The 57,671-nt window shown below is 31.7% G+C and carries 54 protein-coding genes; 20 read left to right on the top strand and 34 right to left on the bottom strand.

Annotated features, from left to right (window positions below):
* Positions 1–61: 61 nt before the first annotated feature.
* Positions 62–1,114, bottom strand: coding sequence for a nucleoid-associated protein (locus ES045_RS10190; RefSeq protein WP_147116104.1), 1,053 nt, complete (start codon positions 1,112–1,114; stop codon positions 62–64).
* 197 nt (positions 1,115–1,311) lie between these two features.
* Positions 1,312–1,911 carry a ribonuclease HII gene (locus ES045_RS10195; RefSeq protein WP_147116107.1) on the bottom strand — a complete coding sequence of 200 codons (600 nt, stop codon included), beginning with the start codon at positions 1,909–1,911 and terminating at the stop codon, positions 1,312–1,314.
* Positions 1,912–2,268: 357 nt separating this feature from the next.
* Between ES045_RS10195 and ES045_RS10200 the strand changes: the two genes are divergently transcribed.
* Both ES045_RS10200 and ES045_RS10205 read left to right on the top strand, forming a co-directional pair.
* The gene (locus ES045_RS10200; protein ID WP_147116110.1) at positions 2,269–4,227 is read left to right on the top strand and encodes a putative porin; all 1,959 of its coding nucleotides are present in this window, start codon (positions 2,269–2,271) and stop codon (positions 4,225–4,227) included.
* 44 nt (positions 4,228–4,271) lie between these two features.
* Positions 4,272–4,508, top strand: coding sequence for a hypothetical protein (locus ES045_RS10205; protein ID WP_147116113.1), 237 nt, complete (start codon positions 4,272–4,274; stop codon positions 4,506–4,508).
* Positions 4,509–4,537: 29 nt separating this feature from the next.
* Here ES045_RS10205 and ES045_RS10210 read toward each other — a convergent pair whose 3' ends face one another.
* From ES045_RS10210 to ES045_RS10225, 4 genes are all read right to left on the bottom strand, one after another.
* Entirely contained in the window at positions 4,538–5,266 is a 729-nt protein-coding gene (locus tag ES045_RS10210) for a phosphatase PAP2 family protein (protein ID WP_147116116.1), read from the bottom strand.
* 422 nt (positions 5,267–5,688) lie between these two features.
* Positions 5,689–7,158, bottom strand: coding sequence for a Na+/H+ antiporter NhaC (gene nhaC, locus ES045_RS10215; RefSeq protein WP_147116118.1), 1,470 nt, complete (start codon positions 7,156–7,158; stop codon positions 5,689–5,691).
* A 549-nt stretch (positions 7,159–7,707) separates the two neighbouring features.
* A complete protein-coding gene (locus tag ES045_RS10220; RefSeq protein ID WP_147116121.1) occupies positions 7,708–8,340 on the bottom strand; it encodes a MarC family protein in 633 nt (210 codons plus the stop codon).
* Between the two features lie 11 nt (positions 8,341–8,351).
* Positions 8,352–9,551: an aminotransferase class V-fold PLP-dependent enzyme gene (locus tag ES045_RS10225; RefSeq protein ID WP_147116123.1), complete on the bottom strand. Its 1,200-nt coding sequence runs from the start codon at positions 9,549–9,551 to the stop codon at positions 8,352–8,354.
* A gap of 153 nt (positions 9,552–9,704) precedes the next feature.
* On the opposite strand from ES045_RS10225, the gene ES045_RS10230 reads away from it, so the two are divergent.
* Both ES045_RS10230 and ES045_RS10235 read left to right on the top strand, forming a co-directional pair.
* Positions 9,705–10,160: an Lrp/AsnC family transcriptional regulator gene (locus tag ES045_RS10230; protein ID WP_147116125.1), complete on the top strand. Its 456-nt coding sequence runs from the start codon at positions 9,705–9,707 to the stop codon at positions 10,158–10,160.
* Between the two features lie 96 nt (positions 10,161–10,256).
* On the top strand, positions 10,257–10,790 hold the full coding sequence (locus ES045_RS10235) for a CPBP family intramembrane glutamic endopeptidase (RefSeq protein ID WP_223267230.1): 534 nt from the start codon (positions 10,257–10,259) through the stop codon (positions 10,788–10,790).
* Positions 10,791–10,855: 65 nt separating this feature from the next.
* On the opposite strand, the gene ES045_RS10240 is transcribed toward ES045_RS10235, so the two are convergent.
* The 9 genes from ES045_RS10240 to ES045_RS10280 form a co-directional block, all read right to left on the bottom strand.
* Positions 10,856–11,494: a YceI family protein gene (locus tag ES045_RS10240; RefSeq protein ID WP_147116130.1), complete on the bottom strand. Its 639-nt coding sequence runs from the start codon at positions 11,492–11,494 to the stop codon at positions 10,856–10,858.
* Positions 11,495–11,572: 78 nt separating this feature from the next.
* Positions 11,573–12,286, bottom strand: coding sequence for a ThiF family adenylyltransferase (locus ES045_RS10245; protein WP_147116132.1), 714 nt, complete (start codon positions 12,284–12,286; stop codon positions 11,573–11,575).
* A 68-nt stretch (positions 12,287–12,354) separates the two neighbouring features.
* Positions 12,355–13,020, bottom strand: coding sequence for a TatD family hydrolase (locus ES045_RS10250; RefSeq protein ID WP_147116134.1), 666 nt, complete (start codon positions 13,018–13,020; stop codon positions 12,355–12,357).
* 5 nt (positions 13,021–13,025) lie between these two features.
* Positions 13,026–13,478, bottom strand: a complete 453-nt coding sequence (dtd, locus tag ES045_RS10255) for a D-aminoacyl-tRNA deacylase (RefSeq protein ID WP_147116136.1) — start codon at positions 13,476–13,478, stop codon at positions 13,026–13,028.
* A gap of 3 nt (positions 13,479–13,481) precedes the next feature.
* Entirely contained in the window at positions 13,482–14,447 is a 966-nt protein-coding gene (rsgA, locus tag ES045_RS10260) for a ribosome small subunit-dependent GTPase A (protein ID WP_147116138.1), read from the bottom strand.
* A 407-nt stretch (positions 14,448–14,854) separates the two neighbouring features.
* Entirely contained in the window at positions 14,855–15,937 is a 1,083-nt protein-coding gene (locus ES045_RS10265; RefSeq protein WP_147116140.1) for a bifunctional 3-deoxy-7-phosphoheptulonate synthase/chorismate mutase type II, read from the bottom strand.
* Between the two features lie 20 nt (positions 15,938–15,957).
* Positions 15,958–16,809, bottom strand: a complete 852-nt coding sequence (locus tag ES045_RS10270; RefSeq protein ID WP_147116142.1) for a prephenate dehydrogenase — start codon at positions 16,807–16,809, stop codon at positions 15,958–15,960.
* A gap of 2 nt (positions 16,810–16,811) precedes the next feature.
* Positions 16,812–17,954, bottom strand: coding sequence for a pyridoxal phosphate-dependent aminotransferase (locus tag ES045_RS10275; protein ID WP_147116144.1), 1,143 nt, complete (start codon positions 17,952–17,954; stop codon positions 16,812–16,814).
* A complete protein-coding gene (locus ES045_RS10280; protein ID WP_147116146.1) occupies positions 17,951–18,778 on the bottom strand; it encodes a prephenate dehydratase in 828 nt (275 codons plus the stop codon). Before ES045_RS10280 ends, ES045_RS10275 begins: the two co-directional genes overlap by 4 nt.
* 498 nt (positions 18,779–19,276) lie before the next feature.
* Here ES045_RS10280 and rpsO point away from each other — a divergent pair, with 498 nt between their 5' ends.
* From rpsO to ES045_RS10300, 4 genes are all read left to right on the top strand, one after another.
* Entirely contained in the window at positions 19,277–19,546 is a 270-nt protein-coding gene (gene rpsO, locus ES045_RS10285; protein ID WP_147116148.1) for a 30S ribosomal protein S15, read from the top strand.
* Between the two features lie 185 nt (positions 19,547–19,731).
* Positions 19,732–21,984, top strand: coding sequence for a polyribonucleotide nucleotidyltransferase (locus ES045_RS10290; RefSeq protein ID WP_147116150.1), 2,253 nt, complete (start codon positions 19,732–19,734; stop codon positions 21,982–21,984).
* A gap of 102 nt (positions 21,985–22,086) precedes the next feature.
* On the top strand, positions 22,087–23,211 hold the full coding sequence (gene folK / locus ES045_RS10295; RefSeq protein ID WP_147116152.1) for a 2-amino-4-hydroxy-6-hydroxymethyldihydropteridine diphosphokinase: 1,125 nt from the start codon (positions 22,087–22,089) through the stop codon (positions 23,209–23,211).
* Positions 23,212–23,282: 71 nt separating this feature from the next.
* Positions 23,283–24,758 (top strand): OmpA family protein, encoded by a 1,476-nt coding sequence (locus ES045_RS10300; RefSeq protein WP_147116154.1) that lies wholly within the window; start codon positions 23,283–23,285, stop codon positions 24,756–24,758.
* 132 nt (positions 24,759–24,890) lie between these two features.
* Here the strand turns inward: ES045_RS10300 and gldC are convergent, their stop codons facing one another.
* Positions 24,891–25,226, bottom strand: a complete 336-nt coding sequence (gene gldC / locus ES045_RS10305) for a gliding motility protein GldC (RefSeq protein WP_147116156.1) — start codon at positions 25,224–25,226, stop codon at positions 24,891–24,893.
* On the bottom strand, positions 25,226–26,185 hold the full coding sequence (gene gldB / locus ES045_RS10310) for a gliding motility lipoprotein GldB (protein ID WP_147116158.1): 960 nt from the start codon (positions 26,183–26,185) through the stop codon (positions 25,226–25,228). The genes gldC and gldB overlap by 1 nt, the downstream gene beginning before the upstream one ends.
* Before the next feature lie 59 nt (positions 26,186–26,244).
* Between gldB and nadE the strand changes: the two genes are divergently transcribed.
* On the top strand, positions 26,245–27,030 hold the full coding sequence (gene nadE, locus ES045_RS10315) for an NAD(+) synthase (RefSeq protein ID WP_147116160.1): 786 nt from the start codon (positions 26,245–26,247) through the stop codon (positions 27,028–27,030).
* Between the two features lie 66 nt (positions 27,031–27,096).
* On the opposite strand, the gene ES045_RS16745 is transcribed toward nadE, so the two are convergent.
* From ES045_RS16745 to ES045_RS10340, 6 genes are all read right to left on the bottom strand, one after another.
* Positions 27,097–27,228 carry a hypothetical protein gene (locus tag ES045_RS16745; RefSeq protein WP_262712862.1) on the bottom strand — a complete coding sequence of 44 codons (132 nt, stop codon included), beginning with the start codon at positions 27,226–27,228 and terminating at the stop codon, positions 27,097–27,099.
* Between the two features lie 98 nt (positions 27,229–27,326).
* A complete protein-coding gene (gene dnaG, locus ES045_RS10320; protein ID WP_147116162.1) occupies positions 27,327–29,324 on the bottom strand; it encodes a DNA primase in 1,998 nt (665 codons plus the stop codon).
* 139 nt (positions 29,325–29,463) lie between these two features.
* On the bottom strand, positions 29,464–30,705 hold the full coding sequence (clpX, locus tag ES045_RS10325) for an ATP-dependent Clp protease ATP-binding subunit ClpX (RefSeq protein WP_147116164.1): 1,242 nt from the start codon (positions 30,703–30,705) through the stop codon (positions 29,464–29,466).
* A 91-nt stretch (positions 30,706–30,796) separates the two neighbouring features.
* Complete coding sequence (clpP, locus tag ES045_RS10330) at positions 30,797–31,459, bottom strand: ATP-dependent Clp endopeptidase proteolytic subunit ClpP (protein WP_100947048.1); 663 nt, start codon at positions 31,457–31,459, stop codon at positions 30,797–30,799.
* A 165-nt stretch (positions 31,460–31,624) separates the two neighbouring features.
* Positions 31,625–32,947, bottom strand: a complete 1,323-nt coding sequence (locus tag ES045_RS10335; RefSeq protein ID WP_147116166.1) for a trigger factor — start codon at positions 32,945–32,947, stop codon at positions 31,625–31,627.
* A 222-nt stretch (positions 32,948–33,169) separates the two neighbouring features.
* Entirely contained in the window at positions 33,170–33,523 is a 354-nt protein-coding gene (locus tag ES045_RS10340; protein ID WP_147116168.1) for a phage holin family protein, read from the bottom strand.
* Positions 33,524–33,709: 186 nt separating this feature from the next.
* On the opposite strand from ES045_RS10340, the gene ES045_RS16405 reads away from it, so the two are divergent.
* Complete coding sequence (locus ES045_RS16405; protein WP_189663080.1) at positions 33,710–33,865, top strand: hypothetical protein; 156 nt, start codon at positions 33,710–33,712, stop codon at positions 33,863–33,865.
* Positions 33,866–34,063: 198 nt separating this feature from the next.
* On the opposite strand, the gene ES045_RS10345 is transcribed toward ES045_RS16405, so the two are convergent.
* The 3 genes from ES045_RS10345 to ES045_RS10355 form a co-directional block, all read right to left on the bottom strand.
* Positions 34,064–35,872 carry a GNAT family N-acyltransferase gene (locus ES045_RS10345; protein ID WP_147116170.1) on the bottom strand — a complete coding sequence of 603 codons (1,809 nt, stop codon included), beginning with the start codon at positions 35,870–35,872 and terminating at the stop codon, positions 34,064–34,066.
* 212 nt (positions 35,873–36,084) lie between these two features.
* Complete coding sequence (locus ES045_RS10350) at positions 36,085–37,341, bottom strand: aspartate kinase (protein ID WP_147116171.1); 1,257 nt, start codon at positions 37,339–37,341, stop codon at positions 36,085–36,087.
* A 107-nt stretch (positions 37,342–37,448) separates the two neighbouring features.
* On the bottom strand, positions 37,449–37,928 hold the full coding sequence (locus ES045_RS10355; RefSeq protein ID WP_147116173.1) for a GNAT family N-acetyltransferase: 480 nt from the start codon (positions 37,926–37,928) through the stop codon (positions 37,449–37,451).
* Positions 37,929–38,130: 202 nt separating this feature from the next.
* Between ES045_RS10355 and fbp the strand changes: the two genes are divergently transcribed.
* Together fbp and ES045_RS10365 are read left to right on the top strand one after the other, a co-directional pair.
* The gene (gene fbp / locus ES045_RS10360) at positions 38,131–39,141 is read left to right on the top strand and encodes a class 1 fructose-bisphosphatase (RefSeq protein ID WP_147116175.1); all 1,011 of its coding nucleotides are present in this window, start codon (positions 38,131–38,133) and stop codon (positions 39,139–39,141) included.
* Positions 39,142–39,253: 112 nt separating this feature from the next.
* On the top strand, positions 39,254–39,862 hold the full coding sequence (locus ES045_RS10365; protein WP_147116177.1) for a superoxide dismutase: 609 nt from the start codon (positions 39,254–39,256) through the stop codon (positions 39,860–39,862).
* A gap of 55 nt (positions 39,863–39,917) precedes the next feature.
* Here the strand turns inward: ES045_RS10365 and ES045_RS10370 are convergent, their stop codons facing one another.
* The 4 genes from ES045_RS10370 to ES045_RS10385 all read right to left on the bottom strand — a co-directional run bounded on the left by ES045_RS10370 (position 39,918) and on the right by ES045_RS10385 (position 46,376).
* Positions 39,918–40,670 (bottom strand): T9SS type A sorting domain-containing protein, encoded by a 753-nt coding sequence (locus tag ES045_RS10370; protein WP_147116179.1) that lies wholly within the window; start codon positions 40,668–40,670, stop codon positions 39,918–39,920.
* Between the two features lie 214 nt (positions 40,671–40,884).
* Entirely contained in the window at positions 40,885–43,350 is a 2,466-nt protein-coding gene (locus ES045_RS10375; protein WP_147116181.1) for a proprotein convertase P-domain-containing protein, read from the bottom strand.
* Positions 43,351–43,465: 115 nt separating this feature from the next.
* Positions 43,466–45,364, bottom strand: a complete 1,899-nt coding sequence (locus ES045_RS10380) for an amidophosphoribosyltransferase (RefSeq protein WP_147116183.1) — start codon at positions 45,362–45,364, stop codon at positions 43,466–43,468.
* An 85-nt stretch (positions 45,365–45,449) separates the two neighbouring features.
* Complete coding sequence (locus tag ES045_RS10385) at positions 45,450–46,376, bottom strand: PfkB family carbohydrate kinase (RefSeq protein WP_147116185.1); 927 nt, start codon at positions 46,374–46,376, stop codon at positions 45,450–45,452.
* Positions 46,377–46,448: 72 nt separating this feature from the next.
* On the opposite strand from ES045_RS10385, the gene ES045_RS10390 reads away from it, so the two are divergent.
* The 6 genes from ES045_RS10390 to ES045_RS10415 all read left to right on the top strand — a co-directional run bounded on the left by ES045_RS10390 (position 46,449) and on the right by ES045_RS10415 (position 50,988).
* Positions 46,449–46,874 carry a SufE family protein gene (locus tag ES045_RS10390; RefSeq protein ID WP_147116187.1) on the top strand — a complete coding sequence of 142 codons (426 nt, stop codon included), beginning with the start codon at positions 46,449–46,451 and terminating at the stop codon, positions 46,872–46,874.
* An 11-nt stretch (positions 46,875–46,885) separates the two neighbouring features.
* Positions 46,886–47,206 (top strand): DUF59 domain-containing protein, encoded by a 321-nt coding sequence (locus ES045_RS10395; RefSeq protein WP_147116189.1) that lies wholly within the window; start codon positions 46,886–46,888, stop codon positions 47,204–47,206.
* A 184-nt stretch (positions 47,207–47,390) separates the two neighbouring features.
* A complete protein-coding gene (locus tag ES045_RS10400) occupies positions 47,391–47,900 on the top strand; it encodes a DUF2480 family protein (protein WP_147116191.1) in 510 nt (169 codons plus the stop codon).
* Positions 47,901–47,932: 32 nt separating this feature from the next.
* Positions 47,933–48,796: a DUF3078 domain-containing protein gene (locus ES045_RS10405; RefSeq protein WP_147116194.1), complete on the top strand. Its 864-nt coding sequence runs from the start codon at positions 47,933–47,935 to the stop codon at positions 48,794–48,796.
* Positions 48,797–48,857: 61 nt separating this feature from the next.
* Positions 48,858–49,781 (top strand): DUF3078 domain-containing protein, encoded by a 924-nt coding sequence (locus ES045_RS10410; protein WP_147116196.1) that lies wholly within the window; start codon positions 48,858–48,860, stop codon positions 49,779–49,781.
* Between the two features lie 91 nt (positions 49,782–49,872).
* A complete protein-coding gene (locus ES045_RS10415; RefSeq protein WP_147116198.1) occupies positions 49,873–50,988 on the top strand; it encodes a CNNM domain-containing protein in 1,116 nt (371 codons plus the stop codon).
* A gap of 147 nt (positions 50,989–51,135) precedes the next feature.
* Here the strand turns inward: ES045_RS10415 and hflX are convergent, their stop codons facing one another.
* Entirely contained in the window at positions 51,136–52,347 is a 1,212-nt protein-coding gene (hflX, locus tag ES045_RS10420) for a GTPase HflX (RefSeq protein ID WP_147116200.1), read from the bottom strand.
* Positions 52,348–52,629: 282 nt separating this feature from the next.
* Between hflX and ES045_RS10425 the strand changes: the two genes are divergently transcribed.
* Positions 52,630–53,604, top strand: coding sequence for an endonuclease/exonuclease/phosphatase family protein (locus tag ES045_RS10425; protein ID WP_147116202.1), 975 nt, complete (start codon positions 52,630–52,632; stop codon positions 53,602–53,604).
* On the opposite strand, the gene ES045_RS10430 is transcribed toward ES045_RS10425, so the two are convergent.
* On the bottom strand, positions 53,601–53,825 hold the full coding sequence (locus ES045_RS10430; RefSeq protein WP_223267231.1) for a hypothetical protein: 225 nt from the start codon (positions 53,823–53,825) through the stop codon (positions 53,601–53,603). The two genes, ES045_RS10425 and ES045_RS10430, sit on opposite strands and share 4 nt — an antisense overlap.
* 97 nt (positions 53,826–53,922) lie before the next feature.
* Between ES045_RS10430 and glpQ the strand changes: the two genes are divergently transcribed.
* Positions 53,923–54,912 carry a glycerophosphodiester phosphodiesterase gene (glpQ, locus tag ES045_RS10435; RefSeq protein ID WP_147116206.1) on the top strand — a complete coding sequence of 330 codons (990 nt, stop codon included), beginning with the start codon at positions 53,923–53,925 and terminating at the stop codon, positions 54,910–54,912.
* A 179-nt stretch (positions 54,913–55,091) separates the two neighbouring features.
* Here the strand turns inward: glpQ and ES045_RS10440 are convergent, their stop codons facing one another.
* Together ES045_RS10440 and ES045_RS10445 are read right to left on the bottom strand one after the other, a co-directional pair.
* On the bottom strand, positions 55,092–56,846 hold the full coding sequence (locus tag ES045_RS10440; RefSeq protein ID WP_223267232.1) for a chloride channel protein: 1,755 nt from the start codon (positions 56,844–56,846) through the stop codon (positions 55,092–55,094).
* Positions 56,847–56,878: 32 nt separating this feature from the next.
* The gene (locus ES045_RS10445; RefSeq protein WP_147116210.1) at positions 56,879–57,595 is read right to left on the bottom strand and encodes a DUF6503 family protein; all 717 of its coding nucleotides are present in this window, start codon (positions 57,593–57,595) and stop codon (positions 56,879–56,881) included.
* Positions 57,596–57,671: the final 76 nt, after the last annotated feature.

Here is a 57,671-nt window from a genome sequence, read left to right on the forward strand (position 1 = left end):
AAACCACCAATATTTTTTAAATATTGGTGGTTTTTTTCCATTTAAAGATCTTACTTATAACCTATTTCTCTTCGTTAAAATAGACTTTGTAATATTTCATTTTTTTCTCTTCATCATAGCCTCTTTCTAAATATTCTGAAGCCGCTTCTGGTGCATCTACATCTAACTTAATACTGATATTTGTGTCTAATTTAATTTCTGTTTTTAGCTTGTTTTTTTCTTTCTTTAAAACAACACCAGAAACATCAAAATTATTTCTGATCAAAACATCATTTAAGTTTTCGAAATGTTTTTTGTAATCATCAAACTGTTCTTTATGTTTTTCGTCTTCAAAAACCTCATCTTTAAAAGTAGCATAATCTACAGCTTCATTTTCCTTAAAATAATCTACGGTATTTGCAAGAAAATTACCTTGTTGCTGCATTCCTAATTCTGGTTTAATCACCTCCTCAGAAAACTCTTTACACATTTCTAAATAACTTTGTGTATGCGAATTATAATCGTCTGCAAGTTTTACTTCTAAGAAATTCTTTACCCAATACTGTGCATCATAATTATTATTATCTACAGACAACACAACAGTACCTTCTTCGTCTGATGTGTTTAAAACCAAACAACCTTTGTCTATTCTTTTTGTTGAAATTCCTTTTTGAACCACCACATCAAAACTTTCATTGTCGTCTAAATAGGTTTGAAAAAAATCGACTTTATTTTCAATTTTAAAAATACCAATGGCTTCTGTTAATACATCTTTATATTCGATGCCCTCTATATAAACAACAATAGCATCTCCTGTTTTTATTTGTGCAGAATTAGATTGCTCAAATAAATGATTTACGATACTTTTAGAGTATTCTACAAAGGAAGCTTCTTCTTTAAAAACTTCTGAAGCAAAATTATTTAGTGCATTTAAACGCACATCTTCATGCTTTGTAAAACGGTAACTTTGCGTTAAACTGCCAAATGGTTTTAGTAGAAAGTTCTTCATTAAATCGTAACTCTCTTGGTCGAAACGAATTAAGTCATCTGAAAAAACATTCTGACCACTATTAAATTTATTGGCTACTTTATGAAGGATGCATTTGGTAATTTCTGCGCGTGTTTTCTTAATCATCTTATTGTATTGAGAGCGTAAAAATAGTTGAAGTTTTTAAATAATTGAGAAATAAATTAATGAGTTTCTGAAATTATTTTTCTGAAAGTTTGCAAATTGGTCTAGCCCTGATTGAGCGGTTTGTTTGAGCTCTTTTTTATTCCTTTTTCAGGATAAAAAAAGCGAGTAGCGAAAGCGGGAAATAGCTTCAAAAAAAATTATATTTTCAACTTTATTTGTTCTGGCAACAACCTAAATGTTTTTCTATGGTACGCTGTTGCACCAAATTCTCTAATGGCATTTCTGTGCTCTTTGGTAGGATATCCTTTATTTCTTGACCAATTATACATCGGAAACTCTTTGTGAATCTTCTTCATATAATCATCTCTATACGTTTTTGCCAACACCGATGCTGCGGCAATACTTAGGTATTTTGCATCACCTTTTACAATGGTTTCATGCGGAATTTCTTTGTAATTTCTAAACTTATTACCATCTACAATAATAAATTCTGGTACAATTTTTAAAGCAGCTATAGATCGATGCATTCCTGTAATAGATGCTTGCAAAACATTAATTTCGTCTACTTCTTGTTGCCAAACAAAAGAGACCCCAAAAGCCAAGGCATTTTCTTCTATAAACGGTCTTACTTCTTCTCTCTTTTTTTCTGAAAGCTGCTTCGAATCATTTAAAAAAGGATGTGAAAAACCTTCTGGTAAAATGACTGCTGCTGCTACAACGGGCCCAGACAAGCAACCTCTACCCGCTTCATCTGTGCCTGCTTCTAATGAAAAACCACTATAATTAAGTTCTAACATACTGCAAAGAAAAGTTTTTCTTTTAGATGAAGTGTAAGAAATTAGAATTTTAAAAGGTAAAATAATTTTCTACACACTTAAACTAACACTTGGTCTTTAGAAAGTAATTTCATTATTGTTGAGGCAATAAAACGTTTGAATACTGCACTGAGGTTGTCGAAGTATTTTTTTTTATAACGGCTAATATTTGTGAATTGATAGCAAAATTTATATTTCACAATTTTTAAATGTAAATATGCACAAGAATGACACTTTAAATAAATTTGAAGAACCTTTTTTTAATTAACATTTTTCAAGATAATTATTAACGACTCCTTTCGTTTAATTATTTTACATTTGTTCACGAAGAAATTCTATATGAAAAGTAATACAATACTCACTTTATTAATGCTCCTTTTTATAGGAACTGCCGTGTATTCTCAACAATTTAGAGACAGAGGCGCCACCGATAGGTATGTTAATATTGACAATGATTCTACAACCAATACAGGCAAAATTAACGTAACTTTATCTGGTAAAACAAAATATACAGATTATAAAGTTTTTTCCCACAAAAGAGACACAACCTATATAGACACTACACTTTCGCTTCAAAAGGAATACAAATTTAATTATTTAAGAAAAGATTTATTTGAATCTTTAGAGTTTCATAATCAGGGACAAACATTTAATAATTTAGGATATAATTTTAATAATATTTACCGCTTTCCAGACATTGGTTTTTCTGCAAAACAAGTAAGTTATTTAGATATTGAAGACATAAAATATTACGAAGTACCAACACCAACAACCGAAATATTGTACAGAACGGGTTTGCAACAGGGACAAGTTTTGGATGCTTTGTTTTCTTTAAATTTTTCTAAAAGACTAAATGTTTCTTTATCTTATAAAGGGTTGCGCTCTTTGGGTGCTTACCGACAAGCGTTGGTTAGTAATGGTAATTTTAGAGGTACTTTTCAGTACAGAACTAAAGAGAATCAATATCAAATTAGAGGCCATTTAACGACGCAAGATTTTTTTCATCAAGAAAACGGAGGTTTAACCCCAGAATCTTTAGTTAATTTTATTGAAGATGACCCTAATTTTGCAACAAGAGCGCGTTTAGATGTAAACTTAAAAAATTCTGAAAGTCAGTTTGATGGCACAAGAATTTACTTAGAACAAAGTTACAAATTGCTTTCTAACAAAGATTCTACAAACAATAAAGACTTTAGCAATCTTAAAATTGGCCATATTTTAACCAATGAAAACAAATCTTATGAATTTATTCAAAAAGCTTTAACAACCGATTTTTTTGGGTCTGCAAGCTCTTCAAACCCACGAGATAAAGAGGCAATTAGTAAGATTACAAACAATGAATTGAATTTAGAGTTTAACTCTAAATATGTTTTAGGAAAATTTAAAGCGAAAACGAATGTAACAAGTTATTCGTATGGTTACGATACAATTTTAAACAGCAATAGTAACATCAATAAATTAAAAATTGAAGGAAATGCCATTTCTTTTGGTGCAGATTGGAATGCTAAAATTAAAAACTTTCAATTAAATGCAGACGCGAGCGTTACCCCAGGAAATGGAAGACTTTCTGGAAACTATTTAAAAGGGGAAGCGGTGTTTGAGAAAGACAGCGTTTTTAGTGTAAAAGGTACTTTATTGCTTAGTTCTAAATCGCCAAATTTTAACACTATACTTCATCAAAGTGAATACGATGCTTACAATTGGCAAAATGATTTCAGCAATGTAAACACAAGAGATTTAGGGTTCGATTTTGCTTCTAAATGGTTAAATGCTTCTTTAAATTTTACCAATTTAGACAATTACACCTATTTTGATAAGGATAGCAAACCACAACAATTTACAAACCAGATTACATACTTGAAGGTAAAAGCTAACAGAGAATTTAAATTCGGAAAATTTGGGTTAGACAATACATTTATGTATCAAAATGTAAGTAGCGGAAGCTCTGTTTTTAGAGTGCCGGAATTTGTAACAAGAAACACGTTTTACTATACCGATTATTGGTTTAAAGGAAAACCAATGCTGGTAAATATTGGTGTTACTTTTAAGTACTTTACTGCATACAAAGCAAATGCTTACAATCCGCTTTTAGCAGAGTTTAGAATTCAGAATGACGAACAAATAGGGTTTCCTACGTTTGATCTTTTCTTTAATGCACAAGTGCGAAGAACTCGTTTGTATTTTAAGGTTGACAATGCTACATCTAGTTTTTCTGATAAAAATTATTTTTCTGCCCCTAATTATCCTTACCGAGATTTGACAATCCGTTTTGGTTTGGTTTGGAATTGGTTTATATAGCCGCAATATAATCGTTGAATAGAAAATTAATATTTTACCTGTAAATGAAAAATCAACTTAAAAAGAATTGGAAAATTTTTCTATTGGCTAGTTTAACTTTAGGCTTAGCGCCTTTTAGTCCGCCACATATTTGGGGTAAAATTCAATGGTTTTTGGGAGGAAATGCTTTTTCTGTTGAAAACGGAATGCATCTTAAAGATTGGTTTGACGTTTTATTGCACGGAACGCCTTGGGTTTTATTATTAATCTCTGGCTTTTTAAATATTCCTAAAAAGAAATAATTTTATACATTTAATTAGAAAAAACTATTTTAAGTTTTTGGGTCTTCTTTAAATATTTTTAAAATATTTAAAATTAGAATACAAAAAACAACCCAAATAAAACCTGCAATAAAACCACCTGCTATATCAGAAGGATAGTGTACACCAAGGTAAATACGGCTAACACCAATACTCAAAATAAAGACTAGAAGAAGCAGAATTACACCAAATTTTAAAAGCCTGCCGATTTTAAATTGATAAAAAAGGTATATTAAAAAACCGTAAAACGCCATGGATGCCATAGCATGTCCACTAGGATAACTCAACGTTTCTACGGTAACTAGATGTTCTAAGTCTGGTCTAGATCTATTAATAATTTGTTTGAGAATAAGATTAGAACTAAATGCTAAGACTATCACTAATAATAATTGTACGACATATTTTAAGCTTTTAAAAATAAAATAGAATACCGAAGCGCATACTGCAAATACAATTAAATAGCCATAGACGTCACCAATATTTGTTACCAATACAAAATACTGTGTCAACAAAGGTGATCTATGCGACACAATGTAGTGGGCAATAGTGATATCAAGTTGAAATAATATATCTGTCTTTAAGTTATCTGTTAGTTCAACAAATAACTTTATTCCGGCAATAACAACAATGAGTGCTAATGCAGAAATAATGATGTAAGGTAATTGTTTGTCGTATTTACTAGAGAGACGAGAAATTAGCATTCTACCTCTATTTATTATAATTTTAACTTCTTTTTTCATAGTTTAAATGATACGAATTAACCTTTATTCAATTATGACTTCAAAAATATAAAGTTTTTTTATTAAAATCTAGTTAATCTCTTTAGAGCTTATTTAAACCAAATGGTACTTTAATTTTTTAAAATTTACTTGCAAAAAATATTGAATTGTAAAAGACGAACCCCATTTATAGAAGATAAACAGCCACTATTTACAGCGGGATACAACTAAGTGTGAAGTTGCATCAGATTTTAAGGAAGCATCTAAAAAAGCAGTAATTTCTTCGAGTTTTTTCACATCAGAAATTGCAACGTAATAATCATTTATTAGGTTTATTCAATAATGATAAAAACACTCGAAAACACCTTAATTTGATACAGATAGAACTATTGTCTTATAGAAGTTCACATGAAAAGAAATAGTTCTATAGAGTAAAGCAAAAATTATTTTTTGACTAATTGCTTTATTTTAATATTTAAAGCTGCAAATAACAAGGTTGTAAACGGACTTAAATAATTAAAAATGGCATACACAAAATAATCTGCCACAGAAACTCCTAAAACACTAGATTGGTATGCTCCACAAGTATTCCAAGGAATTAAAACAGAGGTTACCGTACCAGAGTCTTCTAAAGTTCTACTTAAGTTTTCTGGTGCTAAGCCTTTGTCTTCATAAGCCTTTTTAAACATTTTACCAGGAATAACAATTGCCAAATATTGGTCTGATGCAATTGCATTCAATCCTAAACAACTAATAACAGTACTTGCAAACAGGCCAAAAACAGAACTTGCTACAGAAAGCAAGCTTTTTGTAATTTTTGCCAATGCACCAATTGCATCCATAATTCCGCCAAAAATCATGGCACAAATGATTAATAAGATCGTCCAAATCATTCCGTTCATTCCTCCAGAAGAAAATAATTCTGATAATTTTTCGTCATCCGTTTCAATAGATACGTCTACTAAAATAGCGTCTATAATTGATTGAAATTTAGAATCTGATAAACTTCCTAACACTTCGCCCTGAAAAATAAAAGCAAAAATTGCTGCTAAAACCACACCAGTTCCTAAGGCAACCAACGGTTTTGTTTTTAATAAAATCATTCCAATTACAATTCCTGGGACTAAAAATAACCAAGGTGAAATGTTAAATGTGTTGTCTATTGTTGCTAACAAATTACTAATGTCTGCACTACCAGAAGTATCTATTGTTCCGCTTAAAACAGCGAATACAATTAAAGTAACTATAATAGTTGGCACGGTAGTTATGGCCATGTATTTTATGTGTGTAAACAAATCTGTACCTGCCATTGCTGGCGCCAAATTTGTGGTGTCTGATAGTGGCGACATTTTATCCCCAAAATAAGCTCCAGAGATTACGGCTCCTGCGATCATTCCTGTAGGAATACCCAATGCGCTTCCAATACCAACCAAAGCAATACCAACGGTTGCAGAAGTGGTCCAAGAGCTTCCTGTTGCAATAGAAATAATGGCAGCAATAATAACGGATGCTGGCAAAAAGATAGCCGGACTTAATACTTGCAATCCGTAATAAACCATTGCAGGAATAATACCACTTACCAACCAAGTTCCTGCCAACGCACCTACTAAAAATAGAATCATTATCGGTACAAAAACGCTTTTCCAGTTTTCCCAAACTTCGGCAATCATTGTTGAAACAGCTACTTTATTAAAAAAACCAACTACTGCTGCAGCCAAACCTCCCATTATTAAAATATACTGATTTGTATACGCGCCAAACCATTCTTGGTCGTCTACGAAAAAAATATTATAGGCCAACAAACACATTAAAATTACTACAGGAACTAAAGATTCTAGTAGGTTTAATTCTTTGTTATCTATAATTTTTTGATCCCCAACATTTATTTCTGAAAGATTTTTTTTGTCTTGCATTCTATACATTCGTTTTGATCTTGTAATGTTACGATTTTAGAAGAAGTTATGCAAATTGATTTGACCGCTCTACTTTTACCTTACAGATTCTTTAATTCAATTTGTTTTAGTGGTTTTTACACCTCCTATTTTAGATTGAATTAAATTTTACAGAACATAATTATTCATGCCTTTTTCTGATTGCATAGGTCATTTAACTATTATTTCTGTTGTAGCTTTTTATATAGATTCCCTTTTTAAACTTCTATGATTGTTGTTTTATTCTTTTAAAATCGATGTTGTTTTGAAGTGCGTTTTTCTGCGCCATGATTTTGATATGTAAAAAAACCTCACAAGTTTTTAAAACCTGTGAGGTCTTAGAACTTCTTTTAGCCATTCTAAAGAACTCCCTTTTTTAAAATTGCACTATGCGTTAAGGATTGAGTGGCCTGTTTGAGCTCTTTTTATTTTTGTTTTAAAATAAAAAAGCGAGTAACGAAAGCCTGACCCTTGTGGTAACGCTAAAATAAAACAGCCATTAATATCTTTTATTTCCGAGACATTTAAATGCTATTTAAACATATCTAAAACTATTGGTTTTAAACCGCTAAAAAAGAATTCTACGGCGATAACCATTACAATTAAACCCATTAAACGCATCATTACATTTATACCCGTTTGCCCCAGAATTTTTATAATTTTTGAAGAACTGTAAAGTATTAAATAGGTGCATAAAATAACTGCAAAAGCGGCAAAAATTAAGATTGCTTTCTTTTCTATTGAATCTGCATCTTCCATCATAACAATGGCATTTGTTAACGCACCAGGACCACAAATCATTGGTATTGCTAAAGGTGTTACAGAAATATCGTCTACATAGGTTTTAATTTCTGACTCTTTTAATTTTACTTTTCCGAGTCTTGCCTGTAACATATCCATGCCCATTAAAAAGAAAATGACGCCACCCACAACTCTAAAACTATTTACAGAAATGCCAAAGAAATTAAATAAAACCTGACCAGAAAAAGCAAAAATTATAATGGTTATAAAACTTACAATGGAAGCTTTTTGAGCCGTTTTTGTTCGATGACTTTTATCTAAATCTGCCGTCATTGTCATAAAAACAGGCATGGTACCAAAAGGATTTATCAACGTGAAAAAAGACGTAAATGATAAAATTCCGAATGCGATTACTTCGTTCATTATTACTGCTATTATAAAACTCCGGTTTCTTTCATACACGCTTTCATCATCTCGTAGGTTCTTGCAATATCATTATCTAAACCAATAGAAAAACGGATTAATCCGTCTGAAAGTCCCATTTCCTTCTGTTCCTCTTCTGGTATTTCTGATGAAGTTGAACTTCCTGGAGCAGAAAATAAGGTCTTATAAAAGCCTAAACTTACGGCTAAATAGCCTAAATTTTTATGCTGCATTAACTCCATTAATTCGTTTGCTTTTTCAATAGAACCCACATCTACAGTTAACATTCCGCCAAAACCATATTCCGCGTTCATCATAGCTTTAAAAAGCTTGTGAGATGGATGCGATGCTAAACCAGGATACACTGTTTTTAAGCCATCTGACTCAAATTTCTCTGCTAAAAAGGCTGCATTTAAACTGTGTTGTTTCATTCGAATATGCAACGTTCTCATGTTTTTTAAAATCGATGAAGCTCTTAAAGAATCCATTGTAGCGCCCAATAACATACTTGCGCCACTGTTTACATTTCTTAAATCGTTTATAAATTCTTGTGTTCCACAAACAACGCCTCCAACAGTATCTGAAGAACCATTTATAAATTTTGTTAAACTATGTATTACCACATCTGCACCTAATTTTGCTGGTGAAATTGATAGTGGAGAGAATGTATTGTCTACCACTAATTTTAAATTGTATTTTTTCGCTAAAGCGGATAAACCAACAATATCTGCCACTTCTAGTAGTGGATTACTCACAGTTTCGCAATACAAAACTTTGGTCTTTGCTGTAATGGATGCTTCTACAAGATCTAATTTTGTAATATCTACAAACGTAGTTTCGATTCCTAATCTTGGTGTAAAGTTTTTTAAGAACGCATACGTACCGCCGTAAATAGTTCTGCTAGAAACAATGTGTTCTCCGGCACCAACTAATTGCAATAAAACAGGTGTAATTGCCCCCATTCCTGATGCTGAAACATTTGCGGTTTCTGTACCTTCCATTGCTGCTAAAGCTTCGCCTAAATATAAATTTGATGGTGTAGAATGACGAGAATATAAATAACAACCGTCTGCGTTTCCTTCAAAAGTATCGAACATGGTTTTTGCCGATATAAAGGTATAGGTTGATGCATCTGATATTGACGGATTTACACCTCCGAATTCCCCAAAATATTGTAAATCTTGAATTTTATCTGCTGGATTGAATTTCATAACTGTAGTTTTTAACACAATACAAAAAGACAACTAAATAGAAATTAAATCAACACAACACATAAAGTATAGATTATTTTTCTAAATTTGATTCAATTATTAATTTAAAAAACTATAAAACGTTCTTTAAGTTTCATTTTTTAGAAAATTTACATGTTAGATAACACAGACAAGAAACTTATTAATTTATTGCAACAAGACAGCAAACAAACAACAAAGCAACTGTCTCTTCAGTTAAATTTGTCTGTAACGGCTGTTTATGAGCGTATCAAAAAATTAGAGAATCAGAAAGTGATTGAAAAGTATGTGGCAATCATTAATAAAAATAAAATTGAAAAGTCATTTTTAGTTTTCTGTCATATAAAATTGATTCAACATTCTAAAGAATATGTAACTACCTTTGAACGTGAGGTTTTAAAATTAGAAGAAGTTTCTGAATGTTTTCATGTAAGTGGAGATTATGATTACATCTTAAAAATTTACGTAAAAGACATGGAAGCTTACCGAAATTTTATGGTGACAAAATTAACTGCTATAAAGTATATTGGCAGCACACATAGTACTTTTGCTATTGAACAAGTAAAAAATACAACCGCCATAAATTTATAAACTATGCAAGCTACTCGTTATAAACTTATTGAACTTTTTATCATTTTCATCTTAATACCTATAAGTTTTGCCTTCGATTATGCACCCATTTTAAAAATGATAATTGGCATTTCTGGTTTCATCTATATTACGTATGTGCTATTTAAAATTGAAAAAATTAAACTTCTAATTAAAAAAGATATCAATTGGAGAGTATTTTGGCAATCAACAATTATTAAATTACTAATTATTGCAGCTATAACCACCATTTTTGTTTGGTATACAGACAAAGAAAACCTCTTTACGGTAATGGTTAACAAGCCAAAACTGTGGATTTTTATCTTACTTTTTTACTCGCTTTTTTCTGTGTATCCGCAAGAACTGCTGTATAGAACTTTCTTTTTTAAGCGGTATAAAGAGTTATTTAAAAGTGAAAGCTTGTTTATTTTTATAAATGCCCTTTTATTTTCTTTAGCGCATTTATTTTTTAAAAACACATTGGTTTTACTGCTTACATTTATTGGTGGAATTTTATTCGCCTTCACCTTCAAAAAAACAAAATCTACACTTTTAGTTTCTATTGAACACAGCATCTATGGCTGTTGGTTATTTACCGTAGGCATGGGAAGCATGTTAGGTTTCCCTTCTTAAACAAATAAAAAAGAAAAACCCAAAACGTTCGTTTTGGGTTTTAAATTTATATTATGTAAAATAAATTAAGCCTTTGTATTCACTGTAAAAGACATTTCAATTAAATCATCTATAAATTTATCTTTTAAGTTGTCAAAGAATTTTTTAGAACCATATTTTACATTAAAATCTGCTCTATCGATACTAAATTTTTCACTTTTAAGAGTAGTAACAGCTCCTGCTGTTGTTAACATTGCAGGTATTGTAATACTTTTTGTAACATCTTTTATTGTTAAGTTTCCTGTTACTGCTAATTTACCTTCAGTTTCTTCTACACTTGTAATTACAAATTTAGAAGTTGTATATGCTGCAACATTAAAAAAGTCTGGTGAAGATAAATGCCCAACTAATTTACCGTTCTCTTCTTCGTCTGCAGGAATATCTAATACTTTTATAGTTGACATGTCTATTGCAAAAGAACCTCCTGTTAATTTCCCTTCCTTTAAGTTTAAAGAACCTTCTTTTAACATAATTGTTCCATTATGTGTTCCTGTTGGTTTTTCACCTTGCCAAGTAATTACAGAACTTGCAACAGCTACATTATTTAAATCTGCTACAGCTTCTACTTTTGCTGCTTCTTTAGCCTCAACTTTTTCTTTCTTTTCGCTTTTACATGCAGTTAAAACCGATGCAACTAATGCTAGTGATAAAAATACTTTTTTCATATTTGTTTAATTTAATTAGTTTAGAATTATTTCTCAGAGCAAAGATACAATCCTTTTATTTCCCTTGGAAAGTATTTTTTACTTTTTTATAATAAAGTTAATAACATGAGCTGCTGCTTGCAAACCAAACGCTGCGGGCATGAAGCTTATTGTACCATAATAAGATTTCTTAAAATTTGTTCCGTCTGTTTTTCGTAAGCTTTCTGGTATCTGAACTTCTTCTGAATACACCGCTTTTACACCTTTGTTTACTTTGCGTTCTTTTAAACGCTTTCGCAAAACTCTTGCCATGTTGCAATTTTTAGTTTGTGAAATATCTTTTACCTCAATTTTAGTGGCATCTAACTTACCTCCTGCGCCCATAGAAGAAATAATTTTGACTTTCTTTCTTCTTGCCGCAACTATTAAACTCACTTTTGGTGTAATTGTATCTATGCAATCTAACACATAATCAAATTCTTTAGAAACAATTTCATATGCCCTTTCTGGCGATAAAAACTCTTCTAAAACAGTAAGCTCAATATCTTTGTTTATATCTTTTAAACGCGCTGCCAAAACCTTTGCTTTCGATTTTCCGATGGTAGAATCTAACGCAGGTAATTGTCTGTTTTTATTTGTCACATCAAATACATCTCCATCTACAAGTGTCATTTTATTTACGCCTGCTCTTGCTATAAATTCTGCTGCATAAGAACCAACGCCCCCCAAACCAACTATTAAAATATTGGCTTTTTTTAATTTTTCTATTCCTTCTTTTTGTACTAATAATTCAGTTCTTTCTAACCAACTCATTTTATAAATATCTTTTTTAAATTTTATTTGACGATAAATGCAATCGAAATCTAATGAACTGTTTAAAATTAAAAGAAACCTCTCGACTGTACTCGAGGAAACAAACTCACAAAATTTCGTTTTATTTTTTGCTGAAGATCTTTAACCGTTATCTTTTTTATTGCTGCTATTTTCTGATATACTTCTTTAACATCAACCTTATCATTATCTGTTTCTAATAATAACGATGAAATAGCGACTTTAGAAACCACTTCTTGTAATTTTTTATGATGGATGATTGCCGCTCCAATTGATAATACAATTCCGTTTTTAAGCAAACTTTCAGCAACTTGTAAGTTCTTATTAAAACCGTGTAAAATCCAAATTTGATGTGGTTTTAATTCTTTTTTGAACTCTATAATTTCTTGAAATGCTTTAACACAATGAATAATTAATGGTTTTTTGTATTTTTCGGAAAGTTGAATCTGTTTTCTAAAAACTATTTTTTGAAGTTCGAAATCTGTTGCTGTGGCCTTATCTAAACCACATTCTCCTAAGGCGAAACAATTTTCATTTTGTAGTTTTTCTTCAATAATTAAAAGTTCTTTTGCAATATTTTCTCTTTCAATAAACCAAGGATGGATTCCTATTGAGAATGGTTTTGTAAAATCTGTGGAATTTGGATACTTATTTTCAACCGAAAAAACATTTTCCGATAATGATTCTTTGTGGGTATGAACATCAAAAAAAAACATAGAAGCTACTCTTTATTCTTTGAGTCTATAATAATGGTAACAGGTCCGTCATTTAAAAGTTCCACTTTCATATCTGCTCCAAATTCGCCCGTTTGTACTTTCTTGCCGATTGCTGTTTCCAACGTTTGCACAAAATTTTCATACAACGGAATTGCAATTGCTGGTTTTGCTGCTTTTATGTAACTTGGCCTGTTTCCTTTTTTGGTAGCTGCTTGTAACGTAAACTGACTCACAACAATTACTTCACCATTTACATCTAAAAGTGAATTGTTCATCACATCATTTTCATCATTAAAAATGCGAAGATTGGCTATTTTTCGAACTAAGAAATCAATATCTTCTTGAGCATCATCATCAATAATTCCTAACAAAATTAAGATTCCGTTTTTAATGTCTGCAACCCTATTATTGTTGATGGTTACACTTGCTTTAGAAACTCTTTGAATTACAATTTTCATAATTTATTCATTGTCTTCTTCATCCCAAACATCAGTTCTAAAGTGTTCTTTTTCTTCATCTCCGCTTAAAATTTGAAGATAACTTTTATAACGAGACCAAGAAATTCTGTCTTCTTCTAAAGCTTCTTTTACAGCACAATGTGGTTCTTTCGTATGAATACAATTATTGAATTTGCAATCTTGTTTCAAAGCAAAAAACTCTGGAAAATAATCTCCTAATTCGTACTTATCGATATCTACAACACCAAAACCTTTAATACCTGGTGTATCTATAATTCTAGCATCAAAACCTAAATCGAACATTTCTGCAAATGTTGTGGTATGTTTTCCTTGGTTGTGTTGGTCTGAAATTTCTTTCGTTTTTAAATCTAACGTTGGTTCTATTGCATTGACTAAAGTAGATTTACCAACACCAGAATGACCAACAAACATAGACGTTTTACCAGTCATTAATTTTTTAATTTCGTCTAGGTTAATGCTTTTTGTTGCAGAAACCTCAATACATCTGTAACCAATTGCTTCGTAGATGTCTTTTAAATACAGAATTTCTGCACGTTCTTCTAATTCATAAGAATCTATCTTATTAAAAACCAAAATGGTTTCTATTCGATAGGCTCTTGCAGAAACTAAAAAACGATCTATAAACGTGGCAAATGTTGGCGGATTATTAATAGTAATTAGTAAAAATACCTGATCTATATTTGAAGCAATAATATGTGTTTGCTTAGAAAGGTTTACCGATTTACGTACAATAAAATTATCTCTGTCTAAAATGGTCTTGATAACGCCCGTTTCTTCATCGTTCTTTTTCTCTAAATCGAACACCACTTTATCACCAACCGCAATTGGGTTGGTACTTTTGATATCTTTTAATCTAAATTTTCCTTTGATTCTACATTTGTAAAATTCTCCGTTATCAGATTTTACATGATACCAACTTCCTGTAGATTTATATACGGTTCCTTTCATTGGTACAAAGATGCAGAATTTTAAATAAAAATGATAATGTGAGTTCGAGTGATTTTCAATTTTATGAGAAAATTGTATCAAGAACATTAAATATAACCAAAACTTCTCGGTATAAAATTTCTGAAAAAGAAATTTCACTCGAAGTGACAGAATTTATATAAGAAGACCTCACGGGTTTTAAAACCTATGAGGTCTAAAATATGTGTTGGTAACTGTAACGAACTTCCTTTTTAGGTTGGCACTTTGCGTTAAGGATTGAGTAATTGTTTGCGCTCTTTTTTGTTTTTCTACAAAAAAAGCGAGTGCGAAAGCCTGACCACGCTTTTTTGCGTGGTAACGCCTAAGAAAAATACCTTCAAATTTTAAAAACTTGAAGGTATTTTGAATAAAAATTTATGAATAAGAACTTATGCGTTTACAATCTTTTCTTGATGATTGATAGATTCTTGGTGAATTGCTTTAAACATTTTTAAAACAAATTCTTCACTTAAACCTTTACTTTCACCTTCTAAAATCATGTTTCCTAAGATCTCATTCCAACGTTTCGATTGTAAAACCGCAACGTTTTTCTCTTTCTTAAGTGCACCGATTTGATCTGAAACTTTCATTCTTTTTCCTAACAACTCTATTAATTGGTCATCTGCAACATTTATTTGAGCTCTTAAATTATCTAAAGAATCTCTGTAACCAGAATCGGTTTCAGTTTCTTTTCTAATTTTCAAGTCTTCCATAATCTGCTTTAATTTTGTTGGTGTAACTTGCTGTGCAGCATCAGACCATGCGTTATCAGGGTCGAAATGAGTTTCAATCATTAAACCATCAAAATTTAAATCTAAAGCAGTTTGAGATACATCTAAAATCATTTCTCTATTACCTGTAATGTGCGAAGGATCACAAATTAATGGTAGGTCTGGAAATCTATTTTGAAACTCAATAGCTAATTGCCATTCTGGAATATTTCTGTATTTTGTTTTTTCGTAGGTAGAAAATCCTCTATGAATTGCTCCAAGATTTTTAATTCCTGCTGTATATAATCTTTCAATACCCCCTAGCCATAAAGCTAAATCTGGATTTACTGGATTCTTAACCAATACAATTTTGTCTGTTCCTGCCAAAGCATCTGCAATTTCTTGCATGATAAAAGGAGAAACTGTAGAACGTGCACCAATCCACAATAAATCTACATCATTTTCGATTGCCAATTTAACGTGTGCTGCATTTGCAACTTCTGTACAGGTTTTCATGCCTGTTTCTTCTTTTACTTTCTTTAGCCATCTTAAACCAATTTCGCCAACACCTTCAAACATGCCTGGTCTTGTTCTTGGTTTCCAAATTCCTGCCCTAAAATAGTTTACATCAGAATCTTTTAGTTCGTGTGCAATTTTTAAAACCTGTTCTTCGGTTTCTGCACTACAAGGCCCTGCTATTACTAGTGGATGATCTAAATTCATATCGTCCAACCATGTTCTTAATTCTTTTGTATTCTTCATTTTTCTACTTGTTTTGGCTATTATTTTATACCGTTTAATATTTGTTTTATATAATTTGTGTTCTCCATTTCGTTAAAAATTTCAGAGAAATTATCTTGCTGCATCAACTCTTTAAAATGTTGTAAATTATTAATGTATTCTTCCAACGTTTCTATAACGTTTTCTTTGTTCTGTTTAAAAATTGGTGTCCACATTGCTGGCGAACTTTTTGCCAAACGAACGGTAGATTCAAATCCAGAACCTGCCATATCAAAAATATCGCGTTCATTTCTTTCTTTATTGATAACAGTTTTACCCAACATAAATGCACTAATGTGCGATAAATGCGAAACATACGCAATGTGTTTATCATGCGAAACAGTATCCATGTACCGAATACGCATTCCAATGTCTGTAAAAAGCTTTAAAGCTTTTTCTTGAAGCTTAAAAGTTGTCTTTTCTACTTCACAGATAATATTCGTTTTTCCTACGTATAACCCAGAAATAGCCGCTGTTGGTCCAGATCTTTCTGTTCCGGCTATTGGATGACATGCTAAAAAATTTCTTCTTTTGGGATGATGTTCAACAGCTTTACAAATTGCTTCTTTTGTAGATCCGGTATCTACTACCAAACCATTATCTGAGATTTTGTCTAAAATAATTGGTAATAATTTTACCGTTGCATCCACAGGAATTGAAACAACTACCAAGTCTGCATTTTTAATATCGTCTAACGTTGCTTTTTCTTGAATTACACCTAATTCTTTTGCCTCGTTTAAATGATTTTCATTGGCATCAATTCCGTAAATAATAGCTTCTGGATGGTGTTTTTTAATGTCGATAGCAAAACTGCCACCAATTAAACCAACACCAATCATGTATATATTTTTCATAATTATAATCTTGATATTGCTTCTTTAATGACGTCTGTTGTTACACACAATGAAAAACGAATATATCCTTCTCCTTGAGAACCAAAAATAGTTCCTGGAGTGATAAAAATATCATTATCGTACAACACTGCATCTGTAACTTCTTCAGATTTTTTTCCTTCGGGAATTTTTGCCCATACAAATAATCCCGTAGAATTTTTACTGTATGTAGCATCTAATTTATCTGCCAATTGCCAAATTAAATTTCTACGTTCTTCGTATATTTTATTCTGTGCTAAAAACCAATCATCTGATAACTGTAAAGCTTCTATGGCTCCTTTTTGAATTCCGTAAAACATCCCAGAATCCATATTAGATTTTACTTTTAATATTTCATTGATATACCTAGCATTTCCTAAAACCATTCCTACACGCCACCCCGCCATATTAAAAGTTTTGCTTAAAGAATTTAATTCTAAAGCAATGTCTTTTGCCCCTTCAACTTGTAAAATACTTATCGGATTATCGTTTAAAATAAAACTATACGGATTGTCATTAATAATTAAAATGTGGTGTTTTTTTCCGAATGCAATCAACTTTTCAAACGTTTCTAATGTAGCGTTTGTTCCTGTTGGCATGTGCGGATAATTTACCCACATTATTTTTACATCACTTAAATCTTGTGCTTCTAATTCCTTAAAATCTGGTTGCCAATTGTTCGCTGCACTCAAATTATAAAAAAGAGGTACTGCTCCTACTAATTTTGTAACGGATGTATATGTTGGATACCCAGGATTCGGAATTAATACTTTATCGCCTTCGTTTAAAAAAGCCATAGAAATATGCATAATCCCTTCTTTACTTCCCATTAACGGCAGTACTTCATTTTCTGGATTCGTTGCTACAGAAAATTTATTGCTGTAAAAATCTGAAATTGCATTTCTTAATTCTGGCAACCCTTGATAGGATTGATATTTATGTGCACTAGCATCCTTTAAACTTCCTTGAATTGCTTCTAAAACTTTTGCTGGCGGTTGCAAATCTGGAGACCCAATTCCCATATTAATAATTGGTTTTCCTGCAGCAGCCAAAGCTCTTACTTCTCTTAATTTTTTAGAAAAGTAGTATTCTTGTACTGTATCTAATCTTTTAGCAGCTTTAATCATTTTCTACCGTTTTTATAAGTTCCTAAAACTTTAAATTCTTCTGCCATAATTTCTAATATTGCTTTTGCTTTTTCATAATCTGTATACGCATCAAAAGTTACATCTACAAAAAAGGAATATTTCCAAGGAGTGTCTATAACTGGTAAAGATTGTATTTTTGTTAAACTCATTTTACAATCGCTCAGTACATTTAAAACGGCTGCTAAACTTCCTCTTTTGTGACTTAATTGAAACTTTAAAGATGCTTTGTTAATTTCATCAATACCATTATTTGGTAACGAAGTTTGTACAATTACAAAACGTGTTGAGTTGTCTTTAATGGTTTGAATTCCGTCTTCAATAATTGCCAAATTAAAAATTTCTGCTGCTATTTTTGGCGCGATTGCAGCAATACCTACTAAATTTTCTTTAGAAATTCTTTTAGCTACTTCCGCTGTATCTACATCTTCCACTAATTTAATGTGAGGATATTTTTTAAAGAAAACTTTACATTGCTGCAATGCCATTGGATGCGACCAAACTTCTTTAATATCTTCTATTTTTTGTCCTTTTAAACACATTAAATGATGGTGAATATTTAAATATTCTTCTCCTATAATATGAAGGTTATTCTTATCTATTAGCGCATAATTAGGTATAATAGAACCCGCAATTGTGTTCTCTAATGCCATAATACCAATATCTGTAGATTTATCTATCAAACTCTCTACCAACACATCAAAAGACATACATTCTTTTAAGTGTATTTTAGTACCATAAAAGTCGCGTGCAACTTTATGGTGGTTTGAGCCTTCGGCTCCTTGTATGGCAATAATCTTATTCATTATTTAAAATAATATCAAAAAAAAAGCCTCGAATTAGATTCGAGACTTTATATTGTGTGAATGTTTCTTAACAACATGATACAAAGTCTCTCCTCTTATTGTAAAAATAAAAGTAAAAATAGAAACGTGCCCAAGTGTTATTTAACATCTTAATTTTCTTTGTTGTGAATGACAAATCTAAAGATTAAATTGTAACAAACAAATTATATCACACTTTTTATACAAGAATTGGCAATCTGTTAAAAAAACAGCAATAAAATTACAAATACTTACTAATATCTTTAATTATTGATAAATCAATCAGATATATCAAAAAAAGAAGAAACTGTAAAAAACAAGTAACAGAGCTTAAAACATGTGAATTAATTAACTTAAGAACCACCAAACGCAAGGAAATATCTCTTAGAGCTATATCTATTTATAAAAAAATAACACTATATTTGCAGCTTCAATGAATAGATCATTGATATACATAATAATCATTTAAATAATATTGGAATGTATTTAACTAAAGAAGTAAAAGAAAGCATTTTCGAAAAACACGGTAAGGGTAAAAACGATACTGGTTCTTCAGAAGGGCAAATTGCTTTATTCACACACAGAATTAACCACTTAACTGGGCACTTAAAAAATAATCGTAAAGATTATAATACAGAGCGTTCATTAGTAATGTTGGTAGGTAAACGTAGAAGTTTATTAGATTATTTAAAGAAAACCGAAATCAATAGATATCGTGCAATCATTAAAGAATTAGGAATTAGAAAATAATTCATACAAAAAAGAGGCTCTATAAACGTGCCTCTTTTTTATTACAACAAATTTAAAAGTCTGATTTTAACAGCATCAGCAATTATTATAAAAAATCAAGAATACCAACAATATTTTTGAATTTCCATTGCAACAACATACAACAACACAACAACAAACAAATTAAAAATTTAGAATTAAAGTTTATGATTCCAAAAGTATTTAGAGAAGTTATAGACCTTGGAGATGGAAGAGAGATTTCTATCGAAACAGGTAAATTAGCAAAACAAGCTCATGGTAGTGTTGTTGTGCAATCAGGAAAATGTATGATGTTGTGTACAGTTGTTTCCAATTACGAACAAAAAGATCTTGGTTTTCTACCGTTAACAGTAGATTATAGAGAAAAGTTTGCAGCTGCAGGTCGTTACCCTGGTGGTTTCTTCAAAAGAGAAGCAAGACCAAGTGATGGTGAAGTATTAACAATGCGTTTAGTGGATAGAGTTTTACGTCCGTTATTTCCAAAAGATTATACTGCAGAAACACAAGTAATGATTCAGCTAATGTCTCATGACGAAGATGTAATGCCAGATGCAATGGCAGGTTTAGCAGCATCCGCAGCGATTCAATTATCAGATTTCCCTTTTGAATGTGCTATATCTGAAGCAAGAGTTGGTCGTATCAACGGAGAATTTATCATTAACCCAACTAGAGCACAATTGGCAGAATCTGACATCGATATGATGATTGGAGCATCAGCTGATTCTGTAATGATGGTTGAAGGTGAAATGGATGAAATTTCTGAAGAAGAAATGGCAGACGCTATTAAGTTTGCGCACGAAGCTATTAAAATTCAATGTGCTGCTCAATTAAGATTAGCAGAAGCATTTGGAAAGAAAGAAGTTCGTGAATATGAAGGTGCAAGAGAAGATAAAGATTTAGAGAAAAAGGTTCATGATATGGCATACGATAAAGTATATGCTATCGCAGAAGCTGGTTCTGCTAAACATGAAAGAACTGCTGCTTTTAAACAAATAAAAGAAGATATTAAAGCTACTTTTTCTGAAGAAGAATTAGCAGATTATGGTGGTTTAGTTTCTGATTATTATCGCAAAGCCGAAAAAGCTGCGATTAGAGATTTAACATTAAATGTAGGTTTACGTTTAGATGGTCGTAAGACAGATGAGATTAGACCAATTTGGTCTGAAGTAGATTACTTACCATCAGTACATGGTTCTTCTATCTTTACTCGTGGAGAAACACAAGCTTTGGCTACTGTAACTTTAGGAACTTCTAGAGATGCAAATAAAATAGACATGCCATCTTACGAAGGTGAAGAAAATTTCTATTTACATTATAACTTCCCTCCTTTTTGTACCGGTGAAGCAAGACCAATTCGTGGAACCTCTCGTAGAGAAGTTGGACATGGTAATTTAGCACAACGTGGTTTAAAAGGAATGATTCCTGCTGATTGTCCTTACACAGTAAGAGTAGTTTCTGAAGTTTTAGAATCTAACGGTTCTTCTTCTATGGCAACTGTTTGTGCAGGAACAATGGCATTAATGGATGCTGGTATACAAATGATAAGACCAGTTTCTGGTATTGCAATGGGATTAATTTCTGATGCTGAATCTGGAAAATATGCTGTATTGTCTGATATTTTAGGTGATGAAGATCATTTAGGAGATATGGACTTTAAAGTAACGGGTACTTCGGAAGGAATTACTGCTTGTCAAATGGATATAAAAGTAAAAGGATTAGGATATGAGATTTTAGTAAATGCACTAAAACAAGCTCGTGAAGGTCGTTTACATATTTTAGGGAAAATAAATGAAACTATTTCTTCTGCAAACGAAGAGGTTAAGGAACATGCTCCTAAAATGATTAATAGAAGAATTCCTAATGATATGATTGGTGCATTTATTGGACCAGGAGGTAAACACATTCAAGAATTACAGAAAGAAACAGGAACTACCATTGTAATTACTGAAGACGCTGTAACGGAAGAGGGAATTATTGAAATTTTAGGAACGGATCCAGAAGGAATAGAAAAAGTAATAACTCGTATCGAGTCTATGTTATTCAAACCTGTAGTTGGTAGTGCTTACGAAGTTAAAGTAATTAAAATGTTAGATTTTGGTGCGGTTGTAGAATACGCAGAAGCTCCAGGAAACGAAGTTTTATTACACGTTAGTGAATTGGCTTGGGAACGTACAGAAAATGTTACTGATGTAGTAAATATGGGAGATGTTTTTGATGTGAAGTACTTTGGTTTAGACCCAAGAACTCGTAAAGAAAAAGTTTCTAGAAAAGCATTGTTACCAAAACCAGAAGGTTATGTAGCAAGACCACCAAGAGATGATAAACGTTCTTCTGGAAGTCGTGATAACAGAAGCAGAGATACTCGCGGACGTGATGACAGAAAACCTAGAGAACCAAGAGAGCCTAAAAAAGAAGATTAAATTCTTTTTTAATTGATATTTAAAAATCGCCAATTAATTTTGGCGATTTTTTTTGTTTAAAACCCAATTATCAAAATGCTTTCATTTTCTTTGCAACTCTCTATGAAAATACAACGCATTACATATTTATCTTTAGGCACAAACCAAGGAAATAAATTAGAAAACCTACAAAATGCTGTACATCTAATTGATGATAAAATAGGTGCTGTTCAAAAAATATCTTCAATATACAAGACTGCTGCATGGGGTTTTGAGGGAGATGATTTTTACAATATTTGTATTAAAGTTGCTACAAATTTGTCAACAGAAACCTTATTAGAAACGGCACTATCAATAGAGAAAGAATTAGGACGAGAACGAACAGCGCAAGAAGGGTATCAAAATAGAAAAATAGATATTGATATTTTACTTTTTGATGACGAAATTATTTTTTCAAAAACACTAATTGTTCCACATCCTAAAATGTTAGAACGCAAATTTGTAATGGTTCCCTTAGTTGAAATTGCTTCCGGAGTGCTTCATCCTATAGAGAAAAAACAATTGAGTGTTTGCTTACAAAACTGCAATGATACTACCGAAATAATTAAAATTGATGCGCAGTTAATTAAACCAATACAGCTTTCTGAAAAATACAACTACATTGCCATTGAAGGAAATATAGGTGCAGGAAAAACATCTTTAGCAAATCTACTTTCCGACCAGTACAATGCAAAATTGGTTTTAGAGCGTTTTGCAGACAATCCTTTTTTACCAAAATTTTACGAAGATAAAGAACGTTATGCATTTCCGTTAGAGATGAGTTTTTTGGCAGATCGATATCAGCAATTAAGCGATGATTTAGCACAATTCGATTTATTTAAAAATTTTATAATTTCAGATTATTATATTTTTAAATCTTTAATATTCGCGCAAGTAACACTTTCTAAAGAGGAGTATCAATTGTATCGTAAAATGTTTAACTTAATCTATAAAGAAATTACAAAACCAGACTTGTATGTTTACTTGTATCAAAATACAGATCGTTTGTTAGAAAACATCAAGAAAAGAGGACGTGTTTACGAACAAAACATTGAAGCTGAATATCTTAAAAAAATTCATGATGGATATCAAAACTTTATTAAAACCCAAGAAAATCTAAATTTATTAATTATAGATGTCTCGGAAATTGATTTTGTAAACAACCCAACGGACTACAATTTTATAATCGACAAAATAAGGAATAATTAGAAAAAAATCTATATTTTTGCGTATTGAAGAATTCCCCCCAAGTTTCTTGAATTATAACATAAAAAAACCTAATGAGGAGAATTTTTTTACTTGCAATTTTAAGTTGTCTTACAACCACCACCATATTTAGCCAATTTACCACGGATGAAATTACTTACGGTAATAGAATTGACCTTGAAAACTCAAATAGTTGGGCTGTAGGAGGTGGTTTTAGTAACTTTATTATGCACGGAGATTTGCGTTCTATTGGTACAGGAAACCTCGGTAATTTCTATAATTTTGGGGTTTTTGCTTACGCAGATAAAATGTTTAATCCTTTATTGGGGTTGGAAGTTAAAGCTACCTATTCTCAAATATCTGGTGGGGCACAATATTTCTCGGATGTCTACGAAATATTATATGTACCAAATACAGTAATTAGGAATAACATGTATTTTGAAGGTACTGCCTATGGCGCAGAGTTAAACTTAATTTTTAGTTTTTCAAATTTATACGAAACATCAGCAACTAAATGGAATGCATCTGGTTATTTTGGTGTTGGTTATCATCAGTATAATTCTCAGCTTTTTGAAAAAAACCTATCTGGTGGCGCAGATAAGCCTTTAGTAGATTTTGGTACAAATCCTGCAAGAAACAGTGTAAACTCTGCTAGTTCTATCTACTTATCAGGACAATTAGGTCTTAAACGTAGAGTTAGTAAAAAGGTCGATATAGAACTTAGAACAGGTATGTACTTTAATTATGAAGATCATTTAGATGCGGCTATTTCTAATAAACAAGACTGGGAAACTTTCTTTGTAACAAGTATAGGTGTTGCTGTTAAATTAGGAAAGAAAAAAATATTTACTATTTGGGGTGATGAAAATCGTGGTAGCAGAGGTAATTTCAAAATTATTGACACCGACAAGGATGGTGTAATGGATGAGTTAGACATCGAACCAAATACGCCTGCAGGTGTAATGGTTTATGGAAACGGAAAAGCTGTAGATTCAGATAAAGATGGTGTACCAGATTACAAAGATAAATGTCCTTTAGTATACGGTTTAGAATCTAATGACGGCTGTCCTTTAAATGTAGATTCTGATGGTGATGGTGTTATGGATGGAAATGATTTATGTCCTGCAACCCCTGGAACTATAGAAAACAGAGGTTGTCCTAAGCAAGAAGCGGGTAATAATCCTTCTAATATAAACAGTCAGATTGCGCTCTTAGCTACAAGTATTTACTTTGAAACAAACAGTGATAAAATTCAAGATATTTCTTACAATACAATTGACAAGATTATTTCTTTAATGAAACAAGTACCAAATATTAAGTTTCTTATTGAAGGCCACACAGATGATAGAAACAGTGATAGATACAACATTTATTTATCTCAGAGAAGAGCAAATGCTGTTCGAAAATATATGATTCAAGAAGGTATTTCCAATGAAAGCTTAACCGCTAAAGGCCTTGGAGAATCTAGACCTAAATTCTCTAATGCAAATGCTGGTGGAAGACAATTAAACAGAAGAGTAGAAATTAAACCAACTGGTTCTTTAGACTAAAAAAGGAACTAAAATTGGGACAATAATAAACAAGAAGAGCGCATATTAATATGCGCTCTTTTTTATTTAAAATAAAGCCATAAAAAAAGAGCGAAACTTTAAGTATCGCTCTTTTATATTTTTAAAAGTATCTTATTTGTTAAGTTCTAACTTCTCTGCAAAATACTCACAGAAATCTCGCATTGTTGCGCCCATTTTCTGGTCGTCTGTTGCGCGCTCGAACGTTTCTGCCATAGATACTAATGTTTGGTGATAAAACTGCTTCATTTCATCTACAGGCATGTCTTTTGTCCAAAGATCCATGCGCAAAGTATCTTTCTTTTTATGATCCCAAACAGAAATCATAATCGCTTTAGCTTCTTCATTATCTATACCTCCATCTTTAGCTGTCCAAGAGATTTCTTCTGGCACTTTGTTTTCATCTAAACCAATCTTAAATTCTATTTCTGAGTTATGTTTTACTGACATTATTTTTTGGGCTTATACTTCGATTTTTTAAATAAATCTAATTCGTTAATTTTTAATAATTCTTGCAAAGATACATCATTCTGTTTCATATAAGAACGTACAATCTGCCAACCTACCCAAATACCAACCCTACCCGGAGATAAATTGTCATGTTCCATATAGAACTTAGAAAACGGTGCTGTATCTAAAAAGCGTTTGTTTAATTTAGTGTCTGTACTAAAAAGTAATTTTTTCTCTATAAAGTACGTCCAAATTTGTTCTTCATTAGCAGTCACCCAATTAAATTTATCTTCTTCATAACCAATAATTTCTCTGCTAGATACCGTCGGCAAATAACTTTCTAATAAATACATTTTTTTTCCTTCATGTATCATTTTACCTACAAAACTTCTATCAGAAGTATTAAAAATTTGTTTTTCGGTGATTGCTTTTGCTACATCTACAACAATATGTTCTTTCGTGTTATTTTCTTTGATATACTTCGGATAATCTGCATAAAATTCATGGTGCTTGCCTAAATAAACATCCAAAGAAATAATGAACAAACTGTCTGCATAAATTACTCTACTCTCATACTCTATATTTGTTAGCATGGTAATTACATCTGGCGCTATAAATTTAGAATTGTAGTATTTAACGTGTTTAAAAAGCAATCTTAATTCTTCTTTTAAGGGAGATACATCTTGATAAATCTCTTGAGTTTCTGCAAACAATTCTAGTTCGTCTTTATTGCTCATTTTAGAGACTGAAATACTATCTGTTATTTCTTTTGGAAAAAAATACGGATACTTCCTTTTTAATTCTGGTAAATTTTGTTTTTCTGAAGTGTAAAAATCAACATCAAATCTTTTAACTTCAAAATTTACATCAATATTAGAAACATCTACTTTGTGTATATTATCTGTATCACATGCGTAAAAACCAAATAAAACCGCTAAAATCACTAGAAAAAATCTCATAAACTTTGTATATTGCTATTAGAATTACAAACGATAAAAATACTAAAATAGTTTCTCTAATGAATACAGAAAAAGTAGCAACTTATATTATTTCTTGGTTAAAAGAGTATGCTGAAAATGCAAAAGTAAAAGGTTTTGTCGTTGGTGTTTCTGGCGGAATAGATTCTGCACTTGTTTCTATGCTTTGTGCAAAAACGGGTTTCCCTACATTATGTGTAGAAATGCCAATACACCAAGCAGATAGTCAGGTTACTAGAGCAGAAGAACACATTAAACAATTAAAAGAGAATTTTAGCAATGTTTCTGAAGTTAGAGTAAACCTAACTTCAACATTTGAAGATTTTAAAAATATAGTTCCAGAAACAGCTCCTTCTGCTAAAGTAGATTTGTCTTTAGCAAACACAAGAGCTCGGTTACGTATGACAACTTTATATTATTTTGCCGGTTTACACGGCTCTTTGGTTGTAGGCACAGGTAATAAAGTGGAAGATTTTGGCGTAGGTTTTTATACAAAATACGGTGATGGCGGTGTCGATTTAAGTCCGATTGCAGATTTAATGAAATCTGAAGTCTATGAATTAGCCGCATATTTAAAAGTCCCTAGTTCAATTCAAAAAGCACAACCAACAGATGGCTTATTTGGAGATAGTAGAACAGATGAAGATCAAATTGGTGCTTCTTATGATGAGCTAGAATGGGCAATGAAACAAGAAGAAGGTAAAAATGAAAATAATTTTACAGGAAGAGAGCAAGAAGTTTTTAAAATATACGAGCGTTTAAACAGAATTAATCAGCACAAAATGATACCAATACCTTTGTGTGAAATTCCAACAGACTTAAGATAGCAACAAAAAATCCCGTAAATAAATTTACGGGATTTTTTGTTTTTTATTTTAGTGCCAACCTATATTTTATAATAGGTTCGCAGCAATCATCATTTTTTTTATTCTTAAATAAGCTCTTCTTTTAGATCCTCTAGAAATTTCAAAGGGTAAAAATAGAAATAATTGAATAATTTTTAATAATTGTAAAATTCTTTTCATAATAGATATTTTTCTTTAGCGAGTGCAATATACAATAAAACTACGCTTAGAAATAAAAATAGAACAAGGTAAAACACCCCTTTTACAATTTAATAACTTTAGACCACTCTATTTAACTTCTCAAAAAGACTGATTCTTAAACCTGTATAGCCTTTTATCATTTCTAAATCTATGCTAACCTCTGCACTAGCTTCTTTTATTAGCTCTTCTATTTTCTTACCTATTAAAACTCTTCTTAGATTAAAAACAACATCGTTTACTTGCTTAGATAGTGATGCTAGTTTAACTTCAATATTCTGACCTTCCCAATCGCTTAATTGATATTTTTCTTCATCCATTAAAATGGAAGTCACGGTTGTAGAAATATCAGCATTTTTGTGATTTACTAAAGCATCTATTTCTAATTTTTCTGACTGGTTTAATTGATGAATAATTTCAGTATAAATCTCTTGAAAAACAATATTTGTAAACTCTGTTTCGTCATCTTGAAGGTGTACATAAATCTCTGCAGAAACATTGTTATCATATTTTCTAGCAGTTACCACAACTTTTCCTTGTTCATCTTCATTTTCAATTTCTTCTATAAATTCTGTTATTTCATTACCATGTAAAAGTAAAATTTTAATAATCTCTCTTTCAAACTTAGAAATCTCATCAATTTTTTCTGTTGAAGACCCTCCTTTTACCAATCCCATTTGAGCCTGTTCTTGCTCTATAAAATATTCTGTTGGTGGTTGATTAGGATCTTGTTGTGCTCTATTTTGTTGTCTGTTTGCTTTACTTTTTTCTTGCTCTCCTTTTTTTATAATTTGCGCTAACTCACTAAACAAAACACGCTCTGAAACTTCCATAATTCTCGCACATTCTTGCACATAAACTTCACGCTGAATGCCATCGGGAATTTTAGAAATACTTACAACAATATCTCGAATGACTCCTGCTTTCTTTATAGGATCATTATCTGAATCTTTTAATAAAAGAGATACTTTAAAGTTGATAAAATCTTGTGCAGCATCTTCCAGATAATCTTTTAATTCTGCACTTGAATGTGATTTTGCAAAACTATCTGGATCTTCGCCATCTGGAAACTGAACTACTTTTACATTCATTCCTTGCTCTAGAATGATATCGATTCCACGAATGGAAGCTCTCATACCTGCTGCATCACCATCAAAAAGCACCGTAATATTTTTGGTCAATCTATTCACCAATCTAATTTGGTCTGATGATAGTGCCGTTCCTGAAGAAGCAACAACATTTTCTACCCCAGATTGATGAAAGGAAATTACATCTGTATACCCTTCTACTAAATAACAATTATCTTGTTTTGCTATTTCCTTTTTAGCTTGAAAAAGACCGTATAAAATTTTACTTTTATGATAGATATCGCTTTCTGGCGAATTTAAATACTTTGCGGCTTTTTTATCCGCAGTTAAAATACGACCTCCAAAACCTAAAATTCTACCAGACATCGAGTGTATTGGAAACATAACACGTCCTTTAAAACGGTCGAATTGTCTGTTCTCTTTAACAATGGTTACTCCTGTGGATGCTAAATATTTTAAATCGTATCCTTTTGCTAAAGCGGCATTTGTAAAACCATCCCACTCATCTAAACAATACCCTAACTCAAAGGTTTTTATAGTATTTTCTGTAAAACCACGTTCTTTAAAGTAAGAAAGTCCGATTGCTTTTCCTTTGTTAGAGTTTAGCATTATATCATGAAAATAATCTTTGGCAAATGTAGAAACCAAAAACATACTTTCTCTTTCGTTCATCTGTGCTTTTTCTTCGCTAGACTGCTCTGTTTCTTCAATTTCTATGTTGTACTTTTTTGCCAACCATTTTATGGCTTCAGGATACGTGTAATGCTCATGTTCCATTAAAAATGAAATCGCATTTCCTCCTTTCCCTGTAGAGAAATCTTTCCAAATTTGTTTTACTGGAGATACTACAAATGAAGGTGATTTTTCATCTACAAACGGACTTAGTCCTTTGAAATTACTTCCTGCTTTTTTTAGTTGAACAAATTCTCCAATAACCTCTTCTACTCTTGCAGTCTCGAAAACTCGGTCTATGGTACTTCTTGATATCATTTAATAGTGTATTGAAAAGGAGCACAAATATAAGAATTAGATGTTTCGAATTTTCATAAAATAATAAAACCTCACTACATTATAGTAGTGAGGTTTTATTATTCATTTAGACAGTGCTCGATGCAACATTTTACAGCAACTACGAAGCTGCTTTTAATTTCTTCAAAGTTGTATTTGTTAATTTTGCTTCTGCGTATTCTTTGGTAACATTAAACGTTTTCTCTTCTGAACTAGGTAATTCGAACATTGCATCTGTAAAAATTGCTTCACATAAAGAACGCAAACCTCTTGCGCCTAATTTATATGCAACCGCTTTTTCTACAATATAATTTAACGCTCCTTCTTCTATTGTAAAATCAACTTCATCCATTGTAAACAACTTAGAATACTGCTTAATAATAGCATTTTTAGGCTCTGTTAAAATTGCTCTTAATGTAGTTGCATCTAAAGGATTCATGTAACTTAAAACTGGTAAACGCCCGATAATTTCTGGAATTAAACCAAATGCTTTTAAATCTGAAGGAATGATGTATTTCAACAGGTTTTCTTCATCTACTTTATCATCGTCTAAAGACGCAGTAAAACCTACCGCTTGCATGTTTAGACGCTTACTGATAAATCTTTCGATTCCAGAGAACGCTCCACCTGCAATAAATAAAATCTCTTTGGTGTCTACCTCTATAAATTTTTGCTCAGGATGCTTTCTTCCACCTTTAGGAGCAACATTTACAACCGTTCCTTCTAATAATTTTAACAATGCTTGCTGAACTCCTTCACCAGAGACATCTCTAGTTATTGACGGATTGTCTCCTTTTCTGGCAATTTTATCAATTTCATCAATAAAAATAATACCTCTTTGTGCCTTTTCTACATCATAATCTGCAGCTTGCAACAATTTACTTAAAATGCTTTCTACATCTTCACCAACATATCCTGCTTGTGTTAATACTGTTGCATCAACAATAGCAAAAGGTACGTTTAACATTCTTGCAATTGTCTTAGCTACTAAGGTTTTTCCTGTTCCGGTTTCACCCACTAAAACAATGTTAGATTTCTCGATCTCTACATCATCATCTTCGCTGTCTTTTGTCTGTAATAATCTTTTGTAATGATTATAGACAGCAACAGACATAGAACGTTTTGTTTCATCTTGACCAATAATATATTGATCTAAGAACTCTTTAATTTGTATCGGCTTTCTAAGTGTTAGATCTTTAGACAAACCATTTGTTTTTGTTTCAGAAACTTCTTCTTCTACAATACCATGTGCTTGTTCTATACATTTATCACAAATATGAGCATCCATCCCTGCAATTAGCAAGTCGGTTTCTGCTTTTTTTCGTCCGCAAAACGAACATTCTAAATTTTCTTCTTTCGACATTATTCCTTGCTTTAGGCTTTGGGCTTTAAGCTCTATGCAGTAGCACTTCTAAAAGCATGCTGCATAAAGCTTATTGCTTAAATCAAACTATTTATTTCTTTCTTTCTAAAACTTCATCAATCATTCCGTATACTTTTGCTTCATCTGCTCTCATCCAATAATCTCTATCAGAATCATTGTGTACTTTTTCTAAAGTTTGACCAGAATGGTTTGAAATAATTTCATACAATTCATCTTTTAACTTTATAATTTCTCTTGCAGTAATCTCAATATCAGAAGCTTGCCCTTGCGCTCCACCTAAAGGTTGGTGAATCATAATTCTAGAATGAGGCAACGCAGAACGTTTCCCTTTTTCTCCTGCACACATTAAAACAGCACCCATAGAAGCTGCCATTCCTGTACAAATTGTTGCAACATCTGGCTTTATAAACTGCATGGTGTCATAAATACCCAAACCTGCATACACGCCTCCTCCAGGAGAGTTTATATAAATTGAAATGTCTTTATTTGCATCTACACTTTCTAAAAACAACAATTGCGCTTGAATAATATTAGCAACCTGATCGTTAATTCCGGTTCCTAAGAAAATAATTCTATCCATCATTAAACGTGAAAAAACATCCATTTGAGTGATGTTCATTTGACGTTCTTCCATAATATATGGCGTTAAACTACTTGTTATTTTTGTATAATTGGTACTACTAATTCCGTGATGTTTTGTTGCGTATTTCTCGAACTCTTTTCCGTAATCCATTATTGTGACTCTTTTAATGTTTGTTTTGTAAATATAAGAACTATTTCTTACTATTTTGTTTGAGTTTGTCGGTAAAAAAACCTGAATTGTTAGATTCAGGTTTTTATTTTCACATCTCGATACCTAGTTGAAACAACAGATTGAGATACTAAAAATAGCCTAAGACTACTTATAAACTTCTTTTGTAAACGCTTCGTAAGAAAGTTCTTTTGATTTAAAGCTCATGTTTTCTTTGTAAAAAGCCAATAATTTCTGACTAATTAATTGAGATTGTAATTTCTGAGCTTCTTCTTGATTTTGTAAAATTCTACCAGCAATTTCATCCAATTCTTTTTCTTCTGGATTCATGTTACCAAACTGAGCCATTTGCGTACGGATAAATCCTTTTGCATATTCAACCAATTCTGTATACTCTAATTTAATATCGTTGGCCTTCATAATCTTTCCTTCGATTAATTGGTAACGCAAACCTTTTTCAGACTTGTCAAATTCTACTTTAGCTTCTTCTGCAGTTAATGGTTTTTCACCAGCTTTTTGCAACCATTTTTGTAAAAATTCTGATGGTAAATCAAACTTAGTCGTTTCAACTAAATGCTCTGTAATTGCATTTAATAATTGCTGATCTCCTTGTTGCTTGAATTGCTTTTCTGCGTCTTCTTTAATTTTTGCTCTTAATTCTTCTGCAGTAGAAACACTTCCGTCTGTAAATAATTTATCAAACAATTCCTTATCTAAATCTGCAGGTTCCGTTTTTGTAACCTCTTCTACCGTTAAAGTAACAGGTATGTCTAAATCGTGAATTTCATCATGAGAAACTTCTAAAATCTGCTGTAATTTATGGTCGTTTTCAAATAATTTCTTAGTTTCTAACTCAATTACATCACCAGTTTTAGCTCCAATAAACTTCTTTTCGTTCTTTTTTCCTTGTAAATCACTTACTAGAAAAGTCCCTTTTTTATTGATTTCTTTTTCCTCATTTACAAAAGTACCCGTTATGTTAGCCTCTGCAGTAGCTTCTTCTAGAGGAGAAGTCTTACCATAACGAATTTGAATATTCTTCATTTCTTCGTCTAATAATTCTTCTGTAGCAATAATATTGTACTCAGTTACCTTCTTTTTAGATTTTAAATCTACGTCGAATTCTGGCGCTAAACCTAATTCAAATTCAAAAGAAAGTGTTTCTGCATCCCAGTTAAAATCTTCTTTAACTCTAGGTAACGGATTTCCTAAAAGCTCTAATTTTTCTTCTTGTAAATAAGTGTTTAAAGACGCTTGTAAGACTTTGTTAACCTCATCTATCACTAAAGATTTACCGTACTGCTTTTTAATCATTCCCATTGGCACTTGCCCTTTTCTAAAACCAGGAACATTTGCTTTTTTACGGTGCTCATCTAACAATTCTGCTACTTTTGCTTGATAGTCATCTGCAACAATATCAACTTTTACAACTGCGTTTAACGCATCTATGTTTTCTCTTGTAATATTCATTTCTTTGTTCTTTAATCTTAAAAAAATCGAGTGCAAAATTAATTAAAAAATAGTTAGCTAACAAGTATTTAAACTGTTCTATTTCAGATAGAAATATCCTGAAACGCTAAACATTATGAATCTTAATTACACTGATTATCATTAATTTATTTATATTATTATTCTTTTTTTCTTCGGATATGTGCTGAACAGTTTTTAGCACAATCGCCCACAAAAAATTGGTTAATTAATTCTCTTATCCTCTTTTAGCAACGAAAACAATGCAGACCTAAATATAGATAGCAAAATACTAAATAATAAAGCTGTCCAAAAACCTGAAACCGTAAAACCAGCGACTAATTTATCTGCCAAAATAATTATGACTGCATTTATTACAAAGATAAATAAGCCAAAAGTAACGATTGTTGCTGGCAATGTAAAGAAGATTAACAAAGGTCTTACAATCATATTTAGCACCGCAATTACCGCTGCAACTACAATTGCAGAAACATAACTAGCAACCGCTACGCCTGGTAAAATATTAGCCAACACAATTACCGCAACTGCCGTTAATAAGATTTTTAAAAATGTTTTCATTTCTTTATTTTTTAATACTGATGAATTAAAAGCGAAAACTATACCAAATGAAAAAGACTGCTTTTTTGTCAGGTTTTAGAAACTACGGGGTTTGCTTCTAAACTTAAATTCTTATAACTTCGCTAACTGCTGGTATAAAAAATTAGAGAAAACAACCCCAAAGAAACCAATACAACCTATAAAAGATTGATTGAACTAGGATACAACAAAACAGAATCTAAACAATTTATTAGGCAATGTATGGCCTTAGAATTATTAGATGTTTTAGAATACAAAAAACCTTTTAACGAAACTAGAGATGTTGGTCACTTAAAAAATCTACCTAAAGAACCTTCTTCATAAATTACAAAGACGAACTTTAACTTAAAAAAAACACGTAGTTAAGAGCTCTTTTTAACAAACAAAAAGTAATCATAAAAACTATCTTTTATAAACAAGACTGCGTTAGGGATTGTAGTGAAAAGCCCACAGAGAGGAACGAACGAGGACTTGAAACGCAAAGCCCGACCCTTTTAGGGGAACGCCCACATAAAAATAATTTTACTTCTCTTTTTGCATTTCTGTAGCCTTGCGCTCTAACTCTGCTTGAAATTCTTCCATTACAGGTTTCACAGTACTTTCTGGTATGTCTTCTACCTTAATGTACATTAAACCATCTACGGCATTGTTAAATTTAGGATCTACATTAAACGCAACCAAACGTGCATTTTGTTTTACATATTTCTTTATTAAAACAGGTATTCTTAAAGCTCCAGGTTCTATTTCATCGATAATTTTATCGAATTTTTGCATGTCTGCTTTGGTTGCGTCAAATACAAAATCTTTATCGCCGTCTTTTAACTTTACCTTAAATTCTTTCTTCGGACGGATGTATTGCGCAATGTACGGATCGTAATAATGAGATTTCATAAACTCGATCATTAACGACTTTGAAAAATCTGAAAACTGGTTGCTAATAGAAACACCGCCCATTAGATATTTATATTCGGGATAACGCAATGTTACATGTACAATTCCTTTCCATAATAAAAATAAAGGCATCGGTTTTTGCTGGTATTCTCCAATAATAAATGCCCTACCCATTTCTATGGTATTGTCCATCATTTGGTGTAATTCTGGTTCAATTCTAAACAAAGTTTGTACATAAAAACCGTTGATGCCGTATTTTTTAAAAATTTCTTTACCAAGACCCATTCTATAAGCTCCTGCCAAACAACCTGCTTCTCTATCCCATAATAATAAATGGTGATAATATTTATCGAACTTATCTAAATCAATCTCTTTATTGGTTCCTTCTCCAACAGCTCTAAAAGTAATTTCACGCAATCTACCTATCTCGTGCAACAAATTAGGAATCTCTTTAGCGCTTGCAAAAAACACTTCGTAATTCTTACTTTCTAATAACCTACCGTCTTTTTCTCTTAAAGCATTTACTTCTTTTATAAATAAATCTGGATTTCTTTGAGATGTAATCTTTTTGGCAGTCTTTTTTATTCGGATGTTTTCCCTAGAAATTAATTTATGTGCTTTCTCAAAAGGATTTGCCAACATATATGTTTTCTTCCTAATAAACTCCGAGAAAGCACCAATGTCTTTAAATTCATTTTGGTCATTTACAGAAATCGGTTTTCCTATTCTTACTCTAATAACTCTACCTCCTTGAGACATTACTTCGGATGGCAATTTGGCGGTTCTTAAAGTATCAGAAATTTTAGATAAAAAGTAGAACATTCTACTGTTCTTAGCATGAAAATAAATAGGAATTACTGGTACATTGGCTTTTTTAATAAATCTTACAGCACCTTCTTCCCAAGGTTTGTCTACATTTAATTTTCCGTCTTTATAGGTAGAAACTTCACCTGCAGGAAAAATACCCAAAGGTTTGCCTTCTCTTAAATGCAGCAATGCACTTTTAATTCCAGAAACACTAGATTTTACATCCTTTCTTGTTTCAAAAGGATTCACCGGCATCACGTAAGGTTTTAAAGGCGCTACTCTGTGTAGTAAAAAATTGGCAATTATTTTATAATCTGCTCTTTTTTCAATTAATAATTTCAATAGTAGAACACCGTCAATTCCGCCTAAAGGATGATTAGAAACGGTAATAAACGGGCCCTCTTTAGGAATTCTTTTTAAATCTTCTTTTGGTATTTCAAATTTGATTTTACAATCATCTAAAATTCCGTTTAAAAAATCTAAATCAGACTTATCTTTATTTTTTTCGTAAATTTTATTGATAGCCGATATTCGAAGTGTTTTTAAAAGACCCCAGCCAACAAAAGTTCCTAAAAAACCAAACTTCTGTAAACCAATTACTTGTGCAATTTCCTTTGATGTTACTAATGCCATAATTTACGATTAGACGCAATTACAAATATAGTAAAAAAGAAATATGTAAATATTAATTCAGTGTCAAAACTCCCTAAAAACAAGAATCTAGTAGCTGTTTAAAAATCTAATTCGCATTTTATTTGTGGAATTATTGCCTACAATAATTTACCGAAATTGTTCCAAAACAATCAATTACAATAAAATTTTAATAGGACAATCGCTTCTAATTTTTACTTATTTTTTGCCAAAACAATCTGAATAGTTTCTTTGTTTACTTGTGTTAATAAAGACGTCCCTTTTTCTTCTATGCAAGCAATCGCTTTTTCATCGAAGTGACGCACTGTAAATAAATCGACCTCTTTCTGAATTTCTATTTTAAACTCTTTTTTCAATTCGTTATAAAAAGCATCAAAATTATTAAATTTATCATCAATACAAACAGAAAAACTAATGGCAGAATTCTGAATTAAATTTACTTTTAATTGACAATCATGTAGTTTTTGAAAAATATAACTGATGTTATTTTCTACCATAAAAGAGAAATCTAACGCCGAAATTGACACCAATACTTGATCTTTCTTCACAATAAAACAAGGAATATAAGGCACCAATCTTGTACCTTGAGTAACTCTTGTACCTGTTTCTTTTGGATTGATAAAAGAGCGCACCAATAACGGAATTCCTTTTCTTTCTAATGGCTGCAATGTTTTTGGGTGAATTACAGAAGCACCGTAAAATGCCATTTCTATTGCTTCTTCATAAGAAATTTGTTCTAATAGTGTAGTTGCTTCAAAAACTCTTGGATCTGCATTTAAAACTCCAGGAACATCTTTCCAGATAGTTACACTTTCTGCATCTAAACAATACGCAAAAATACCCGCCGTATAATCGGAACCTTCTCTACCTAAAGTAGTGGTGTTTTCTGTATCATTTGCAGCAATAAAACCTTGTGTAATATTTAATTTAGAAGCATCTAATTTATGGCTAATAATATCTTGTGTTAAATCCCAATCTACTTTCGCATCTCTATAATTACTGTCTGTTTTTATATAATTTCTAACATCGAACCAGTTGTTCTCTATTCCTGCTTTTGTGATATATGCACTTACTATTTTGGTTGATAATAGTTCTCCGAAACAAATAATTTGATCATACACATAATTATATCTTTGAGACGTATTTCTTGCCAAGAACCAGCTTAATTCTCCTAAAAGGATATTAAATTCCTTATAAATCTCATCATTTTTATCAAACAAACCATCCATAATGTTTTTATGATAATCTTCAATAATCCCTAATTTATCAGATAATTGATCTGTTTTATTATAGTAAGCATCAATTACCTCTTCAAAAGCATTTGTAATTTTTCCCATCGCAGAAATTACAACAAGCGTATTTTCTGTCCCTTCATTTTGTAAAATACTAACTACATTTTTTACACTTGCTGCATCTTTTACAGACGCTCCTCCAAATTTAAAAATCTTCATTTTTAATTATAATTTAAGAAACTGGTTTGTTAATTTATCAACTTCTAAATACATTCTAGACACTATTTTCGTACCTAAAAACCACTAGAAATGATGTTTTATTTAATTTAATTATTTTGAATAAATTTAGCTAAACTCTCTTTATTCATTTGCACTACAGACCAATCATGTAAATAGGTTGCGCCTGTACTTTTGTAAAATTCTATTGCGTTGGTATTCCAATCAATTACTTCCCAAGCAACTCTATTAAAATTATGGTCCTGCGCATATTTTAAAACTGCAGTATACAATGCTTTTCCGGCGCCAATTTTTTGCTTGCTTTCTGTTACTATTAAATCTTCTAAATGAATCGTGCGTCCTTTCCAAGTAGAAAAACGTTCGTAAAACAATGCAATGCCTATAATGTTATTTTCTTGTTCTGCTACGTAAACTTTAAATTTCGGATTTTCAGAAAAACCATCTCTCACTAAATCTGCCACTGTTATTTCTACAGCTTCTGGTTCTTTTTCAAAAACAGCCAACTCTGTAATTAAATTAAAAACAGCTTGCATGTCTTTTTCTACCCCTAATCTTACTTTAAAGTTCATATTATTCTAATTTTAGTCAAAGATAGTTTTTTTGGAATCGGTTAAAAATATTTAGTGTTTTTGAACGTTTCTTTTTTATTTGTTGAAATTTAAAGTTCATTGTTCCTCTTTTTATTCCTTTTCAGATTGAAAAACCTAGGTTACGAAAACGATTTAGTTAAAAAAAAATAGCATCTTTGTAGCGCGAAACAAATTCTTAAAAATGGCGAAAAAAAATCAAACTTTAGGTGAGTTTATTATCGAAAATCAAGACTCATTTAAATATACTTCTGGAGAACTTTCTAGATTAATTAATTCTATAAGATTAGCTGCAAAAGTTGTAAACCATGAAGTAAACAAAGCCGGTTTGGTAGACATTACGGGTGCTGCCGGAGACACAAACATACAAGGTGAAGATCAACAGAAGTTAGACGTTTATGCGAATGAAAAGTTTATACAAACACTTACAAAAAGAAATATTGTTTGTGGTATTGCTAGTGAAGAAGAAGACGATTTTGTAGCAATTAATAGTCAGGATGAAAACAACCAAAACAAATATGTTGTTTTAATAGATCCTTTAGACGGTTCTTCTAACATCGATGTGAATGTGTCTGTGGGTACTATTTTTTCTATATATAGACGCGTTACTCCATTAGGAACTCCAGTTAAATTAGAAGATTTTTTACAGAAAGGAAGTAAACAAGTTGCTGCTGGTTATGTAGTTTACGGAACCTCTACAATGTTGGTGTACACTACTGGATATGGTGTAAACGGATTTACACTAAACCCAGCAATTGGTACATTTTATTTATCACACCCAAACATGACTTTCCCTGAAGATGGAAATATCTATTCTGTAAATGAAGGGAATTATTTAGATTTTCCTTTGGGAATTAAAAAATACATAAAATACTGTCAAGAAGAGGAAGATGAAAGACCATATACAAGTAGATATATTGGTTCTTTAGTTTCCGATTTTCACAGAAACATGATTAAAGGAGGCGTTTATATGTATCCTAAAGGTTCTAGAAACCCCAACGGAAAGTTACGTTTGCTATACGAATGCAACCCAATGGCTTTTATTGCAGAACAAGCAAATGGTAAGTCTTCCGACGGTTACACAAGAACGATGGATGTTGAACCTACAGAATTGCACCAAAGAGTTCCTTTTATCTGTGGAAGCAAAAACATGGTAAATAAAGTGGAAGAGTTTATGCAAAAGTTTGGTGAATAAATCTTATTTATACTATTATAAGTTAACAAAAGCCTAATATTTTGTAAATCTGCGTCATATTGAGTAAATTTACATCAACAAAAATAATACGAACTTTAAAAAACATAAAAAAATGGCTTTTAAATTACCAGAATTAAACTATGCATACGATGCATTAGAACCAAATATAGATGCAAAAACTATGGAAATTCACCATACAAAACATCACAACGGATACACAACAAAATTAAACGGTGCAATTGAAGGGACTGATTTAGACGGAAAGTCTATTGAAGATATTCTTGCTAATTTAGACATGAGTAATGGCGCTGTGAGAAATAATGGTGGTGGTTTTTACAACCATTCATTATTCTGGACAGTAATGAACCCAGAAGATAAAGGATATCTTTCTGGAGAATTAAAAGATGCTATTGAAGCTGCTTTTGGTTCTAAAGAAGCATTTATGGAAGCTTTTTCTAAAGCTGCTGCAACACAATTTGGTTCTGGTTGGGCTTGGTTGTGTGTACATAAAGGTGGTAAAGTAGAAGTTTGTTCTACACCAAACCAAGACAATCCTTTAATGCCAGGTGTTACTTGTGGCGGAACTCCTATTTTAGGTTTAGACGTTTGGGAACACGCATATTACTTAAACTACCAAAACAGAAGACCAGATTATATTGATGCATTTTTTAATGTAATTAACTGGAACGAAGTTGAACGCAGATATGCTGAAGCTAAATAAGTACTAAGCTACTTCATTTATAAAAAAAAGCATCCTAAGTTTAGGATGCTTTTTTTTATTCTATTAGAATCTTTTTATTGATAATTCCTTTTGCTGTTTGTATAACTACTATATATACACCTTTAGAAATCTCCCCTAAATTAAAACGAAGTTCCACTTTATTCTTTTCTACCTCAGAATTAAATACTTCAGCTCCTAAAAGATTATACACCTTAACAGCTTCTATTTCTAAATTCAATTTATTTTCAATGATTAAAGTACCACCATCTTTATCATAAACAGAAATTAAATATTCGTTTTCATCTACATCGTTATTACTAAGAGTTTTATTTGAAAAAGTAATAAAAAATCTTTCTGTATAAGTACCTAACGGTAAATTTATTTTTATTGGTCCATCACTTAAATTAGAAAAAGTATTTAAAATAGCATCAAATAAATAAATAGGAGCATCAATATTTATTTTTTCGTCAATACAAAAAGTTAGCTCTCTTTCTTTATCAACCTGAACAACCAAAGGAACTTTAATCAAATTATTAAAAAATTCTATTCCTGTAATTATAAATGGTTGGTCTTTATTTTTTACTTTTAAATGGAAATCAGTTGGCCTTAAAGCCCACATTTCAGCATCAGAACCTTTGTCAAAATTATCTGACAATCCTTTAAAAACGATAGCTACTTGTCTGTTTATTTGCGCTGTATCACTCATATTAAACAGGAGGCCTAACTTAAGTATCGATTGTTTCTCTTTCTCTTTTTTACGAGTACTTGTTTTTGCAACGATAGTTCCTGTATTAGATAAATCTACCATAATTCTCTGAGAATTACGAAAATTAATGGTTCCTGCCCCCGCAGCACTTCGTGTAACAAAAAATGCTTGTCCTATTGGTAAATATCTACCACCTCCAACTGAAACCCCAGAAACAATTGTACTATAAGTACCTCCATAATCGCCTCTTATATGAGTATTGTCAGCAGCACTGTTATAAATATAAAGTATTCCGTCAAATTCAGAAGAGTTCTCATTAATAAAAGCATCGGCATCTAATGCCGAAGGATAGGGGGTTTCCTAAAAGACTAAGTTTATTTTCATCAATAGTAAAAGTATAATCGCCATCATTTGGTATACCTCTAAAAGTAAATCTAGCTCCCATACTTTTCATGTTCCAACCTTCTCCTGAAGTAAATGTTGCTGCTGTGGGGCTTACAAAACGAGTCCAATCACTAGCATTATTAAACTTTGCCAACCACCTTGTACTAATTTCTATAGGCGTTGAAGAATTACTACCATCATGCCCTGAAATAAAGTTAATATCAACAGCTTCACCTACAGATGCCGTGGCTGCAGTTGGGACTGTACCGTCTTTTAAAACCTGACTTATAGCATAAGGAGTTCCGGCTGATGTGCCAGAGTTTCTAACAGGAGATGACCAATAACCAGATTGATAAGCTGTTGACGTTGTAGCTGTTTGATCTACATGAAGACTGCCAGAACCAGAGTTTAAGTTCGCAGCAGAAGTGTGCGTTTGTATAAGCTGAGAACCCTCTACAAGTCTTAATTCGCCTTCATTTACAATGCCGTTGGTTACTTGTAATTTTATACTAGAACTTGTAGATAAAACACCACCTGCTTCAATTTCAATTTCCCTTACACGAGCGTCTTCAGTTAAGGTTAGAGCTCCATTTGACGTACTTTTAACTAATAATTTATAACACCCATCTGAATCATTTGGTACACTTACGGCACCAGAACCATTGTAAAATTGTGTATCATCTAAAACAATTAAATCTTGATATTCAATTGTAAAATAGTCTCCATCCGCAAAAACAACATTATTTACTTTATAAAGACCACCACCAATGTCTGTTAAATCTCGAGAAGTATCCTTTGGTGATAATAAATCCGCATTATTATCAATTACCAACTTTAGTGTAGCACAAGGTTGTTTTCCAGAAATATCTATTCCGTTTAAATCTAAAATAAAGCTAACATTACCAACATCATTTCTTTTACTTACTCTCCATTTTGTAGATATCCTTTCTTGATAATTACTAGTATTTGTAACAAAGATAGTGGCAGCTTTATTATCTCTTCCCCAAAATAAAAATTCATCATTAGCCAAAGCACTCGGGTTATACATTCTTACAATTCCTGTTCCTTGAGAATCTGTGTGATTAGAACCGTCTGTTGCTTGCCCAATACCTGCAACATCATGATCAAAATTAAATCCTGCATTGTCTTGGGTGTAAAAATCATTGGTGCTGAGACCAATATCATATTTTGCTGATAGGTAATTGTCTATAACAATTCTTTCTGCCGTATTTAAGGTTTTGGTATATTTAAAAACTTCCCCAATACTTCCATTTAAACCTGTTCCTCCTCCTGATCCATTTCCTCCAACCCAGGTATTGCTGCTTCTATTTTCTATGTTATGAGTAAAACCATCTGTATTATTATTATTTACATAGAACTTTAACCTATTAGTACCCGAATTTGCAAATGTTTTTGAGTGAATACCCCAAGTATTTGGATTAGATAATGCACTTTTATGATTTTCACCTCCAACATAATCGGCATACTTTTCATCATCATCAAAGCCAATGGTATTTCTTCCTCCGTGCTGTAATGCTACATCTAACTCATTCGTGTTTTCATAATTAACTACCATAAAAAAACTCATATTCTCATTAGAGTTTCCTTTGTAACTCGTTTCTAATTCATCATTTCCATCAAAAGACATAGAAGATAAGTTATTAATTGCTGCAGTTGTTAAAGTATAACTAGGCCGCTCCCCACCTGAAGCTGTTAAAGTATTCCCATAACCAGACAAATCTGAAACAGAACTAATAGAAGCTCCATTAGAATAACTTTCATTATTAGCATCATACCAGAACCTCAAAGAAGAAGTACCATCCGTTCCTCCAACTCCTCCGGGTCCTAAATGAGCTGTGTTTGTTGGTACTGGATCTGCGTAACAGAGGTTTAAAATAACACTATTAATTGCACCTCCATCTTGATCTGCATCATCAACAATTCTTAAAATCCAATTACCATTAAAATTTTCTCCATTAAGCGTTGCTAAACTTTCTTCTGGTTGATAATCTCCAGAAAGAGTAGCACCAGCAGTTGGTAAAGTATTTCCAGAAGCATCATCAAAAGTAACATTATTGTAATTATCTCCACTTCCTCCCTTGTCAAAGGCTAATTTAACTTCTGTTCCTAAAGGAGAAATTAAGGTGACTTCTATATCTGCGTTCCAGGTGTGTGTAATATCAACAGTTACATTTACATCTGTTAAAACATAAAAATCTGGCACATTTATAGTTGTGTTGTAAACATTTCCAGATCCGGAAGCCGAAATAGGTGTGGCAGGGTCTGGTATTACAGCGTAATTCGTACAAAGAGTTTGCGATATAGCACTTGTACTTATAAGAATAAGTGCAAAAATTAATCGTTTCGCAGAGAATAAATCACAAACTTGTTTTAACATTCTTCTAATTTAATAAAACCACACTTAAATGCTTTCAATTGAAAGCATTTAAGTGTGGTCTAAAATTGACAAATATGCCTCCACTAAAATAATAAATATTTTTGACTTTTACAAATTAGTATGCTCTTTTATCATTCCCTTCATAGTAATTAATAAACGCCTCATTTACCACTCTGTGACCTCCTGGAGTTGGGTAATCTCCTGTAAAATACCAATCTCCTAAGTTATCTGGACACGCTATATGTAAATTTTCTACCGTTTGATAAATAACCTCAACAGCTGCTTTTATGTCTTTTGTTCTTAACATCTCTGCAATTTTAGCAGAAACCTCTTCTGTAGTAAAAGGGTCGTAAATTCCTTTTACAAAGTTTACTATTTCTTCATCTTTTTTAGATTGCTGTGCTTTCGATTTTTTATAAACTTCGTCTATAATACTTTCTTGGTTTGTATCTTTTAACAACTCAATTGCGGCTTTAAAGGCAATAAAATCATTAATTCTAGCCATGTCAATTCCGTAACAATCTGGATAACGAATCTGTGGTGCAGAAGAGACTACTACTATTTTTTTAGGGCCTAATCTGTCTAAAATCTTAATAATACTTTTCTTTAGTGTAGTTCCACGAACAATACTATCATCTATAATAACAAGATTATCTGTTGGTTTTACAACACCGTATGTAATATCATATACATGCTCTACCAAATCATCTCTACTGCTATCATCTGCAATAAAGGTTCTTAGTTTGGCATCTTTAATTGCTATTTTCTCAAAACGAGGTCTTTCAGATAGAATTTCTGTAACTCTTTCTGCAGATAATTTTGTTCCTCCTTCTAAAATTTTTGCTGTCTTTTGCTGATTTAATAAATCTTCCGCAGCTTCCGTCATTCCGTAGAAAGAAGTTTCTGCAGTATTTGGTATGTAAGAAAAAACAGTGTTAGAAATATCGCTATCAATCGATTTTAAAATCTTTGGAAACACTAATTTTCCTAAATTTTTTCTTTCTTCATAGATGGATGCATCACTTCCTCTAGAAAAATAAATGCGCTCAAAAGAACATGCCTTATTCTCTCTAGGTTCTAAAACTTGTTTTATAGAGGTCTTTCCGTTTTTCTTTATAATTAGAGCATGCCCTCTTTCTAGTTCTTGAACATCTTCTATCTTTACATTAAATACGGTTTGTATCACAGGTCTTTCTGAAGCGACAACAACAACTTCTTCGTCTTCATAAAAAAACGTAGGTCTAATTCCGTTAGGATCACGCAATACAAATGCGTCTCCATGCCCTACTAAACCTGCCATTGCATAACCACCATCCCAGTTTTTAGAAGATCTTTTTAATACTTTTTTAATACTTAAATTCTCTTCTATGTAAGGAGAAGCGTCTATTTTACTAAACCCTTTTTTCTTTGCTTTTTGATATAATTTAGCTACTTCATCTTCTAAAAAGTGACCAATTTTCTCCATTACCGTTACCGTATCTGTAAACTCTTTTGGATGCTGCCCTAACTCTACCAACTCTTCTAATAATTGTTTAGAATTTGTCATATTAAAGTTACCCGCAACTATTAAGTTTTGATGTTTCCAGTTACTTTGGCGTAAAAAAGGATGCACACTTTCGATACTATTTTTACCAAAAGTACCGTAACGAACATGTCCTAAAAACAAATTACCGATGTACGGCATATTTTCTTCTTGCCATGCTACGTCATCTTTTTTATCCGGATTTTCCTCTAGAACATTATTTAAACGATCGTTAATTTGAGCAAAAACGTCTTGTATTGGTTGCGATTTGTTAGAACGAACTCTACTAATATATCTAGTTCCTGGTTCTACATTGAATTTTACACTTGCAAAACCAGCACCATCTTGACCACGATTGTGTTGTTTTTCCATTAATAAATACATCTTATTAATTCCGTAGAAAGCAGAACCGTATTTATCTTTATAAAATTGTAAAGGTTTCTTTAATCGAACAAGTGCAATTCCACATTCGTGTTTAATAGCATCACTCATTGTATCTAATTTTTTGTTGTGTTGTGTGTTGTTAAATCTAGTGTTGTATCAAAAAAAAATCCGCAGTCGAAACTGCGGATTAAAATTAAGATAATTCTATATCAAATTGTGTTAATTCTTTAAAAGCATGCAGGCGTATTTTAACTTCGTTTGCTGTAAGCTCTTGCATGCGTTCTGTACCAAACTTCTCTACACAGAAAGAAGCTAAATTAGAACCGTATATAATGGCATTTTTCATGTTTTCAAAAGAAATATCTTCTGTTTTTGCTAAATGGCCACAAAAACCTCCTGCGAAAGTATCACCTGCTCCTGTCGGATCAAAAACTTCTGCCAACGGTAAAGCTGGTGCAAAAAACATTTTCCCTTCATTAAACAATAAAGCGCCGTGTTCTCCTTTTTTAATAACTACATATTTAGGGCCCATATCATGAATTTTCTTAGCAGCATTTACCAGAGAGTATTCTCCAGACAACTGTCTTGCTTCTTCATCATTAATGGTTATTACATCTACTCTTTTTAAAACAGTATGTAAATCTTCTAAAGCAATGTCCATCCAAAAATTCATTGTATCTAAAACAATCAACTTTGGTTTTTCATTCATCTGATCTAAAACAGATGCTTGTGTTAATGGGTGTAAATTACCTAACATTACAATACTAGCATCTTTAAAATTCTCTGGTACAACCGGTGTAAAGGTTTCTAAAACATTTAATTCTGTAATTAGAGTGTCTCTAGAATTCATATCGTTATGATATTTTCCACTCCAGAAAAACGTTTTTCCGTTTTTATCAACTTCAATTCCGTCGGTATTAATTCCTTTAGAATTCATCATTTCTAAATATGAAGCAGGAAAGTCTCCTCCAACAACAGAAACAACACCTGTTTCTACTCCAAATTGAGAAGCTGCCAAACCTACAAAAGTTCCAGAGCCTCCTAAAATTTTATCTGTTTTACCAAAAGGTGTTTCAATAGCATCAAAAGCGACCGTACCAACTGCTAATAATTTACTCATTTCTTATATTTTATGCGTAATTTTGTATCTTACAAAAAACACTTTTTAAAAACGCAAAAATAAGTTTTAAAAATGACTATTAAAGAAATACAAGAAGAAATTATTGACGAGTTTTCTATGTTTGACGATTGGATGGAACGCTATGAATATATTATAGAACTTGGCAAAGCTTTGCCAATTATAGCCGAACAACACAAATTAGATGAAAATTTAATAAAAGGTTGCCAATCTAAAGTATGGTTGTATTCTGAATTAGATGCCGATAAATTAAAATTTACTGCAGATAGTAATGCAATTTTAACCAAAGGAATTGTGGCATTATTATTGCGCGTATTCTCAGAACAAAAACCTGCAGATATTTTAGCTGCCGAAACCACTTTTATAGATGAAATTGGTTTAAAAGAACATTTAAGCCCAACCAGAGCAAATGGCTTGGTTTCTATGGTAAAGCAAATAAAAATGTACGCAATAGTACAACAAACGAAATTAGCAAATTAAGAAATCATATAATGACAGATAAAGAATTAGAAGAAATTGGAGATAAAATTGTAGCCGTTTTAAAAACCATTTACGATCCCGAAATACCAGTAGATATTTACGAATTAGGTTTAATTTATGATGTTTTTGTTTCTGAAGAAAATAACGCAAAAATATTAATGACGTTAACATCGCCAAATTGCCCAGTTGCAGAAAGTCTACCTGTAGATATTGAAGAGAAAGTAAAGTCTTTAAAAGAAGTTAATGCTTGTGAAGTTGAAATTACATTTGACCCAGCTTGGACTTCTGAAATGATGAGCGAAGAAGCAAAGTTAGAGTTAGGAATGCTCTAAAATAGTACGCAATAATTAATAGACAGTTTTCTGTTTGTTTTATTTAGTATTTACAACTAAAACAAGTGAACTACTGTCATTTCTAAATGAGCTTTCTTAAGCGATTGAGAAAGCTCATAAAATAATTAAATTTTGATTTTTATTAAAACTAAATCAAAAACAACTTTGAAACCAATAATAAAATATGGCTGAAGAAATTATAAATAGAGTCGCAAATAGCAAACTAAAGACTTTTGATCTTGAGGAAATTTATCCCGAAGGAAAAAGAGTTGTGTTTGATATTAAAGACTGGTTGTTTGAAGAACTTATTTTAAAAGAAAAAGATTTTAGAGCATCTGTTAAAAATCACGATTGGTCTCAATATCAAAATAATTTTGTAGCAATTAGTTGTTCTGCAGACGCTATAATTCCTTCATGGGCTTTTATGCTAATTGCCGCAGAAGCAACACCTTTTGCAAGTAAAGTGGTCATAGGAGATTTAGATTTATTAGAAACCGTTTTATATCAAGAATTATTAAATTTTGTAGATTTAAGAGACTATACAGGTTGCCCAGTTATTATTAAGGGATGCGCAGAAAAACCAATACCAAATACTGCTTATGCTTTTTTAATTGCAAAACTACAACCAATAACCAAATCTATTATGTTTGGGGAAGCTTGCTCTACAGTGCCATTATATAAAGCAAAAAAATAATTTTATTCTATAAATTTTAATTCAAATTCATAGTGAGAAGTGTATTCCTTCTTTTTTTAGTTTTCTTAGCTTGTACTTCTTACTCACAAAAGAAGAAACAAGACACCTTACCCAAACCTAAATGGAAAATTAACGGAAGATTTGCCTTTATATTTAATCAATCTTCCTTTTCTAACTGGGCTTCTGGAGGGGAAAATACCGTTGCAGGAAACATTAATGTAAACTACGATTTTAATTACAAGAAAAATAATGTAAACTGGGACACTAGAATAAACTCGGGCTATGGTCTAAGTCACATTAGCGAAAAAGGCTACAGAAAAACAAATGATCGTTTTGAATTAAATTCTCTTTTAGGTATTAAAACAGCCACCAATTGGTTTTTATCTTTTATCGCAAACTTTAAAACGCAGTACTCTAAAGGTTTCGATTATAAAAAAGAACCTAAACTTTTAGTTTCAGAATTATTATCGCCTGCTTATTTAACATTCGGACCAGGAATGCTATGGAAAAAATCTGATAATTTAAACTTAAACATTGCGCCTGCAACAGCTAGATATACAATTGTAAATGAGTATTTCTCTGGGAAATTTGGTGTAGATAAAGGTAAAAAAACTGCATTTAGTTTAGGTTTTAACCTTTCTGGATATTATAAATTTGGTGTAATGGAAAATGTTGAAATGGAAAATGTTCTAACAATGTATGCAGATTACCTAGCCAATGTTGGTAATGTAGATGTAGATTACCAAACAAATATTCGTTTTAAAGTGAACAAAAGTATTAAAATGCACATGACTTTTCATACAATTATAGACGACAATTCTTCTAGTAAAATACAGTTAAAGCAATTATTTGGCTTGGGTGTAAACTATAGTTTTCATGAGAAAGTGACTTATTAAAAATTTCTTGTCTAAAACAATAAAAGTGTATTTTTGCACGAAAATTTAAAAAATAGACAAAATGAAAAAATTATCAATCTTAATTTTATTCGTATGTATTAGTTTTTCAGCGAAAGGTCAAACTGCTGACGAATTAAAAAAAGAACAGGCTCCTAAAAAAGTAAAAATAGCTAAATTGCAAGGAGAAGTAAAAGCTTTGCAAGCAAAAATTGATGCATTCCCTGGTTGGAAAAAAGGTGCTTTTGGCACCATGGGAGGAAGCATTTCTGGTTTTAATAATTGGTATTCTAGAACTGCACCTACTGCATCTGCGGGTAACATTGGTATCACCGTAAATGGTTTTGCAAATTTAATTGAAGACGATTTTTTCTGGAGAAACTCTGCCGCAATTAATTTAGGTTGGGTAAAACTAGATGAAAAAGGCGTTTCTGGTGATGAAGGTTTCGATACCGCTACAGATGTTTTTACCATTAGTTCTTTATATGGTAAAAGATTAAATAAAAAATGGGCGCTTTCTGCTTTAGCTGAATATAGAACTACTATAATAGACAACTTTAACGATCCTGGATATTTAGATTTAGGTGCTGGTTTCACATGGACACCAACAAATAGCTTAGTTGTTGTAATGCACCCAGGAAACTACAATTTTGTTTTTAGCAGTGGAGATACTGTTTTTGAATCTTCTTTAGGTGCAAAAGTTGTTGCAGATTACACGGAAAAGTATGGTAAATTAAGTGTAAAATCTAATTTATCTATTTTCCAAAGTTATAAAACGTCTGATTTATCTAACTGGACTTGGACAAACTCTTTTGGCTATACAATATGGCAAGGAATTGGTGTTGGTTTTGAATTAGGTTTGCGTCAAAACAAACAAGAAGCTTTAAACAATGCTTTGGCTGTAGTTACTGTTCCTACACCAACTTTTAATTCGGTAGATAATAAATTACAGTCTTACTACTTAATAGGTATGAGTTATGCCTTCTAAATAACACAGCAATACTTCAAACGAAACCTCAAGAAGAAACTCTTGAGGTTTTTTTATTTTATGTAACTTTGCAGTTCAAACTAAATTACACATGACTTTATTAATAATTTTTGCAACTATTTCTATATTCTTCTCATTTCTGTGTTCTATTTTAGAAGCTGTTTTACTAAGCATTACTCCTACTTTTATCAATCTTAAAAAAAGTGAAGGTGCAGAATATGCAAATCAATTAGAAATATTTAAAAAAGATGTAGACAAGCCCTTAATTGCCATTTTAACCATTAACACTGTTGCACATACGGTTGGTGCTATTTTAGTGGGTGTACAGGCTAAAGTAGCGTATGCAGAAATATACGGTACAGAAATAAAAACTATTTTCGGAATTAAAGTGACCGAAGATGTTATGGTAGGAATTGTTTCTACAGTGATGACGATTCTCATTTTAGTGGCTTCAGAAATAATACCAAAAACAATTGGTGCAACGTACTGGAAACAACTAGCAAACTTTACTTCTAAAGCGTTAAACGTAATGATTTTTCCATTAAAATGGACAGGTATTCTTTGGGTTTTACAATTAACAACAAAACTTATTGGCGGCAAAGGTCATGGAAGTGTTTTAAGTAGAGAGAGTTTTTTAGTAATGACAGAAATGGCTGAAAAAGACGGTGTTTTTAAAGAAAACGAAAGTAAGGTTATTCGAAATTTATTAGGTTTTAAAGAGATCAAAGTAAATGATGTAATGACGCCAAGGTCTGTTTTAGAAATTGCAGATGAAACCCAAACGATTGCTTCTTTTTACAACGAACATAAAAAATTACGCTTTTCTAGAATTCCGGTTTTTTCTGAAAATCCAGATGCAATTACAGGTTATTTTCTAAAGGATAATTTATTAGAAGCGATGATTAATGGTGGCGGAGAACAAACTTTAGCAACTATAAAAAGAAATATTATTATTGCAGAAAGAGAGTTATCGATTCCAGATTTGTTTGATAAACTCATCAAAGAAAAAGAACACATTGCGTTGGTTGTTGATGAATATGGTTCTGTAAGCGGAATTGTTTCTCAAGAAGATGTGATAGAAACCTTGTTAGGTTTAGAAATTATGGACGAAAGTGATTCTGTTGCAGATTTACAAGCACATGCTAGAAAATCTTGGGAAAAACGCGCTAAGAGAATGGGAATTATGGAGGATGAGAATGAAAAGTAACCTATTCTCAGAAGATCTCAAAAAGCTATTCAAAAATAGAGTCTTCTCGACTAAATTCTATTTATAATTAAAATACCTACAAAATTAAAAAAATCTTGTAGGTAATTAAAATGCAATTATTTTATAAATCTGAAGAACTAGAACAACTTATTCGTCCTCTTTGTATTCATAATATAAAAAGTCATTGTAAGGAAAACGCTCAATGTGAATTTTCTTCACTTCTTCATACGTAGTTTCCTTAAAATCTTCTAGATTCTCTTTATTTAATGCAGAAATAAAGATTGAAGTTTCATCTTTATCGTTCATCCACGTTTTCTTCCAATCTTCTAATGTGTAATGTACTTTGCTTCTTTCGGTCACAATATCATCTTCTTCGATGGTTTCATGCGAATACGCATCAATCTTATTAAAGACCATTAAAGTAGGCTTATCTGCACACTTAATATCGTGTAAAACAGAATTTACAGAAGCAATATGATCTTCAAAATTAGGATGCGAAATATCTACTACATGTAATAATAAATCTGCTTCTCTAACCTCATCTAAAGTAGATTTAAAAGACTCTATCAATTGTGTTGGCAGTTTTCTAATAAACCCAACAGTGTCTGTCATTAAAAAAGGAATGTTTTTAATGACTACTTTTCTAACAGTTGTATCTAAGGTTGCAAATAATTTGTTTTCTGCAAACACATCACTTTTACTAATTACATTCATCAATGTAGATTTCCCAACATTGGTATAACCTACCAAAGCAACACGCACCATTTTTCCACGATTTTTTCGCTGAACAGCCATTTGCTTATCAATGGTTTTCAGTTTCTTTTTAAGATCATCTATTTTATCGCGAATAATACGTCTGTCTGTTTCTATTTCTGTTTCTCCAGGTCCACGCATTCCAATACCCCCTTTTTGCTTGTCGAGGTGGGTCCAAAGTCTTGTTAATCTTGGCAATAAATATTGACATTGCGCTAATTCAACTTGCGTTTTTGCAGAACTTGTTTGGGCTCTTTGTGCAAAAATATCTAAGATTAAATTGGTTCTGTCTAAGATTTTACAATCTAAAACTTTTTCTATATTTCGTATTTGTGCTGGCGATAACTCGTCATCAAAAATGGCGGTACCAATACCATTTGATTCTATATATGCTCTTACTTCATCTAATTTACCAACACCTAAAAAAGTTTTAGGGTTTGGTTTTTCCATTTTTTGAACAAAGCGTTTTACTGCAACACCACCAGCTGTAGCTGTTAAAAACTCTAACTCGTCTAAATATTCATCTGACTGTGTTTCGTCTTGTTGCTGTGTAATTATACCAATTAAAACTGCTTTTTCTGAAATTGCTTCTTTTGCGTCTATCATAGACTACAAAAGTACGAACTATTCTTATCTTTTAAGCATAAAAAAACGGTAACAAAAGCTACCGTTAAATTCATTAATTCAAACTCAAATACAAAAAGTTTACAAAGCTTTCTGCGAGACAAAATTAGTTTTAAAATTGAATTCTAGTAGCTTAATGTATATTAAGAAAACTTTTACTTTGTATTAAGAAATAGGTTCATTAAGAGAAAAACACTTATTTATTCAAGGAAAATATTAAAAGTGAAAAATTATAATGTTTACATTTACTAAAATTTATAGGCTATGTTTCCATCTATTGCGTCATTAAAACAAACTGAAAAAATAATTACTATTGGTTTTTATAATGTTGAAAATTTATTTGACACGATTGATGATCCTAAAACTTTTGATGATGACTACACAACAGATGGAAAGAGAAAATGGACCGATAAACGCTATCGAATTAAAGTTAAGAAATTAAGTTCTGTGATTTCTAAATTAGGATTGAATCGCTCTAAATATCCGCCAGCAATTGTAGGTTTGGTAGAAGTTGAAAATGCAAAAGTAGTGTCTGATTTAGTGAATTCTTCCAACTTAAAGAAGCATCATTATGGTTTTGTACATCATGATTCGCCAGATGAACGTGGTATTGATGTTGCGCTTTTGTACAACAAACAGTTTTTCGAACTTTTAACTTCAGAAACCTTTTCTGTATTTTTAAATAATGATGAAGGCGAAAGAGACTACACCAGAGATATTTTAAAAGTAAGCGGAAATTTACGTGGCGAATTGGTACATGTTTTGGTGAATCATTGGCCTTCTAGAAGAGAAGGTGTTGCAGAAAGTGATCCTAAAAGAATGATAGCTGCGGAAACTGCAAGAACTATTATTACACAAATTAAAGATACTCATTTTGATGCAAAAATTATTGTGATGGGAGATTTTAATGATGACCCGACAAGCGATAGTGTAAAAACCTTGGTTTCAGATGATTTTACAAACCCGATGGAAAGTATTTTGAATCCCGAAAAAAGAGGCTCTTTAACCTATAATGGCAAATGGAATTTATTTGATCAAATTCTATTTTCTAAAAACTTTTCAGAGAAAAAGGAAGGAAAGCTCTACTTTAAACATGCAGAAGTTTTTAATAAAGAGTGGTTGAAAATTTTTAAAGGTAAATTAAAAGGAAGTCCGTTTAGAACCTATATTGGTCCTTGGTATCAAGGTGGCTTTTCAGACCATTTTCCGGTATATGCTTTTTTAAAAAAGGAAGATTAATCTCTTTCTTTTCCCTGTCCTTTAAAAGCTTTCATTAATTTTTCGTCATTTAAGATATATTTCTTGTATTTACCATCTCTATATCTGTAATAAATAAAGAAAGGCATAAATAAAAATGAAAAATAAAACACACTTAAACCCATTACAATTTGTGCTTTTTCGTGGTCTGTGTTCACAAGATACAATCCTACAGTTACCCAAACAATAAAGATAACAAACATTATTTTTAACGCTAATTTCATATTGCAAAACTACAAAAGTTCTATCTTTAATTTTTAAAAAAGACACGAATTTCACGAATCATATATTAAATTTATAATGTTTAAAACGGTATCTATTATATTACTTTTGACTAGCTTATCTTTAATTTCTTGCAAAAAAGACATAAAATCAGAAAAAATGAATACAAAAATTGTGATTGCACATAGAGGTGCTTCTGGTTATGTACCTGAACATACAATGGAAGCGAAAGCGATGGCTTTTGCCATGAATGCTGATTTTATTGAACAAGATTTAGTGTTAAGTAAAGACGATGTGCCTATTGTAATTCATGATATTTATTTGGATGATGTTACCGATGTTGCTACAAAATTTTCGAACAGAAAAAGAAAGGATAACCGGTATTATGTGATTGACTTTACTTTTAAAGAATTACAAACTTTAGCTGTTACCGAACGTTTTAATCCTAAAAATGGCGAACAGATTTACAAAAAACGTTTTCCGAAAGGAAAAGGGAATTTTAAATTGCATTCTCTTAGCCAAGAAATAGAAATGATACAAGGTTTAAATGCTGCTACAGGAAAAAATATTGGCATTTATCCTGAAATTAAAGAACCAGCATTTCATAAAACAGCAGAGAAAAACTTAACAGAAATTGTTTTAAAAGTCCTTTCTAATTATGGTTATAACACAAAAGAAGACAACTGCATTTTACAATGTTTTGATGCAAAAGAATTAGAACGAATTCGTGTAGAATTAAAGTCGGAATTATTCTTAGTCCAATTAATGGAGTTTCCTGAAGATTCTAAAAAATTAAAACATTTTGCAACGTATGCAAACGGAATTGGGCCTTGGTACAAGCAAATTTTAGACAAAAAAATAGATGGAAAATTCACATTTACTTCTTTAGTTTCTGATGCGCACACGTTGGGTTTAAAAGTGCATCCTTATACTTTTAGAGCAGATGCTTTAGATGAGTTCTCTTCTTTTGAAGAAATGATGGAAACGCTCTTAATTGAGGCAAATGTAGAGGGTGCTTTTACCGATTTCCCAGATTTGGTTGTTGCTTTTTTAAAGAATAAAAGTTAGCAAACCAGTTTAGCCCTGATTGAAACAGCATCCTTTTTATTACGATATAAATAAGCGTTATTGCGAGGAACGAAGCAAGCTGTTTTTAGTTTTACACTACTCTTATTAACACTAAATAAATCTCTAAAAATAACTAATAAAAAGATATAGTGAAAAGCAGGAAATAGCTTCTAAAAAAATTAATTGGTCACTTCTATCAACTTATTTCTATAGGCAGTTAATAATTTAGATTTAGAAATAAAGCCCACATATTTTCCGTCTTTAACAACAGGTAAATTCCAAGCATTGCTATCTTTAAATTTCTTCATAATTTCTGTCATTTTATCCTTATCTACTTGAATAATTTCTGGTGGGTTTTGCATTACATCTCTTGCAAAAACCGTTTTATATAAGGTTTGATCAAACATAATGGGTCTTAAATCGTCCAGTAAAATAATACCAATTAATTTTTTATCCTTTTCGCTAATAACAGGAAAGATGTTTCTATTCGATTTTACAATCGCCTTTTTTATCATGTCTTCTAAACTCATATCAGGATAAATAGACACAAAATTATTTTCTATAACAGAATCAATATCCATTAAAGTTAGTACTGCATGATCTTTGTCGTGCGTAATTAACTCTCCTTTTCTACCTAATTCCATGGCATACACAGAATACGGATGCACATATTTTGCAATTGAATAGGCAATTGCAGCCGTTAACATTAAAGGGATAAAAAGCTCATAACCGCCTGTTAACTCTGCAATTAAAAAAATTGCGGTTAATGGTGCGTGTAAAACACCAGCCATTAAACCAGCCATCCCAACTAAGGTAAAGTTACTTTCTGAAACCTTATAAATACCAGTGGTATTAATTATTTTAGCGACACAGTTTCCCATAACACTTCCCATAAAAAGTGTTGGCGCAAAAATACCTCCTACGCCACCAGCGCCAAAAGTTAGTGCACTTGCAATTATTTTAAAGAAAACCAAACCAAGTAACAATAAAATAACAACCCACACATTTGTTAAATCTAAATTCATAAAATTGTTTCTCAGCGCTTCTTCTGGGTTTCCTGCAAGAAGGTTGTTAATTACCTCAAAACCTTCACCATACAATGGCGGAATAAAGTACACTAGAACACCTAAGCCAATACCGCCAATTAAAAGTCTTTTTATTGGCGAAGCTATTTTATCGAAAAAATTCTGAATGCGATCATAAACTTCTGTAAAATAAATAGAAACCAAACCTCCAATGACACCTAAAATTATAAAAAAAGGAACGTCTGTTATTTTAAACGCATCTTCAATTTTAAAAGGAAGTAAAACATCTGATCCAAAAAAGAAATAAGAAGTAATAATTGCAGACAATGAGGCTAAAAGTAAAGGCAACATAGAAGCAATTGTTAGGTCTAAGCTAAATACTTCTATTGCAAAAATAATAGCTGCAATTGGCGCTTTAAATATAGAAGATAATGCACCTGCCGCCGCACAACCAATTAACAAACTTCTTGTAGCTTGATTTAGATGAAACAACCGCGCAACATTAGAACTTATTGCAGCTCCTGTTGCTACTGTTGGTCCTTCTAACCCTACCGAACCACCAAAACCCACGGTAAGTGGCGCTGTTAAAACAGATGCCAACATTTGGTACCGTTTCATAATTCCTTTTCTTTTTGATATTGCAAAAAGGGTTGATGGAATTCCGTGGCTTACCTTATTTCTAATTACATATTTTATAACAAAATACACAATTGTTAAACCAATAATAGGAAATAAAAAGTAAAAAGCATTGTGGTAATAGCGTACCAGATTTCCTTCTAAAAGATGTTGAAAAAAGTGTGTTAAATTCTTTAAAATGACAGCACCAACTCCGGCTAAAAAGCCTACTAGAATACTTAGAATATAAATAAACTGACGTTGAGATATGTATTTATATCTCAATAGTAGCATTTTTTTTAAGTACTTATTTTTAACCGACATTCTTAATTTTGTGCGTTTTTTGATAAAATATCTGTTCCTAAATAAACATTGTCTTTATTAAAATACCAAGCTCTATTTTTTGGCATTTTAATAGTATTTATTGTTTCTAAACCTGATAATAAAATATATTCTCCATCCTTTTTAGTTTCATCTTTAAAAAACTGATAGACTTCCATCGCAAATGTTTTTGGGTCGAAATAGAAATACCAAGTATTTTTACCAACTTGTTGATTATAAGTTGCTTTTAAAACAAAGTATGCTTTCCCTTTGAAGGTTTTCTTTTCTACTTTCTGATGAATAATTGTGCCTTCATCTTTTAGTTTCATTGGCAAACCATACAAATAGGTGTAATAATTTTTCATGAATTTAGCACGTTTGCAACTTAAATTGTGCTTCTTTTTTAATTCTTCAGACGGATTCGTATTCCCGTTAATGGCAATACTACAATCTTCTTTATGCACTGCAAATTCCGTAATAATCGTATCTCTTACTGCTTTTACAAAAAAATATTGTTCTGGTAAATTGATACGAATTCTACTTTTTCTTGGCGTATTTTTCGGGGTTTCCATCGTTACAAACAACTCACCTTCAAATGTTTGCCAATGCCCGTTAGGATCATGAAATTCAATTGCTTTTTCTAATAATTCATCACCTGTTATTTCTTGAGAAAATGAAATTACTGAGGTGAAAAATAGTAGAAATATGATGATGTTTTTCATAGATTAAAAGTAAGTAAAATTTAAGACAAAAAAACCTCACAGGTTTTAGATACTGAAACAAGTTCAGTACAGGTCT

The sequence above is a fragment of the Polaribacter sp. IC073 genome (assembly GCF_007997075.1).
Taxonomy (GTDB): domain Bacteria; phylum Bacteroidota; class Bacteroidia; order Flavobacteriales; family Flavobacteriaceae; genus Polaribacter.

What these genes read in the sequence shown, in the direction of transcription:
- ES045_RS10190 (WP_147116104.1), bottom strand. Translation starts at nt 1,114, where the DNA reads ATGATTAAGAAAACACGCGCAGAAATTACCAAATGCATCCTTCATAAA.
- ES045_RS10195 (WP_147116107.1), bottom strand. Translation starts at nt 1,911, where the DNA reads ATGTTAGAACTTAATTATAGTGGTTTTTCATTAGAAGCAGGCACAGAT.
- ES045_RS10200 (WP_147116110.1), top strand. Translation starts at nt 2,269, where the DNA reads ATGAAAAGTAATACAATACTCACTTTATTAATGCTCCTTTTTATAGGA.
- ES045_RS10205 (WP_147116113.1), top strand. Translation starts at nt 4,272, where the DNA reads ATGAAAAATCAACTTAAAAAGAATTGGAAAATTTTTCTATTGGCTAGT.
- ES045_RS10210 (WP_147116116.1), bottom strand. Translation starts at nt 5,266, where the DNA reads ATGAAAAAAGAAGTTAAAATTATAATAAATAGAGGTAGAATGCTAATT.
- nhaC (WP_147116118.1), bottom strand. Translation starts at nt 7,158, where the DNA reads ATGCAAGACAAAAAAAATCTTTCAGAAATAAATGTTGGGGATCAAAAA.
- ES045_RS10220 (WP_147116121.1), bottom strand. Translation starts at nt 8,340, where the DNA reads ATGAACGAAGTAATCGCATTCGGAATTTTATCATTTACGTCTTTTTTC.
- ES045_RS10225 (WP_147116123.1), bottom strand. Translation starts at nt 9,551, where the DNA reads ATGAAATTCAATCCAGCAGATAAAATTCAAGATTTACAATATTTTGGG.
- ES045_RS10230 (WP_147116125.1), top strand. Translation starts at nt 9,705, where the DNA reads ATGTTAGATAACACAGACAAGAAACTTATTAATTTATTGCAACAAGAC.
- ES045_RS10235 (WP_223267230.1), top strand. Translation starts at nt 10,257, where the DNA reads ATGATAATTGGCATTTCTGGTTTCATCTATATTACGTATGTGCTATTT.
- ES045_RS10240 (WP_147116130.1), bottom strand. Translation starts at nt 11,494, where the DNA reads ATGAAAAAAGTATTTTTATCACTAGCATTAGTTGCATCGGTTTTAACT.
- ES045_RS10245 (WP_147116132.1), bottom strand. Translation starts at nt 12,286, where the DNA reads ATGAGTTGGTTAGAAAGAACTGAATTATTAGTACAAAAAGAAGGAATA.
- ES045_RS10250 (WP_147116134.1), bottom strand. Translation starts at nt 13,020, where the DNA reads ATGTTTTTTTTTGATGTTCATACCCACAAAGAATCATTATCGGAAAAT.
- dtd (WP_147116136.1), bottom strand. Translation starts at nt 13,478, where the DNA reads ATGAAAATTGTAATTCAAAGAGTTTCTAAAGCAAGTGTAACCATCAAC.
- rsgA (WP_147116138.1), bottom strand. Translation starts at nt 14,447, where the DNA reads ATGAAAGGAACCGTATATAAATCTACAGGAAGTTGGTATCATGTAAAA.
- ES045_RS10265 (WP_147116140.1), bottom strand. Translation starts at nt 15,937, where the DNA reads ATGAAGAATACAAAAGAATTAAGAACATGGTTGGACGATATGAATTTA.
- ES045_RS10270 (WP_147116142.1), bottom strand. Translation starts at nt 16,809, where the DNA reads ATGAAAAATATATACATGATTGGTGTTGGTTTAATTGGTGGCAGTTTT.
- ES045_RS10275 (WP_147116144.1), bottom strand. Translation starts at nt 17,954, where the DNA reads ATGATTAAAGCTGCTAAAAGATTAGATACAGTACAAGAATACTACTTT.
- ES045_RS10280 (WP_147116146.1), bottom strand. Translation starts at nt 18,778, where the DNA reads ATGAATAAGATTATTGCCATACAAGGAGCCGAAGGCTCAAACCACCAT.
- rpsO (WP_147116148.1), top strand. Translation starts at nt 19,277, where the DNA reads ATGTATTTAACTAAAGAAGTAAAAGAAAGCATTTTCGAAAAACACGGT.
- ES045_RS10290 (WP_147116150.1), top strand. Translation starts at nt 19,732, where the DNA reads ATGATTCCAAAAGTATTTAGAGAAGTTATAGACCTTGGAGATGGAAGA.
- folK (WP_147116152.1), top strand. Translation starts at nt 22,087, where the DNA reads ATGAAAATACAACGCATTACATATTTATCTTTAGGCACAAACCAAGGA.
- ES045_RS10300 (WP_147116154.1), top strand. Translation starts at nt 23,283, where the DNA reads ATGAGGAGAATTTTTTTACTTGCAATTTTAAGTTGTCTTACAACCACC.
- gldC (WP_147116156.1), bottom strand. Translation starts at nt 25,226, where the DNA reads ATGTCAGTAAAACATAACTCAGAAATAGAATTTAAGATTGGTTTAGAT.
- gldB (WP_147116158.1), bottom strand. Translation starts at nt 26,185, where the DNA reads ATGAGATTTTTTCTAGTGATTTTAGCGGTTTTATTTGGTTTTTACGCA.
- nadE (WP_147116160.1), top strand. Translation starts at nt 26,245, where the DNA reads ATGAATACAGAAAAAGTAGCAACTTATATTATTTCTTGGTTAAAAGAG.
- ES045_RS16745 (WP_262712862.1), bottom strand. Translation starts at nt 27,228, where the DNA reads ATGAAAAGAATTTTACAATTATTAAAAATTATTCAATTATTTCTATTT.
- dnaG (WP_147116162.1), bottom strand. Translation starts at nt 29,324, where the DNA reads ATGATATCAAGAAGTACCATAGACCGAGTTTTCGAGACTGCAAGAGTA.
- clpX (WP_147116164.1), bottom strand. Translation starts at nt 30,705, where the DNA reads ATGTCGAAAGAAGAAAATTTAGAATGTTCGTTTTGCGGACGAAAAAAA.
- clpP (WP_100947048.1), bottom strand. Translation starts at nt 31,459, where the DNA reads ATGGATTACGGAAAAGAGTTCGAGAAATACGCAACAAAACATCACGGA.
- ES045_RS10335 (WP_147116166.1), bottom strand. Translation starts at nt 32,947, where the DNA reads ATGAATATTACAAGAGAAAACATAGATGCGTTAAACGCAGTTGTAAAA.
- ES045_RS10340 (WP_147116168.1), bottom strand. Translation starts at nt 33,523, where the DNA reads ATGAAAACATTTTTAAAAATCTTATTAACGGCAGTTGCGGTAATTGTG.
- ES045_RS10345 (WP_147116170.1), bottom strand. Translation starts at nt 35,872, where the DNA reads ATGGCATTAGTAACATCAAAGGAAATTGCACAAGTAATTGGTTTACAG.
- ES045_RS10350 (WP_147116171.1), bottom strand. Translation starts at nt 37,341, where the DNA reads ATGAAGATTTTTAAATTTGGAGGAGCGTCTGTAAAAGATGCAGCAAGT.
- ES045_RS10355 (WP_147116173.1), bottom strand. Translation starts at nt 37,928, where the DNA reads ATGAACTTTAAAGTAAGATTAGGGGTAGAAAAAGACATGCAAGCTGTT.
- fbp (WP_147116175.1), top strand. Translation starts at nt 38,131, where the DNA reads ATGGCGAAAAAAAATCAAACTTTAGGTGAGTTTATTATCGAAAATCAA.
- ES045_RS10365 (WP_147116177.1), top strand. Translation starts at nt 39,254, where the DNA reads ATGGCTTTTAAATTACCAGAATTAAACTATGCATACGATGCATTAGAA.
- ES045_RS10370 (WP_147116179.1), bottom strand. Translation starts at nt 40,670, where the DNA reads ATGGTAGATTTATCTAATACAGGAACTATCGTTGCAAAAACAAGTACT.
- ES045_RS10375 (WP_147116181.1), bottom strand. Translation starts at nt 43,350, where the DNA reads ATGTTAAAACAAGTTTGTGATTTATTCTCTGCGAAACGATTAATTTTT.
- ES045_RS10380 (WP_147116183.1), bottom strand. Translation starts at nt 45,364, where the DNA reads ATGAGTGATGCTATTAAACACGAATGTGGAATTGCACTTGTTCGATTA.
- ES045_RS10385 (WP_147116185.1), bottom strand. Translation starts at nt 46,376, where the DNA reads ATGAGTAAATTATTAGCAGTTGGTACGGTCGCTTTTGATGCTATTGAA.
- ES045_RS10390 (WP_147116187.1), top strand. Translation starts at nt 46,449, where the DNA reads ATGACTATTAAAGAAATACAAGAAGAAATTATTGACGAGTTTTCTATG.
- ES045_RS10395 (WP_147116189.1), top strand. Translation starts at nt 46,886, where the DNA reads ATGACAGATAAAGAATTAGAAGAAATTGGAGATAAAATTGTAGCCGTT.
- ES045_RS10400 (WP_147116191.1), top strand. Translation starts at nt 47,391, where the DNA reads ATGGCTGAAGAAATTATAAATAGAGTCGCAAATAGCAAACTAAAGACT.
- ES045_RS10410 (WP_147116196.1), top strand. Translation starts at nt 48,858, where the DNA reads ATGAAAAAATTATCAATCTTAATTTTATTCGTATGTATTAGTTTTTCA.
- ES045_RS10415 (WP_147116198.1), top strand. Translation starts at nt 49,873, where the DNA reads ATGACTTTATTAATAATTTTTGCAACTATTTCTATATTCTTCTCATTT.
- hflX (WP_147116200.1), bottom strand. Translation starts at nt 52,347, where the DNA reads ATGATAGACGCAAAAGAAGCAATTTCAGAAAAAGCAGTTTTAATTGGT.
- ES045_RS10425 (WP_147116202.1), top strand. Translation starts at nt 52,630, where the DNA reads ATGTTTCCATCTATTGCGTCATTAAAACAAACTGAAAAAATAATTACT.
- ES045_RS10430 (WP_223267231.1), bottom strand. Translation starts at nt 53,825, where the DNA reads ATGTTTGTTATCTTTATTGTTTGGGTAACTGTAGGATTGTATCTTGTG.
- glpQ (WP_147116206.1), top strand. Translation starts at nt 53,923, where the DNA reads ATGTTTAAAACGGTATCTATTATATTACTTTTGACTAGCTTATCTTTA.
- ES045_RS10440 (WP_223267232.1), bottom strand. Translation starts at nt 56,846, where the DNA reads ATGCTACTATTGAGATATAAATACATATCTCAACGTCAGTTTATTTAT.
- ES045_RS10445 (WP_147116210.1), bottom strand. Translation starts at nt 57,595, where the DNA reads ATGAAAAACATCATCATATTTCTACTATTTTTCACCTCAGTAATTTCA.